The organism is Baekduia sp. (assembly GCF_035318805.1).
GTDB lineage: Bacteria > Actinomycetota > Thermoleophilia > Solirubrobacterales > Solirubrobacteraceae > Baekduia.
This window is the reverse complement of sequence record NZ_DATHDY010000139.1, coordinates 1-56709: the sequence shown is the minus strand read 5'-3', so window position 1 is coordinate 56709 and position 56709 is coordinate 1. Positions and strand designations below refer to the sequence as shown.

The following is a 56709-nucleotide window of genomic DNA, read 5'->3' as shown; positions in this document are numbered from 1 at the left end:
GTCTACCAGCGGGCCTTCGAGACCGGCAAGGTCGGCTCGGCCGCGGCGATCGGCATCGTGCTCGCCGCGCTCATCTTCACGATCACCGTGGCGATCAACCGCGTCGCCGAACGAGGGACGGGAGCGCGCCGATGACCAGTCGCCGCGAGCAGTCGGTGGCCTACGCGATCCTCGGCGTGTTCTCGCTGCTGGCGATCCTGCCGATCCTCGGCATCGTCGTGACGGCGATGCAGCAGCCCGGCGGGCTGGCCGGCTTCGGGAGCTTCGACGGCTTCCACGTCGACAACTTCCGCCGGGCCTGGGAGCAGGGCAACTTCGGCAGCTACCTGAAGTCCAGCGGGATCGTGTCGGTGTCGGTGGTCGCGATCTCGACCGTGCTGTCGATCCTCGCCGGCTACGCCTTCGGCCTGATGCGCTTCCGCGGATCGGAGATCTTGTTCTACATCTTCCTCCTGGGGCTCATGGTGCCCATGGAGGCGATGATCGTCCCGCTGTACTACGACCTGCGCGACCTGCGGCTGACCGACACCTACTGGGCGCTGATCCTGCCGCAGGCGGGGACCTCGATCGCGTTCGGCACGTTCTGGATGCGCGCGTTCTTCCGGACCGTGCCGCGGTCGCTGGTCGAGGCGGCGCGGATCGACGGGGCGTCGAGCTGGCTCGTGCTCTGGCGCGTGCTGATGCCGCTCGCGCGACCGGCCGTGCTGACCATGATGGTGCTGCTGTTCATGTGGACCTGGAACGAGTTCCTGCTGGCGCTCGTGATGGTCACCGACGAGGGCCTGCGCACGGCGCCGCTGGGCCTCAGCTTCTTCCAGGGCCGCAACCAGGCCGATCTGACGCTGCTGGCGGCGGGCGCGTGCATCGTCGCCCTGCCGGTGGTCGTCCTCTACGTATTCCTCCAGCGCCACTTCATCCGGGGCATGCTCTCCGGTGCCGTCAAGGGGTAGAACATGGCCGACGTCCGGTTCTCGGAAGTCCACAAGCGCTACGGCGCCGTCGCGGCCGTCCGCGACCTCACGCTCGACATCGCCGACGGCGAGTTCATGGTCCTGGTCGGCCCGTCGGGCTCGGGCAAGACCACGGCCCTGCGCATGCTCGCGGGCCTGGAGTCGATCACCGCGGGCGAGGTGTACATCGGGCCGAAGAAGGTCAACGCGATCGCGCCGCGCGAGCGCGACATCGCGATGGTCTTCCAGGACTACGCGCTCTACCCGCAGATGACGGTCTTCCAGAACCTCGCGTTCGGCCTCAAGCGGCGCAAGACGCCCAAGGACCAGATCGAGCGGCGCGTGCGCGAGGCGGCCGCCGCCCTGGACATCGAGCGCTACCTTGACCGCAAGCCCGGCCAGCTCTCCGGCGGGCAGGCGCAGCGGGTCGCGCTGGGCCGCGCGCTGGTGCGCGACCCGCAGGTCTTCCTGATGGACGAGCCGCTGTCCAACCTCGACGCCAAGCTGCGCACGCAGACCCGCGGGGAGATCAAGCGCCTGCAGAAGGACGTCCGCACGACCACGGTGTACGTCACCCACGACCAGGTCGAGGCGATGACGATGGGCGACCGCATCGCGGTGATGCACGACGGCCGGCTCGAGCAGGTCGGCACGCCCGAGGAGCTCTACGAGCGGCCGGCCAACAAGTTCGTCGGCGGCTTCATCGGCAGCCCGGCGATGAGCTTCTTCGACGCCGAGGCGCGTGCCGAGCCGGCCGGTGGCGTGCGCTTGGCGTCCGGCCCGATCGACGTGGTGCTGCCGGGACGCGACACGCTGCCGGCGGCGGTCACCGTGGGCGTCCGGCCGGAGTGCGCGCGCCCGTGGACGGCGGACCGCACCGACCTGGCCGGGCCGATCGCGGGGCGCGTGGCCTACGTGGAGGCGCTGGGGCGCGAGACGTTCGTCGGGGTGGACGCCGGCGCCGCGCGCCTCGTCGTGCATTACGACGGCCGGGCGGCGCTGCTGCCCGGCGACGAGCTGACGTTCGGCGTGGTGCCGGCCGGCCTGCGGTACTTCGACGCCGAGACCGGCGCGGCGCTCGCCACACGCGGCGCGCCGATCGCGTCCTAGTGGGCGCGACCCACTAGCGCGGCGCTGTCCAAAGGTGTTCAAAGGTGTTGCGGCCTGCGTTGTCGCCTTCGAGCTGCCATCGGCCCTTTGGAACAACGGATGCGGGCCGATGCTTGACATGGGTGTCGGGGCCGGTCTAGGTTGGCACTACCACTCATCTGTTCGAACTCGTGCGAAGCTGTGAACGGGGGAGACGGGCGGTGGGGGTGCCTGTCCGTGGAACAAGGAGGAAGTGTCGTGAAGCGCTTCGGCGTGGTCCTGATGGCGTTGGCCATCGTCGCTCTCGGCCTGGCGAGCTCCGCGCTCGCGGCACCCGCGAGTCCCTACACGGCCAGCAAGGCCGTGAAGATCAACGTGATGGGCGAGTGGGCCCACCCCGACGACGACACGAGCATCATCGGCCCGTGCGGCGTGTGGCACCAGCGCTACGGCACCAAGTGCGGGATCATCATGGTCACGCGCGGCGAGGGCGGCGGCAACGGCGCCGGGACCGAGATCGGCCCGGCCCTCGGCCTGCGGCGCGAGAACGAGGACCGCGTCGCCCACTACCGGTCGGGCACCGTCGACGTCTTCAACCTGGACCGCGTCGACTTCTTCTACAACCTGAGCGCGCCGCTGACCCAGCACTTCTGGGGCGAGGACGAGACGCTGCGGCGCATCACCCGGATCATCCGCATGACGCAGCCCGACATCTACATCGGGTTCACCCCGACGATCCAGGGCGCCGGCCACGGCAACCACCAGCAGGCGGGCCGCTACATCTGGGAGGGCATGCAGGCCGCGGCCGACCCGAGCATGTTCCCCGAGCAGCTCACCGGCCCCGACGCCCTGAGCACGTGGCAGGTCAAGAAGGTCTTCTCCGGCGGCTCGACCGCCGGCACCGGCGGCAGCGCGGCGGCCGCCGACTGCACCACGGGCTTCGTCCCCGCGGCCACGAACGTCGACACGGTCACCGGCGTCTGGCTCGGCTACGACTCGCCGTACACCTGGGCGCCCGGCAACATCCAGAACAAGCCGGCCGGCTCGGCGAAGTCGTGGGCGCAGGTCGCCTCCGAGGGTCGCCTGGCGTACCCGACGCAGAGCCGCACGATGCAGCAGGGCACCGCTGGCCCGAGCTGCTCGCGGTTCGGCCAGACCTACGCCACGGTGCCGTTCCAGCCCAACACCACCTCCGGCGGCGCGGCCAACCCGCTGGCCGGCAAGGACGACGCGATCCTCTACGGCGCGTCCGTCAAGGACCCGGGCGGGCTCCCGCTCGGCACCACGGAGCGCATCACGTTCTCCGACTTCTACAACGTGCCCGGAAAGCCGTTCACCGCGACGGTGCGCGTGAAGTCCGGCGGCGCGACCATCGCCGCCGGCACGGCCGCGCTGACCGTGCCCGCGGGCTGGACGGTGGACCAGGCCGGCAAGCCGATCGCGGCGATGACGTCCTCGGCGGAGAGCAGCGTGAGCTTCACGGTGACGCCGGCGGCGGGCGCCGCGCTGGACGCCAACCACAAGATCTCGGCGGTCGTGACCTCCGGCTCGGCGACGGGCTACACGGACGGCGTCGTCCGCGTCGTGTCGCCGGTCGAGGGTCGCCTCGAGCGCTGGGGAGAGTGGAAGGAGTACGAGGCCTGGGTCGAGAAGACCGCGCCGCTCGCGCGCCGGCTGGGCCGCTCGCAGGCGATGCAGTCGATGGGCGTGGGCGAGACCAAGACGATCACCGTGCGCGTGCACAACTGGTCGTCGGACACGCAGAGCGGTGACGTCTCGCTGACGCTGCCGTCCAACATCACCGCGACGTCGTCCACCAAGCCCTATGGGCCGCTGGCCGCCGGCGCCGAGGCGACGGTCGAGTTCGTCCTGACCAACACCGACGGCTCGCTGCCGGGCAACCAGCTGTCGACGATCGGGATCGCGACCTCCCACGACCAGCCGAGCACGGCTTCGTCGTCGGAGACCATGACGATCGCCATCGTGCCGACCACGACGATCCCGAAGGCCGCCGCGGCTCCGACCGTCGACGGCACCGAGGGCGCGGGCGAGTACGCCGGCCCCGCGATCGACATCGGCAAGTACTGGGAGGGCGGCAAGACCTGCACGCCCGCCGGCGTCGACTGCGGCTCGGCCGGGACGGTCGGCGGCGCCACGAGCAGCTGGGCGAAGATGACCCACGCGAGCGACGCCCTGTACTTCTACATCCACGTGCAGGACGACTACCAGGGCTACGCCGTCTCCCCGTCGGAGTGCGTCGCGCACTGGCTGGCGGACTCGGTCGAGATCCTGATCGATCCGCGCGGCGACGCGAACGCGACGACGCTCGACACCGCCAACACGTTCAAGCTGGGGATCTTCCCCTACACCAACGACCCGCAGAACACGAACGGCAACGGGGCCAACGGGCCGTGCTGGTCGCGTGACGCCGACAACCACCAGGGCTACTCGACCGGGCCGCTGGCCGACACGGTCGCCGAAGCCCCGAACGCGCCGGGCGTCCAGGTCGCATCGACCGCCAAGTGGGTCGGGACGAACCAGACGACGGTCAGCCACTCCTACGGGGGCGGCTACGACCTCGAGGTCAAGATCCCGCTCGCCGATCTGCCGGCCGCGGTCGATCCCGACAACATGGCGTTGAACATCACGCCGTACGACAACGACAACAACGCCGCGGCGGGCACGACGGCGCTGCGCCACATCGACGCCAACCAGACCCGTCTGGCCTGGTCGGGCATCAACGGCGTGCAGGCCGCGCCGTACCGCTGGGGCCACGCCAAGATGGCCGACTACACCCCGCCCGCCGGCCGTCCGACCACGCCGGCCGACCCGACGGTGTCGAGCTCGAACCTGGACGGGACGATGTCCCCCCAGACGATCGCGCAGTCGGCGCGCAACGGCGTGCCGATCGCGGGGCGCAAGCCGGCCCCGGCGGGCAACCGCCTGGCGATCGACGACGTCAAGCTCAAGGCGGGCTCGGCCGAGATGAAGATCACGTCGACCGGATCCGGTACCGCGCGCGTGTACCTGTGGTCGGGCCCGACCGGGTTCATCCCGGTGTACACGAGCAGCTGCCCGGCGCCCGGCCCCGACAGCTCGCTCGCCGACCTGGCGAGCTTCGGGTTCGACGCCTGCGCGCTGACCGACGGCGGCTACCCGGCCTGGGGCACGGACCAGAGCGGCCGGGTCGTGGACTCGCGGACGGTCGCGGTGAGGCGCGGGACCCAGCACGTGAAGATCCGGCTGGACGCCGCCGGACGCGCGAAGCTGGCCAAGGACGGGACGGCGCTCGTGTCCTACCTGACCCCCGACGACGAGGTCCAGGCCTTCGCCCTGCCGCTGGCCCGGCCGCACGGGCGCTGACCGTCCCGCAGGGGACACCCCCGCCTGGAGGTCCGGTCTCCTCACCGGGCCTCCAGGCGGCTCCTACGGGGGATCACTGAGAGATCCCCTGTGGCCCGTCCGGCTCTGATACAAGTCGGTCGCCGCCCACTTCTGCGATGAGCACCCCGAGCCCCCGCCACACCATCCCGGCCCAGCGGCAGCAGGACATCCTGCGCGCCGTCCGCTCTGGGTCGACCCACGTCTCGGACCTGGCCGCCAGCTTCGGCGTGTCGGAGATGACCGTCCGGCGCGACCTGCGCGCGCTGGCGCGCGCCGGGCGCCTCGAGCGCGTCCGCGGCGGCGCGGTCAACGCGACCAGCGAGCGGCCGTTCGACGAGATCGTCGTCGAGCGCCTCGAGGCCAAGGACCGCATCGGCGCCGCCGCGGCGGCGATGGTCCAGGACGGCCAGACGGTGATGATCGACATCGGCACCACCACGTTGCAGGCGGCGCGGCACCTGCACGGGCGCAAGATCACGGTGGTGACCACGAGCCTGGCGGTCTACGAGGAGCTCGTGCCCGATCCCGACATCGAGCTGATCCTCCCCGGCGGCCTGGTGCGCCGCAACTACCGGTCGCTCGTCGGCATCCTTGCCGAGAGCTCGCTGCGCCAGCTCAAGGCCGACCTGCTGTTCCTCGGCACGAGCGCCGTCGATCCCGAGATCGGCGTCTGGGACTCCACGATGGTCGAGGTCCCGATCAAGCGCGCCATGATCGAGGCGGCCGAGTCCGTGACGCTGCTCGCCGACGCCGAGAAGTTCGCGATGGCCGGCCTGGTGCGGGTGTGCGAGGCCGACGTGATCGACCGCATCGTCACCGACGCGCCGCCGCCCGAGGCCTGCGGCCCGGCGATCGCCGAGGGCGGCATCGACGTGATCGTCGGCTGATCGGCCGGACGGCGGTCAGGCCGAGCGTTCGACCAGGCCGCGCTCGTAGGCGTACACCACGATCTGGACGCGGTCGCGCAGCTGCAGCTTGGCCAGGATCTTGCCGACGTGCGTCTTGACGGTCGCCTCGGAGAGCACGAGCTCGTCGGCGATCTCCGCGTTCGACAGGCCCCGGGCCACGGCGGTCAGCACCTCGCGCTCGCGCGGCGTCAGCGCCTCACGCTCCGCGTCTGCGGCGCCCTCGACGCGCTGCGGATCGGGCAGCCGGTGGGCGAGGGTCGCCAGCAGCCGGCGCGTCGTGCTCGGCGCCACGACCGAGTCGCCGCTGGCGACGGCGCGGATCGCCGACAGGAGGTCGGCCGGCTGGGCGTCCTTGAGCAGGAAGCCGCTGGCGCCGGCGCGCAGGGCCGCGTAGGCGTACTCGTCGAGATCGAAGGTGGTGAGGATGATCACGCGCGAGCGCCGGCCGCGCTCGACGATCCGCCGCGTCGCCTCGACCCCGTCCATCCCGGGCATGCGCACGTCCATCAGGACGACGTCGGGTTCGAGCTCCCCGATGAGCTCCAGCGCCTCGTGGCCGTCGCTGGCCTCACCGACGAGCTCGAGGTCGGGCTGGGCGTCGAGCACCATCCGGAAGCCCATGCGCAGCAGCTCCTGGTCGTCGACGAGGACGATCGACGTCCGGCTCATGCCGGCGTCGCCTCGGCCGGGACGCCGGCGAAGGTGAGCCGGGTCCGGACCTGCCAGCCGCCGCCGTCGCGCGGGCCGGCCTCGACGAGGCCGTCGTAGACCGCGGCGCGCTCGCGCATCCCGCGCAGCCCGCCGCCCTCGGCCGCCGCGGCCGCCGGCTCGGGCCCGGAGTCGACGATCGTGATGCGCAGCTCGCCGGCGGCGAAGCCGAGCATGACGTGGGCGTCGGCGGTGGGCCCGCCGTGCTTGAGCGTGTTGGTCAGCGCCTCCTGAACGATGCGGTAGGCGGCGAGCTGCAGGCCGGCCGGGATCGCGTCGGCGGGCTCACCAGAGATGTCGTAGCGCACCGGGAGCCCCGCGCCGCGCACCTGCTCGACGAGCGCGTCGATCTGGTCGATGCCGGGCTGGGGCGCCAGCGCCTGCGGGCCCGGGTCCTCGCGCAGCACGCCGAGCAGCCGCCGCATCTCGGTCAGCGCCTGGCGGCCGGTCCGGGAGGCGGTGCGCATCGCATCCTCGGCGCGATCGGGCGCGTCACGCACCGCGTAGCTCGCGCCGTCGGCGAGGGCGATCATCACCGAGAGGTTGTGGGCGACGATGTCGTGCATCTCGCGCGCGATGCGCGAGCGCTCCGCGCCGGCGGCCAGCCGGCCCTGCTGGTCACGCTCGTGCTCCAGGCGCGCGGCGCGCTCCTGCAGCGTGGCCAGCAGCGCGCGGCGGTGCCGGACGTTGGTGCCGAGCACGCCCGCGGCGGTGACCATTGCCGAGAGGCCGACGAACGCCTCGAGCCAGTGCGGTTGCGCCCACCGGACGGCCGCGAGCACCACGCCGAGCTCCAGGAGGCCCCCCGCCAGCAGCATGATCCGCAGCGGCTGCGTGGCCGCGACCGTGTAGAGCGCCACGAGCAGCGCGGTGTCGCCGAAGGCACGCGCGCCCGTCGCCCACTGGATCAGCGCGACGACCGAGACCGCGGCGAAGACGCCGACCGGCCGGCGGCGGCGCAGCAGCAGCGGCAAGGCCAGCGCCACGGTGAACAGGCGGCCGCCTGCGCCGCCGGGCCGGTCGGGACCCGGCAGCGAGCCCAGGACGATGATCGCGGCCACGATCGCGACGTCCAGCAGCCACGGCCGCGCCGCGCCGAGCGCCATCAGGCGGTTCGGCCGCGGGTCCGGGCTGCTGGTGTTCACGTGGTCCACGGTAGCCCCGCCTCCGACGGGCAGGCGCCGATCAGGCGTCGCGCCGCAGCAGGCCCACGGCCGCCGCGCCGACCGCCAGCGCCGCGTAGCCGGCGAAGAGCGCGAGCCCGCCCCAGGGGGAGAGGTGGTTCGAGTTCTCGAACGTGCTGGTGGCGATGACGGTGCCCGCGTTGAGCGGCAGGTAGGGGCTGATGGAGTCCGCGACGCTGGCGGGGAGGATCCCGGTGATCCCGGGCAGGACGAACAGCAGGAAGACGAACAGCGCGATGCCGCCCGCGGTGTTGCGCACCAGCGCGCCGATGCCGGTCGTCATGACGCCGAGCAGCGTGAGGAAGAGCGCGGTACCGACGACGATCCGCAGCGCTCCAGGATCGCCGAGCGAGTGCTGCTGGCCGTGCTGGGTCACGATGGCCTGCACCGCGAAGAACGCGATGAACGAGGCCACCAGCGTCAGGACGAACGTCACGGCGGCAAACACGCCGATCTTGGCCCACAGCACCGGCAGGCGCTTCGGCACGGCCATGAAGCTCGAGCGGATCATGCCCGTCGAGTACTCACCCGCGATCACCAGGACGCCGAGGACGCCGACGGCCAGCTGGGCCAGGTGGTAGCCGCCGACGGCGGTGTCGAGCGAGTTGTAGGTGGCTCGCTCGTGCGGGGCCAGCTGCGCCCAGCGGCCCATCTGCACCGCGGCGACGAGGATCCCCAGGCCGGCCATGGAGACGAAGCCGGCCAGCAGCGACCAGCGCGTCGAGCGCAAGGTCATCAACTTGGTCCACTCCGAGCGGACGACGTTGCCCTGGGTGACCCGGCCGCGCGGCGCGGCGGCGGCTCGTTCGGTGAGTACGGCGGTGCTCATGCGGCGTGCTCCAGTTCGGTGGGGAGGCGGTCCAGGCCGGCGGCGTGGTACTCCACCGAGTCGCCCGTCAGGGCCATGAAGGCGTCCTCCAACGAGGCGCGATGCGGCGTCAGCTCGTGCAGCACGATGCCGTGCTGGGCGGCGATCGCGCCGATGCGCTCGCTCTCGATGCCCTGGACCTCCAGCACGCCGCGCTCGGCGCTGGCGACCGTGACGCCGTCGGCCGCCAGGGCGCTGCGCAGCTGCGCGGCGTCGGGCGTGCGCACGCGCACCGCGCCGTTGAGGGAGGCCTGCGCGACGATCTCGGCGACCGTCGTGTCGGCGATGAGCCGGCCGCGGCCGACGACCACGAGGTGCTCGGCCGTCAGGGCGATCTCGCTCATCAGGTGCGAGGAGAGGAACACGGTGCGCCCGTCGGCGGCGAGGCCCTTGAGGAGGTTGCGGATCCAGAGGATGCCCTCGGGGTCCAGGCCGTTGGCCGGCTCGTCGAGGATGACGGTGCCCGGGTCGCCCAGCAGCGCGGACGCGATGCCCAGGCGCTGGCCCATGCCCAGCGAGAAGCCGCCGACGCGCTTGCGGGCGACGTCCTCCAGGCCGACGAGCTCGATGACCTCGTTGACGCGGGTGCGGGCGATGCCGTGCGTCTGGGCCATGGCCAGCAGGTGGTGGTAGGCGGAGCGACCGGTGTGGATGGCGTGTGCCTCGAGCATCGCCCCGATCTCGTGCAGCGGCGCCTGCAGGTCCCGGTAGGCCTTGCCGTTGACCTCGACGCGGCCCGCGCTCGGGGCGTCGAGCCCGAGGATCATGCGCATGGTGGTGGACTTGCCGGCGCCGTTGGGGCCCAGGAAGCCCGTGACGATGCCCGGCTTGACGGTGAAGGTGAGATCGTCGACGGCGACCTTCTCCCCGTAACGCTTGGTGATGTGGTCGACTTCGATCATGTCCTCCATGATCGGCGAGAAGGCGCTCCGCCACCATCGCTCGTGAGGATGGACTTGCCTCCACCTCAGGTCGTAGACCGTGCTCATCGCAGGATGCCGGTGTGCCCGATCGAGTAGCGCCCGGGCTGCGGCCAGACGCACAGGCCGTGGGGGCCCCGCCCGACGCTGATCTTGTGCAGCAGCCGGCCGGTGCGGGTCGAGATGGCGTACACCTCGCTGTCGTAGCGACCGCTGAGCCACAGCACGCGGCCGTCGGCCGAGACGCCGCCCATGTCCGGCGAGCCGCCGCCCGGCAGGCGCCACCGGCGATACGGCCGGCGCGTGCGGAACGAGATCAGGCTGATCGTGCCCTCGTCGCGGTTGGAGACGTACAGCGTCCGCGAGTCACGGCTGGGATAGAGGCCGTGGGCGCCGCGGCCGGTGCGCTCGAACCGGATGACGCGCAGGCGGCGGGCGTCGAGGAGCCACACGCCGCCGGAGGCCATGTCGGCGACGTAGAACGTGCGGCCGTCGGGTGAGAGCTTGACGTCCTGGGGCATGGCGCCGCGCTTGAGGTCGATCGTCTTGACCACGCGCTCGGTGCGGAGGTCGACGACGACCATGCGGCCGGCGAACTCGCACGACGCCAGGGCGGTCCGGCCGTCGGCCGTGTAGTCCATGTGGTCGATCCCGGCGCAGGCGGGGATGGACAAGGACTTCTTCAGCCGCATCGTGTGCGGCGACCGGAAGTCCAGCGCGCGGTCGGCCTCGGCGACGACGATCGCGCGCCGGCCGTCGGCGGTGAAGTACAGGTTGTAGGGGTCGCGCACGGGCACGCGCCGGCCGTGGCGCCCGGTCCGTGGGTCGATCGGCGTCAGGGAGTTGCCGAGGTCGTTGGTGACCCACAGCGTCCGCAGGTCCCAGGACGGCGTGACGTGCTGCGGGTTGGCGCCGGTGTCGAAGTGGTCGACGATCCGGCCGCTGCGCTGGTCGATCACGTCGACGGTGCCCGAGACGCTGTTGGGGACGTAGACGCGCGCGGGGTCGCCGCGGACTTGGGGGGCGAGGAGGCCTGGGCGGCCCGCGGCGTAGACGTCGGTGCGAGCGAGGGGCGGCGGGATGCCGCCGGGTCGCAGCGGTCGGGCCGCAGCGCCGCCGCGGTGCGGGCGCGCCGCGGTGCTGGTCGGCGGGTCGCCGGCCGGCTGCCGGCCGGTGACCGTGCGCGCCGGGGGATCGGCGCCGCCGCCGCAGCCGGCCACCAGGCCGCAGACCGCCGCGAGGAGCAGCGCCCGCGCGCGCGGCACGCTCATCGCGCCGCCAGCGTCCACAGCTCGTCATGGACGCGGCCGGAGGCGTCGCGCCCGCCCGCGACCAGGACGTGGTCGCCGACCGTCACGGCGCCGAGGTCCGACAGCGCCAGCGGCAGCCGCCCGGCGCGCCGCGGCCGTCTGCCGGCGGGATCGACCGCCCAGATCGTCGCGCGCTGATGGGTCAGGCCGTCGCCGCGGCCGCCGAGCACGAAGAACGTCCCGCCCAGGACCGCGCCGGCGGCGTGGCCGAGCGGCGCCGGAAGCCGGGCGATCACCGTGACGCGATGACGTGCCGGATCGACCGACAGCACCTCGCGCCGCGCGTGGACGCCGTCGGTCCCGCCGGCGATCAGCAGCCGCCGCCCCACCGCCGCGACGGCCGCGTAGCGCAGCGGGTGCGGGAGCGTCGCCACGTCGCGTGCGGCGTGGCCGGGAACGATGGCGAGGACGGAGCGCAGGGGCGTGGTCGTGGTGTACCCGCCGATCACGTAGGCCGTCCCGCCGATCGTCGCCGCGCTCGTGTCCGACATCGCCACCGGCAGATGGCCGGCGGGGCGCACGGTGCCGCCGGGGCCCACGGCGGCGATCGTCGCGATCGGGCCCGCCGCGGTCCCGCCGCCGAAGACGTAGGCCTTGCCGCGCAGCGCGGCGGCGCCGAGGTCGTGGGCGGCCGCCGGGAGGTGGCCGACGAGCTTCGGTGCCCCGGGGGCGATCCGGACGACGTCGGCGACCGAGGCGTCGGCGGCGTCCAGGCCGCCGATGGCCAGGGCGTTCCCGCCGCCGGTCGCGGCGACGGCCGGGAGCTGGACGGGGGCGGGCAGGGTGCGGCGCGCGACGACGCGCAGATGCGTCGGGGCCGGGACGGCGGCCCGGGCGGTCGTCCGCGTCGCGGGGGCGGCCGGCCGCGTGGCAGCGGTCGACGCCGTGCCGGCACCGCCGGCGCCGCCGCACGCGCCCATCACGACCGCCAGGGCCAGCGCGACCCCGGCCGCGGCCGCGGCCTTCACGTCGTTCATGCCGAGGGCCGCCATGATGCGGTGATGCACGCGGCCGCGCCGCGCGACGCGCTGCCGGCGGTCGTCGGACAGCCGCCGCTCACCCGCGCCGCAGACGGCGGTAGGTCAGGACCGCCGTCAGGGCCACCAGCACGCCGATGGGATCGAGTTCGGAGAGCGACATCCTTCATGCATCGTCCGCCGAGTGCTCTGAACGCCGCCTGAACGACGGCATGGTCAGAGATCGCGGAGCTCGTCGATGGCCGGACGGCGCAGCGTCCGGAGGGTCAGGGCGCCTGCCGCGCCGACCGCGCCGACGGTCAGGACGACCACGCCGCCGAGGTAGGTCCAGGGGACCGACAGCACGTCGGGCGGCGGGTCGAAGACGCCCGTGAGCACCTTGACCAGCATGTCGGAGATGGCGACCGCGGTGACCGTTCCGAGGAGCAGCCCGCCGAGCGTGACGAACAGCGACTCGCCCCAGACGAAGCCGCCGAGCTGGCGGCCGCGGGCGCCGAGCGCGCTCGCGATGGCGAACGTGCGGCGGCGCTCCTGGAAGCCGAGGCCGAGCGCCAGGCCGGAGGCGGCGATCGCCAGGACCAGTGCGAAGCCCAGCTCGACCTTGGTCAGCCCGGACAGCTCGACGGCGGTGAGGTTCGACCCGATGACCTTGCGCTGGTTGACGATGTCGGTCACCTGGGCGGTCGTGCCGAGCTGTGCGCGCAGGCGCTGGGCCACGGTGCCGGGGTTCGTGCCGTCGGTCTGCACGAGGAACGCGCCCACGGCGTCGCTGCCGGTCGCCTTCGCCACGTAGCTCTGGTTGGCGACGAAGAACGAGTCCTTGGGCGCGGTGGGGAACTCCTTGGCGACGCCGACGTAGTGGAACGGAACCGTCTTGAAGGCCTTGGTCCTGCCGTCCTGAAGGCGCAGGTTGATGAGGTCGCCCGGCTTGAGCTGGAAGTCGTGGACGGTCTCGGCCGAGACCAGCACGCCGTCGGGGCGCTGCGCCAGGTTGTGCATCAACTGCTTGGCGGTGCCGCCCGAGAACCAGCCGTTCTGCAGCTTGCCCGCCGCGCCGATCGTGTCCGGGCGCACGCCGTAGAGGTCCTGGAGATCGGCGCCGACGTAGGCGAAGCGGTGCTGCAGCGGCTCGATGCTCTTGACGCCGTGGACCTTGGCCAGCTGCGCGGCGCCCTGCGGCCCGACGCGCACGCCGGGCGACTCGGTGACCGTGACGTCGGCGCCGTTGGACAGCCGGGCGTCGGCCTCGGCCTGGGCCTGGTAGGTGGAGTTGAACACCGCCGTCGAGCCGGCGAACGCGCCCGTCAGGGCGACGAGCGTGACGGCCTTGGCCAGCAGGCGCCGCTGGCGGCCCATCGTCGCCGAGACGGTCGGGGCCAGCTCGCCGGCGACCGGCCGCAGCGCGGCGGTCAACGTGCGGCGGCCGCGTCCGAGCACGAGGTCGGCGATGCGGTAGGCCAGCAGTCCGGCGCCGATCCACCCCAGCACGGGGGCCAGCAGGGCGTACCAGTTCACCGACACCTGCGGGATGCCCTCCGGGACGAGGACCAGGTTGTAGCCGTTCTTGGACGCCTGCCAGTAGACGAACCCGGAGCCTGCGAGGGCGGCGAAGTCCAGGCCGTAGCGCGCCCACCACGGGGCGCGGTCGCGGCGGCCGACCTGCGCGCGCTGGCCGGCGACGGTGAGCGACCGTGCGTCACGCCAGGCCGGCAGCGCGATCGATCCGGCGGCGATCACCAGCCCGGCGAGTGCGGCGCCGCCGCCCCACAGGACGGCCGACAGCGTCGAGGCGCCGAAGCTCGCGGTCCCGAAGGCCGAGGAGCCGATCACCAGCGCCGCGCCGAGGCCGACGACCACGCCGGCGCCGCCGGCGACCAGCGTCTCGGCGAGCGCGACGCCCACGAGCCGGCGCGTCGAGGCGCCGCGGGTGCGCAGCAGCGCTGCGTCGCGGCGGCGGCGGTCGGCCCCGGCCGACGCGATCGAGGCGGTCACCAGGCCGGCGAGGATCGCCCCGGGCACGCCGAGGAAGAGGAACAGCAGCTCGGCGTACAGCGCGTCCTGGCGGGCGGCGTCCAGCGCGGTGCCGAGGTTGTCGCCGACCAGCCCGCCGCCGGTGAGGTGCGTCTCCAGGTTGCGAGCGTTGCCCGACACCTGGGTGAAGGCGCTGTTGGGGCTGCCGGGGAGCTTGTGCGACAGCTGCGTGTGGATCTGGGTGGTGACGACCGCGCCGCGCTCGACGGTGTCGAAGATGCTCTGCGGCAGCAGGACCACGTTGTCGGGTGGCGCCTGCGGCTGGGCGCCCACGGGCGCGCCGACCTTCTGGAAGAGGGAGTCGATCGCCGGGAGGTCGACGATGCCGTCGACCTTCAGGCTGGTGGTCTGGCCCTTGCCGGTCTTGACGGTCACCGTGTCGCCGGGCCTGGCGTGGAGGTTGGCCGCCGTCTGCTGGTACAGGAGGACGCCGGTGCCGCTGCCGGAGAGGACGCGGATCTGGCCGGGGAACGCCTGGGCGTAGCCGTCGGGCAGGCCGAGCACCCTGCCGGGCCCGGTCTGCTGGGTCGAGCCGCCGCTGGTGGCCTGCAGGCCGGTGGTGGGGGCGAACGACACCGGCAGCGCGCGCTGCACCCCGGTCTGGTGGCGGACCTTGGCCAGGACGCCGGCGGGGTTGGCCCCGCTCTGGGCCTCGACCTGCCAGTCGACGGGGACCTGGCCGATGGCGCGCTGCGTCATCTGGGACGTCGTGGAGGACAGGAACGTGCCGATGGCGGCCAGCAGCGCCACGCCGACGGCGACCCCGGCGGCGGTGGACAGCAGGCGGGCGCGGCGGTGGGCGATCAGCCCGCGGATCCAGGTCAGCGCGACCATGAGGTCTCCTTGGCGTTGGGGATCGTGAGGCGGCCGCTGTGCAGCTCCCAGACGTCGGGCAGCCGTTCGGCGACGGTGAGGTCGTGCGTGGAGATGACGAGGGCGGCGTTCGCGTGCTCGGCGGCGGCGAGCAGCACGTCGACCACCGCGGCGCCGTTGGCGCGGTCGAGCTGGCCGGTGGGCTCGTCGGCGAGGATGAGGCGCGGCTCGCCGGCGAGGGCGCGTGCCACCGCGGCGCGCTGGGCCTGACCGCCGGAGATCTCCTCGGGCAGCTTGTCTGCCAGCTCGACCAGGTCGACGAGCTCGAGCGCGACGCGGGCGGCGAGGTGCGCGTCGCGGTCGGTCGCGCCCGCGAGCACGAGCGGCAGCGCGACGTTCTCCTCGATCGTCAGGGGCGGCAGCAGGCTGGGGCCCTGGAAGATCACGGCGACGGGCCCGGGACGCAGGGCGTCGCGGTCGCCGATCGCCGGCCAGGTGACCGAGCCGAGCGTCGGCGCGTCGAGCCCGGCCATGAGGTGCAGCAGCGTCGACTTGCCCGAGCCCGACGGGCCGACGAGCGCCAGGCGCGCGTGCGGCGCGACCTCGCAGTCGGTCGGCTGCAGCGCGACCGTGGCGGTCGCTCCGGTCCCGTAGGTCCGCGCCGCGCCCTCGCAGCGCACGAGCGGCTCGGTGGCGGTGGCGGTGATGCTCATGCGTCGACGACCTTTCCGTCGCGGAGGCGGATCTCGCGGTGCGCGAGCGCGGCGACCTCGGGGCTGTGGGTGACGATCAGGACGGCCGCGCCGCCGGCCGCCTGCGCGTGCAGGAGGTCGAGGACGCGCCGGGCGGTCGCCTCGTCGAGCTCGCCCGTGGGCTCGTCGGCGAGCAGCACCTTGGGCTGGTTGCCCAGCGCCACGGCCAGGCCGGCGCGGGCCAGCTCGCCGCCGGAGAGCTGCGACGGGCGCGCGTGGGCGCGCCCGGCGATGCCGCAGCGCTCCAGCACCTCGGCCCGCCACGCCGCGCCGTTCTCGCCGCCGCCGGCGAGCTTCTGGGCGATGGTGATGTTGTCGGCGACCGAGAGGTGCCCGACGAGGTTGGCCTGCTGGAAGAGCATCCCGATGCGCCGGGCGCGGACGCGGGCGCGCTCCTCCTCGGGGCGGCGGGAGATCCGCTCGCCGTCGACGCGGACGGCGCCGCCGTCGGGCTCGTCCAGGCCCGCCAGGCACGCCAGCAGGGTCGACTTGCCGGAGCCCGAGGGGCCTGTGACGGCGACGACCTCGCCGGCCTCCAAGGCCAGTGATACGCCTTGGAGGGCGAGCGTCTCGTCGTCGCCGGCGTGGAAGAAGCGGAAGAGGTGGTCGGCCTCCAGGACGGGGGTCATGCCGTCCACCGCACCGAGTCGGTGACGATGCGCCAGGGGTCGACGTTGTCTGCGCCCTTGGGCCCGCTGAGGGTGAGCACGGCCGACCGGCCGCCCTTCGTGAAGACGTAGCGCTCGACGGCGTCGGTCCCGGCCTTGCCCGTGACCGGGTTGGGCTGGGCCTTGGTCAGGTAGGTGAGCTTCTGCGCGGTGCCGGCGGCGCGCTTGACGGCGCTGGCCTTCCCGGCGTGCGCCGGTGGCGTGCCCTGCTCGAGCCGGATGGAGTTCAGCTTGTCGGTGAACGTGATCGCACCGCCGCTCTGCGTGCGCGACCAGCCCTCCGGGACCTTGACCGTGAAGCCCGCGCCGGGTGGCGCGTAGCGGACATAGGCCTGGTTGTCGGGGATGTCGCCGGCGGGGCTGGCCTCCGGCGCCTGGGCGGCCGGCGCCTTGGCCGCGGCGGTGGTCGTCGCGGCGGCGCTGCCGGAGGACGAGGACGAGCCGGAGCCGCAGCCCGCGGCGGCCAGGGCGGCGGCGGCGAGCGTGAAGGCGACGGCGAGGGGGCGGGAGCTGAGGGTCGAGGCAGGCACGGCGCCAACGTAGGCGCAGCGGTTGAGCACGCGGCCACGGCCAGGTCAACGCGAGGTCAGAACTCGCCGGTGGCGTGGGCGGGGCCCGTACGCTGCGGGCATGGCCGGCGCCGGCATCCTGCTCGTGGAGGACGACGAGGCGATCGCCTCGGGGCTCGTGCGCGTCTTCGGCAGCCAGGGCCATCCGGTCACGCGGCTGGCCCGTGGCGGCCCGGCGGTCGCGGCGGCGACCGAGGACATCAAGTTGGTCATCCTCGACCTCGGGCTGCCCGACATCGACGGCATCGACGTGTGCCGCCGCCTCCGCGCGGCCCGGCCCGACCTCGCGATCCTGATCCTCTCGGCGCGCGATCAGGAGCTCGACGTGGTCGCCGGGCTGGACGCGGGCGCCGACGACTACCTCGTCAAGCCGTTCCGGCTCTCGGAGCTGCTGGCCCGCGTCCGCGCGCACCTGCGCCGCGCGGGGCTGGCCGAGCCCGAGGACGACCGCGAGCCGCTGCGCGCCGGTGCCCTGGCCGTCGACCTCGGCGCGCGCCGGGCGTGGCGCGACGGCGACGAGCTCGAGCTGCGGCCCAAGGAGTTCGACCTGCTCGCGCTCCTGGTCGGCGAGGCCGGGCGGGCGGTGACCCGCGAGCGCATCATGCGCGAAGTGTGGGACACCGACTGGATGGGGTCGACCAAGACCCTGGACACGCACGTGCTCGCGCTGCGTCACAAGGTCGGCGCGGACGCGATCACGACCCTGCGCGGCGTGGGCTACCGGCTGGAGGACGGCGCGTGAGGCGCCGGCTCATCTGGGCGATCGCCGGCGTGTCCGCGGTCGCCGTCGTCCTGCTCGCGGTGCCGCTGGGCATCGTGTTGGGGCACAACTACCGCGACGAGGACCTGCTGCGGCTGCAGCGCGACACGATGGCCTCGACGCGGCAGATCGATGTCGGCGGCCGGCGCGGCGACCCGATCGAGCTGCCCGCGAGCGGCGACGTCCTCGGTGCCTACGACCGCTCGGGACGGCGCGTCGCGGGCAGTGGTCCGGCGCGGGCGCCGGCCGTCGTCCGCGCCGCGGTGCTGCGCGGCCGGCCCACCGACGAGACCGCCGGCGGCCGGCTCGTCGTCGCGGTGCCGCTGCTGCAGGGCGAGCGCGTCATCGGCGCGGTGCGCGCCGAGCGCAGCGGCGCGGGCGCGCGAGCCGACACCCGCGGAGCGTGGCTGGTGATCGCCGCCATCGCCGCGGCCATCATCGTGCTGGCGACGCTCGCCGCCGTGCTCGTGGCCCGCCGGCTGGCCCGGCCCCTCGAGGAGCTGGGCGCCTCGGCGCGCCGCCTCGGCGAGGGTGACTTCTCGGCGCGGGCGGCGCCCTCGGGCATCGCGGAGATCGACGCGGTCGGCGGCGCCCTCGACGCCACCGCCGGGCGCCTCGACGCGCTCGTCACCCGCGAGCGCGCGTTCACCAGCGACGCCTCGCACCAGCTGCGCACGCCGCTGCAGGCGCTGCGGATCGAGCTGGAGGCGATGGAGCTGCGGGGCGCGGCGCCGCCCGAGCTGCCGGCCGCCCTCGCCCAGGTCGACCGGCTCCAGGCGACCATCGAGACCCTGCTGGCCGTGGCGCGCGACACCTCGCGGCCGGAGACCACGACCGACGTCGGCGCGCTGCTGGACGCCGTGGGCGAGCGGTGGACGGGCCCGCTGGCGCGCGACGGGCGCCCGCTGCGGATCGTGCTCAGCGCCGGCGAGCATCCGGTGGCCGCCGCGTCGCCGGGCGTCGTCGGCGAGATCCTGGAGGTCCTGCTCGACAACGCCCACCGCCACGGCGCCGGCGAGGTCACCGTCTGCGCGCGGGCGGTCGACGGCTGGGTCGCGATCGACGTCGCCGACGAGGGACCGGGCCTCGGGGACGATCCCGAGCGCGCGTTCGTGCGCCGATCGGCGCACGCCGACGGCCACGGGATCGGACTGGCGCTCGCCCGCTCGCTGGCGCACGCCGAGGGCGGCCGGCTGACCGCGCGCGTCGGCGGCTCGCCCGTCCTGACGCTCATGGTCCGCGCCCGGCGGGATGGGTGTGGTAGGACTTAGGCGCGGCCGGTTAGGCCGCCCTAACCAGGAGTACGTCGATGTCGTTCGCAGAGACCGTCGCGCTGGGCGCGATCGCGGGATTCACCATCTTCCTCGGCCTTCCGATCGCCCGGATGCCGAACCTGGACAGCCGCGCGCGGGTCTCCCTGTCGATGCTGGCGGTCGGCATCCTCGCGTTCCTGTTCATGGACGTCGGCGCCGAAGGGCTGGGCATCGTGGAGTCGCACCTCGAGGCCTACAAGAGCCACGAGGCGTCGCTGTGGCCCGTCGTGGGGCGGTTCGCGCTGTTGAGCGCGGGCTTCCTGGCCGGCGTCGGCGGCATCGCCACCGTCCAGCGACGCTTGGCGCCGGGCGGCGCGAGCGTCGTGCCGCTGGCCGGCGGCGAGTCGGCGGCCGTCATGAGCGCCGCGGAGCGCCTCGAGCACGGACAGGCGCTGCACGCGATCGAGCGGCGGACGCTGCGCACCGGCATGACGATCGCCGCGGCGATCGGACTCCACAACTTCGCCGAAGGCCTCGCGATCGGCGTGTCAGCGAAGGCGGGCCAGGTCGGACTGGCGACGGTGCTGATCATCGGGTTCGCGCTGCACAACGCCACCGAGGGGTTCGGCATCGTCGGACCGCTGGGCAACGTGCGTCCCTCCTGGCGCTGGCTTGCCGTGGCCGGGCTGGTCGGCGGCGGCCCGACGTTCGTCGGCTCGATCGTCGGCTACCAGGTCACCAGCGACGCCCTGCAGTTGCTGTTCTTCGCCCTCGCCGGCGGCGCGATCATCTACGTGATCGGCGAGATCTGGTCCGGCGTCCGGCGCCTCGGGCACACCGAGCTCGGGCTCTACCTGCTCGGCGTCGGGTTCCTGCTCGGCATCGTCACCGACCTCGTCGTGGCCTACGGCGGCGCCTGACGCCGCCGAGCGCCGGAGCTTCGCGCGACGCTCACCACCAGGACCAGCGCGATCCCGGCGAGCAGCACGAACCCGCCGGCGGCGTGCCACGCGTCGTCCATCGCTGGCCGGACGACGAGCGCGACGACCAGCACGACCGCCGCGACGCCGAGCGGGAGCGTCCACGTCTCGCCGAGGATCAGCTTCCTCAGCGTGCGGAGGAAGCTCATGCGAGCCTCGGTGCGCGGGCGAGGCGGTGGGCCTGGGCCTGGCTGAGGGCGGCCAGGACCGCGACGAGGTAGAGCACCGCTGCATCGCCGCCGGGCCAGGCGACGTGGAGGCCCTCGGCGAGGAAGAAGGTGCCGAACGCGCTGAGCAGCACGCCGACGCCCCACTTGAGCTCGGTCTCGGGAATGCGCGAGAGCGGTTGGCGCAGCCAGGCCCCCGCGGCCAGCACGGCGACGCACGCGACCGCGGCGCCGACCAGCGCCGGCGCGGGACCGCTCGGCCGCGCGGCCAGGGCGGTCACGATGACCACGACCTCGACGCCTTCGAGCAGCACGCCCTTGAACGCGACCAGCCGTCCCGCCCAGTCCGGCCGCCCCGGCGGGGGCAGCGGCGCGTCCTCCAGTTCCTCCCGGGTCTCGACGAACTCCTGCATCGACGAGGCGCGCGAGCGCCGCCCGGCGAGTCGCAGGGTGCCCTTGCGCAGCCATTCGAGCCCGAAGAGCAGCAGCAGCGCGCCGATCACGACGCGCAGCGCGTCCAGCGGCACCGAGCCGAGGACGACCGGGCCGAGCACGGCGGCCAGTGCTGCGCAGGCCACGACCGCGCCCGCCGCGCCGATCAACGCGTCGCGCCAGCGGCGACTCACGGCGACGGCGAGCACGATCGCCAGCGCCTCGAGCAGCTCGACGCTGACCGCGACTCCCGCACCCAACGCCACCAAGATGAACGTCATGGTCCACTCAGCGTAGGGCGGTCGTCGTCACCACGCCGGCTCACGCAGCGCGTCGAAGCCGGGTGTCACGACGACGGTGCCGTCGTCGTGGATCGCCATGCCGGCGTACCCGGTGAGTCCCGCGACCCAGGCGATGCCGTGACGGCCCATGGCGAACGCCGCGGTGGCGTACGCGTCGGCCGTGCCGAGGTCCTCGCCGACCACCGTCGTCGACAGCACGCCGGAGGGCGGCAGCCCCGTGCGCGGGTCGATCACGTGCGGGCCGCGCTCGTAGGCACCGGACGTGGCGACGGCCAGCCGGCGGGCGCCGACGACGGCGGCGACCTGGTCGGCCGCCCGGGGATGGCGGATCCCCACGCGCCAGGACTGGCCCGGAGCAGGCCCGAGACCGACGCGGACGTCGCCGCCGGCGTTGACGCAGTAGCGCCGGAGGCCGAAGCCCTCGAGCAGCTGCGCGGCGCGCTCGACCGCCCAGCCCTTGACCAGCGCCGACGGGTCGAGCGATCCGGTGGCGCGGACGTCGAACGCTCCGCCGGTCTCCGCGCGCAGTTCCTCACAGCGGTCGAGCACGTCGGCGACCTCGTCCGAGCACTCGGCGAGCGAGATCTCGCCGCGGTCCAGGCGGCAGACGTCGCTGGCGTCGCGGTAGGTGCTGAACGTCAGATCGACCTCGTCCAGCCACGCGAAGGCGGCGCGCGCGGCGGCTGCCGCTGCCGTCGCTGCGCCGTCGCGCACGTCGACGCTGACGACCGTGCCCATGACCTCCCGGACCTCAACCATGGGCACGATCGAGCGCCGACTGCAGCGACTGCGCGTACCCGTTGCTGGTGTACGTGGCGCCGGAGACGACGTCGATGCGGGCGCTCTGCGCCGCGAGCGCCTCGCTGCGCAGCAGCGGTCCGGCGGCCTGGCTGATCATCTGGGAGCGGTTGCGGTCGAAGGGCAGGGCGAGGTTGGTGATCGACACGATCCGTCCGCCGCGCATGGTCAGGCGGACCTGCACCGGTCCGTACTCGGTCATGACGGCGGTCCCCGTGATCCGCCGCGTCGCCGGCGTGGACGAGGGGCTCGGAGGACTGCTGCTCTTCGCGGCCGGTGCCGCGGGGCTCGACGTGCGGGGAGCCGGCTTGACCATCGCGAGCCGCCCCTTCTGGACGTGCGGCGTCACGCGGAAGCCGACGACGAGCGCGACGGCGACGGCCGTCACCACGACGACCGTGAGCACGCGGGGGAGCGGCAGCGGATGCACCATGGTCACCAGGCGAAGCGCTCGACGTGGATGTGGCGGCGCGGGACGCGCAGCTCGCGCAGCGTGTCTCCGGTGACCGCCGTCATGGCGGGCGGGCCGCAGACGTAGACGTCCCGGGCGCGGACGTCCGGCACCAGGCCGCGCAGGTGCGTCGGCCCCAAGAGCCCGCGGTTGTGGGGGTCGCGGTGGTCGCCGAGGACGTAGTGCACGGCGGCGTCGCGACGGGCGGCGAGGGCATCGAGCTCGCCGCGGAAGACCACGTCGGGCGCGTCGACGGCCCGGTAGATGAGCGTCAGGTCACCGGGCCCGGCCGGGAGGTCCTCGAAGAGGGCCCGCAGCGGGGTGATGCCGACGCCGCCGGCGACGAGCAGGACGCGCCGGCGCGTGCGGACGGCCTCGGTCAGGGTCCCGAACGGCCCCTCGGCGATCACCCGCGTCCCGGGGCGCAGGAGCGCCGCGCGCGCGCTGAAGTCGCCCAGGTTCTTGACCGTGACGCGCAACCGGTCAGCGGTCGGTGGCGCCGACAGCGAGAACGGATGGGACTGCCACCAGCCGTCACTGGTGAGGAACCGCCAGAGGAAGAACTGCCCGGACCGGGCGCCGAGGCGATCCAGGCGCCGTCCGGAGATGTGCAGGGAGACGACGCCGAGGCCCTCGGGGACGACGGCCTCGACGCGCATCCCGTGCCACAGCGTCCGCCCGAGCGGGACGAGCAGGCGGAAGGCCACGATCGCGCCGAGCGTGACGAGGTACAGCACCCTCCAGTAGTTCTTGGCCAGCGGATCGGCGCTGAACTCCGTGCCGTTCGAGAGCTGATGGGCGAAGGCCAGGGCCATGGCGGCGTAGGTGGTGAGGTGCACGGCGTGCCAGGCCTCGTAGGGCAGCCGGCGCCGGACGACGACCACCGAGGTCGCGACCACGACGATGAGCAGGGCCATGCCGATCGTGGCCGTGATCATGTCGTCGTAGCTCGTCAGCAGCTTGGAGATCTCGTGCAGCAGCGAGGTCCGGCCGCTGAGCGTGTACCCGGCGGTGATCAGCACCGTGTGCGCGAGCAGCAGGCTCAGGCAGAGCTTGCCGTTGCGGCGGTGCCACAGCGTGAGGGTGTCGAACCCCGCCAGGCGCTCGAGCCACGGCAGGCGGGCGACGAGCAGGATCTGCACCAGCGCGAGATACGTGCCCACCAGTCCGGTGAGTCGCCCGGCGCTGATCAGGGCGGTCCCGGGATCCGCGACGCCGTTCAGCGCCCCGCCACGGAACCACAGCCCGCCGATGACGGCGATGTTGGCCACGAACAGCAGCCAGAGGTCCCCGGCGCCGAGTCCGGTGACACGGCGGGGGACGCGTCGCTCGTAGGCCAGCTCCGACATGCGCCGAAGGTACGCATCCGCCCGTCAGGTTCCGGTCAGGCGCTCGGGGCTACAGTGCGCTGGCATGCGCGTGCTGGTGGTCGAGGACGAGGCGGATCTGGCCGACGCCGTCGCCCGCGGCCTGCGCGAATGGGGCATGGCGGTCGACGTCGCGCCCGATGGCGACGCGGCGCTGCTGAGCCTCGGCGTCCACGACTACGAGGTCGTGGTGCTCGACCGCGACCTTCCGGGCATCAGCGGCGACGAGGTCTGCCGGCGCATCGTGGCCGGCGCGCAGCGCCCGCGGATCCTGATGCTCACCGCCGCCGTGCGGGCCGACGACGTCGTCGACGGCTTCGCCCTCGGCGCCGACGACTACCTCCGCAAGCCCTTCGACTTCGGCGAGCTGGTCGCGCGCGTCACGGCCCTGGCACGCCGGCAGGGCAGGCCCGGCTCGCCGCTCCTGCAGCGCGGGGACCTCACGTTGGATCCGCTCGCGCGCGAGGCGCGCCGGGGCGGTCGGGACCTGCGCCTGACGCCCAAGGAGCTCGCTGTGCTGCGCGTGCTGCTGGAGGCGCAGGGCGCCATCGTGAGTCAGGAGGAGCTGCTCGTGCGCGCATGGGACGAGCACGCCAACCCCTTCTCCAACGCCATGCGGATGGTCGTGATGGCGCTGCGCCGCAAGGTCGGCGAGCCGCCGGTCATCGAGACCGTCCGCGGCTTCGGCTACCGGATCCCGTGAGGAGGCTGCTGCGGCCAACCCTGCGGCTGCGGCTCGCGGCGCTCTACGCCGTGGCGTTCCTCATCGGTGGCGGCCTCCTGCTGGGCTTCAGCTACTTCGTCGTCCGCGACAGCCTGCTGTCGGACGCGGCCGCCACACGCCAGGCCGTCGTCCACCGGCTCGGAACGTCTGGGGCCGACCGTGACGATCGGGCGCGCGACCAGATCATCGACCAGACCCGCCGCGAGCTGCGCGTGGCCGCGCTGGACCGCCTGCAGGACGCCTACGTCCTGGCCCTCGCGGTGGCCACATTTCTCTCGGCGACGCTGGGGTGGCTCGTGGCCGGGCGGGCGCTGCGCCCGTTGAGCGAGATCACGGCGACCGCGCGACGGGTGTCGCAGGAGAACCTGCACGAGCGGATCGCGCTCGCCGGCCCCGACGACGAGCTCAAGGAGCTGGCCGACACGTTCGACACGATGCTCGCACGCCTCGACGCCGCGTTCGAGAGCCAGCGCAGCTTCATCGCGAGCGCGTCCCACGAGCTGCGCACGCCGCTCACGATCATCCGCACCGAGGTCGACGTGGCGCTGCAGAGCCGCGACGTGACGCGGGAGAAGCTCGTGGCGATGGCCGAGGTCGTTCGCCGCGCGTCGGTGCGCAGCGAGCGTCTGATCGACGCGCTGCTGACCCTGGCCCGGAGCGATCGCGGAGACCTGCACCGGTCGCCGGTCGACCTGGCAGACCTCGCGCGCACGGCGCTCGCCGAGATCGCCGACGAGGTGCTCGCCGGCGAGCTGCGGGTGGAGGCCGACCTCGCCCCGGCGCCGACCGTCGGCGACGGCGCGCTGCTCGAGCGCCTCGTGGCCAACCTGGTGCAGAACGCGGTCCGCCACAACGTGCACGGCGGATGGGTCGCCGTCAGCACCGAGGCGCGCGACGGTCGCGCCGCCGTCGTGGTCGCCAACGGCGGGCCGGCGATCGAGCCGCCCGAGCTCGGCGACCTGACGACGCCGTTCCGTCGCCGAGGGGCGCAGCGCACCGGCAGCGTCCGCGGCTCCGGCCTCGGGCTGTCGATCGTCGACTCGGTCGCTCACGCCCACGGCGGCGAGCTGCGGCTCGCCGCCCCCGGCGAGGGCCTCGTCGCGACGGTCGAGCTGCCGGGGGCATGAGCCGTCAGCGCGCGGCGCGCTCGGCAGCTCCTGGCCGCTGAGCTGCTCGAACGGGTGCTGCACCGCGGTCTCAACCTCGTCTCAGATACGTCCGTTCTCCTAGGTGCCGGAGCCTGGGCGTGCGAGGTTCCGGTGCGATGAGACGAATCCTCGGAGTCTGCGCGGCGACCATCGCCATCCTGCCGGCCGTCGTTGTCGGGCCCGCTCAGGCAGCGCCGCCGGCCAACGACACGTTCCCGGGACCGGGGATCGCGGGCTCGACGTTCTCCGGGACGACCGATCAGGCGACGCGCCAGGTCTCCGAGCCGCTCAACGCCGCGGGCGACGTCGCCTCGGCCTGGTACACGTGGACCGCGCCGTCGACGGGCATGTTCACGATCGACCTGTGCAGTGCGCAGACGCCGACCGACACGATGCTCGGGGTCTACGTGGGCGGCTCGGTCGGGGCGCTCGCGAAGGTCGCCAGCAGCGACGACGACGCGCAGTGCGAGGGCGCCGCCACGCCGTATGCCAGCGCGGTCACCTTCCCCGCCAACGCGGGAACGCCGTATCGGGTGTCGGTGTCCGGCGCGATCGGGTCCGGCCAGACGGGTCCGTTCGCGGGGCGGATCGACCCGGGGCCGAACACCGCGGCGGCCGGCAACCCGGCGTCGGCACTCGACAGCGCGACCGGTGACTCCACGATGATCGGGATCGTCGAGGGCGCGGCCTCGGGGTCGCTCGCGTGCGCAGTGGACGGTGGCGCGCCCGTCTCCTGCGACAACGGCCTGCACATGACCGGCCTGGCCGACGGACCGCATGTCGCGCGCGTGCGCGCGACCGTCGCGGGCCAGGCCGACCCCACGCCGGCCGTCTGGCGCTTCAGCGTCGATCGCACCGCGCCCGACACGCAGCTCATCTCTGCTGACCTGAGCACGCCCGCGAGCCCGACGTTCGGCTTCGGCGCGACCGAGGCGGGCTCGACGTTCAGCTGCTCGCTGAGCGCCACGACCTTCGCGGACTGCTACTCGCCGACGGCGATCACCGGGCTCTGCGCGGGCACCGACGAGTTCCGGGTGCGCGCTCGCGACGCTGCGGGCAACGTCGATGCCACGCCGGCGGCGCAGACCTTCTCGGTGCCGTCGGGTGTCTGCACGACGCCGACGGTGTTCACCGACGTGCCGTCCTCCATCAGCGACTACGGCGCCGGCGTGTTCGCGGTCGTCAACGCCGGAGGCGGTGCCATGGCGGTCAGCTTCCAGTACGGCCCCACCGCCAGCTACGGCTTCGAGACGGCGCCGATCCTGGCCGCCGGGACCGGCAACCAACCGGAGGGTGCGTCGGTGTACGGCACGCCCGGCACCGCAGTCCACTACCGCGCGATCGCGCGCACCGGGTCCGGGCTGGTGTTCGCGGGTCAGGATCGCGTCGCGTCCCTGACGGTCCCGGCGCCCGGCGCGCCGACGATCACCGTGGGGACGCCGGTGGTGACCCAGACCACGATCGACCTGCCGTACACGGCGACGGTCGCGCCGCCCGCCGGCTCCAGGAAGACCTCCAGCGGCGCGGTGCTCATCGCGCGCATCCCGCCGTCGTCGTTCCAGGGCTACGCCGACCTCGACGTGATCGCCGCCGACGGTCAGCCGCACACCGGGACGTTCCACGTGGCGCATCTGGCGCCCGGGACGACCGTCGAGCTCATCCCGGCCGCCTCGGACGTCGCCAACAGCCGGTCGGGGCTGGTCGCGCCCATGCTGGTGACGACCGCCGCGGCCGACGCGAGTGGAGGTGGCGGTGGCGGCGTGAGCCCGGCGCCGATCGAGGCGCCGCCGGTGGTCGTGCCGGGCCCGCTCCCGCCGGCCAAGCCGCCGGTCAAGGTCTCGCCGCTCGGCAAGGTGACCGTCGCGGCGCCCCGCCGCGCGACGCTGCGCAAGGGCCGCTGGACCGCGAGCGTCGCCTGCCGGCAGGCGTGCCGCCTCACCGCCACGCTGACCTCCGGGACCGTCGTGCTCGCACGCGCATCCGGGAAGCGCACGACCAAGGGCACGCTGAAGTTGAAGTTCAAGGCCACGTCAACCGGAGCCAAGCGGCTCGCCCGCAGCGGGAAGACCAAGCTCGCGCTGACCGTGACCGCGACCGATGCTCTCGGCCTCAAGCTCGGCACCGCCAAGCGCGCGCTGACGTTCCGCTGAGCACGACGCGGGACTTCCCAGGACGGTCACCGCGCGCTCACAACTCGGATACATCGAGAGGCCGCGACGCTTGTTGGGTTGCGGGCCATGACCACACGCCATCTCCCCGCCCTGCTGGCCCTGGCGGCCGCCGCGCTTGCGGCCGCCCCGGCAGCGCACGCGGCCGCGCCCAACTCGCCGGCGGCGAGCCTCGTCGGCCGCGCGATCCTGCCCGCCGACGCCACCGCTCCCGCGCCGTTTCCCGGCGTCGTCAACACCGACCCGGCCCCCGCACCCGGCGCGACCCAGCCGGTCGGCGGCTTCTCGGCGCTGATCGACGCCGGCAAGAAGTCCACCTACTGGGCCATGCCCGACAACGGCTTCGGCAGCAAGGCCAACTCGCGGTCGTTCCTGCTGCGGCTCTACAAGGTCAACGCGGACTTCAAGACCAAGGCGGGTGGCAAGGGCGGCGGGGTCAAGATCCTCGACACGATCACCCTGCGCGACCCCAACCACAAGATCCCGTTCGCGATCGTCAACGGCGCCACCAAGGACCGGCTGCTGACCGGCGGCGACTTCGACATCGAGTCCGTCCGCCAGGTCAAGAACGGTGACTTCTGGTTCGGCGAGGAGTTCGGCCCCTTCCTGGTGCACACCGACGCGACCGGCAAGGTCCTCGACGCGCCGATCCCGACGCCCGACGTCAAGTCCCCGGACTACCCCGCCGACTACCCCGCGCCCGTCGCCGGTCCGGCGAACCTCAACAGCTCCTCGGGCTTCGAGGGCATGGCGCTCTCGCAGGACGGCAGCAAGCTCTACCCGACGCTCGAAGGCGCCGTGACGGGCGACGACCCGCAGGTGCGCCGGATGTACGAGTTCGACCTCAAGCAGAAGGCCTACACGTCGGTCCGCCGGAGCTACCGCGTGGGCACGCCCGGTGACGCCGCCACCAACGGCTACTCGGTGTCGGACCTCGTCAGCCTCGACGCCACCCACCTGCTGGCGCTCGAGCGCGACAACAACCAGGGCGTCACCGCCGCCTGGAAGCGCGCGTTCGTCGTCGACCTCGGCCAGGCCAACGCCGACGGCACGCTGGCCAAGCGCCAGACGCTCGACCTGCTGAACGTCGCCGACAAGGACGGCATCTCCGCGGGCACGCAGCGCCCCGGCGACGTCGGCCTGGGCGACCCGTTCTCGTTCCCCTACCAGACGGTCGAGGCGATCCTGCCGGTGAGCGGCGACCGCGTCGCGGTCGTCAACGACACCAACTTCGGGTCGACCGGCCGCAACCCGTCCCTGCCCGACTACTCGGACTTCATCCAGGTCCGCGTGCCCGACCTGCACGCGCCCGTCCTGTCCAACCAGACCTACGCGATCATCGGCGACACACCCTACGGCGCGGCCCAGCTGGCGAACTTCCCCAACGACATCAAGACGATCAACGCGGATCCCGACGTCGCGCGGGTGATGCACGTCGGCGACATCAAGGACGGCTCCTCGCGCTGCGACACGAGCTACTTCCAGCAGATCCGCAGCGCGTTCGACGCGTTCGCCGACCCGCTGGTCTACACGCCGGGCGACAACGAGTGGACCGACTGCCACCGCGCCAACAACGGCGGCTACCAGCCTGACGAGCGGCTGAGCACGGTGCGGTCGATCTTCTTCAACCAGCCCGGCCACACCATGGGCGCCGACAAGGCGGTCGCCCACCAGACCGCCCCGTACGTCGAGAACGTCCTGTGGAAGGACGCGAGCACGGTGTTCGGCACCGTCAACGTGCCGGGATCCAACAACGACCTGGTCCCGTGGTTCGACGCCGCCGAGACCGACGCCCAGCGTCAGGCGCAGCTGCAGGAGTACGCCGGGCGCCTGGTCGCCGACATGCGCTGGGTCGACCAGATCTTCGACGTGGCCGAGCAGAATCACGCCAAGGCCGTCGTCGTGGGGATCCAGGCCGACATGTGGGACCCCGCCGCGATCGCGGCCGACCAGGTGTCGGGCTTCAAGCCGTTCGTGGCCAAGCTCGCCGAGCGCGCGCGACGCTTCCACCTGCCGGTGCTCCTGATCAACGGCGACTCGCACCTCTATGAGACGGACTTCCCGCTGGCCGACCCGGACGCGACCAACAGCAAGATCTACGGGATCAAGTCCAAGGTGACCAACCTGCAGCGGCTGACGGTGCAGGGCTCGACCAACCAGCCGCATGAGTGGCTGAAGCTGCGGATCGACCCCAACACGCCGACCGTCTTCAGCTGGCAGAACATGCCGTTCGGGGGGTAGGGCGCGGAGGCTGGTCCCGCCGGTCTGCGAGCACGAGAGCACGGAGGCTCTCGTGGTCCTCGGAGCAGGCGGGGCAACCGCGCAGGTGGGCGGCGAGGGCGGGCATGACCCGCTCGGCGTCGCCCACCAGCACCGCGCGGTCGACGTAGGCGTCGACGCGCGCTCGACCGCCAGCAGCGGCACTCCTCGCCTCAACGCTCTCGCCACCCCATCTCCTCTCGATCGTCAACAAACCCATCCTGTTGCAACGACCGAGTGAGAGCGCCGGGGTCCGGCGACCCGGACCTGCAGGACCGCGACCGCACCGGCCGGGTCGGCATCGAGCGTCCCGCCGACGTTCCCGTGATCGGCGAACGCGCGGAGGGTGGCCCGGGGCATGGTGTTGATCACGCCTGGTGCGATGACCGACTCGACGTAGCGCACGTCGGAGTAGGCCGGGTCCTTGGTCGCGGTGCTGGCCCAGAGTGGGCGTTGCCGACGAGCGCCGACTGCGCTGAGCCGTTGCCAGCGCCCGTCGGCGAACCGCTCCCGGTACCGGCCCTTAGCGGCGCGGGTCTAAGAGGACCTTGAGCGTGTCGCTCGCGCGCGCGCCTCAGGTACGGTCGTGCCGTGGAGATCTTGATCGGACTCGACGTCGGCACGACGGGCGTCCGCGCCCTGGCCATCGACGCGGCCTCGGGATCGTTCGTGCGGCAGTCGGTGGCCGAGTACGACATCCTCACGCCGAAGCCGGGCTGGACGGAGCAGGATCCCGGCGCGTGGGGGAGGGCGAGCATGCGGGTCCTCGCCGAGATCGCCGACGGGATCGACGGGCAGGTCGTCGGACTCGGCCTCGCCGGCCAGATGCACGGCTCGGTGTTCCTGGACGCGGCGGACCGCCCGATCCGGCCGGCGCTGCTCTGGAACGACCAGCGGACCGGGCGCCAGTGCGAGGAGATCGTGGACCGCATCGGCGCCGCCGAGCTCGTGCGCGCAACCGGCAACCCGGCCCTCACCGGGTTCCAGGCGCCCAAGATCCTGTGGCTGCGCGACGAGGAGCCCGACCACTACGCGCAGGTCGCCTCGGTGCTGCTGCCCAAGGACTACGTGCGCCTCCTGCTCACCGGCGACCGGGCCACCGACGCCTCCGACGCCTCGGGCACGCTGCTGCTCGACATCGCGCGCCGCGCCTGGTCGACCGAGGTGCTCGAAGCGCTGGAAATCCCGGAGCAGTGGCTTCCGACCGTCTACGAGGGCCCGGAGGCGACCGGCGTGCTCCGCGACGACGTCGCTGCCGAGCTGGGCCTGCCGGCCGGGCTGCCGGTCGCCGCAGGCGGCGGCGACAACGCCGCGGCGGCGTTCGGCGTCGGCGTCGCCACGCAGGGCCAGCTGAGCTCGTCGATCGGGACCAGTGGCGTGCTGTTCGCGCCCACCGACGGCTTCGCGCCCGACCCGTCCGGCCGCGTGCACGCCTTCTGCCACGCGCTGCCCGGGGCGTTCCACCTGATGGCCGTGACGCTGTCGGCGGGCGGCTCGCTGCGCTGGTGGCGCTCGGTCTGCGGCGACGTCTCGTTCGACGACCTCGTCGCCGAGGCCGAGACCGCGCCGCCCGGCTCCGAGGGCCTGGTCTTCCTCCCGTACCTCACCGGTGAGCGCACGCCGCACCTCGACGCGCGCGCCCGCGGGGCGTTCGTCGGACTCACCGTCCGCCACGACCGCGCGGCGATGACGCGCGCGGTGATGGAGGGCGTCGTGCTCGCGATGCGCGACGGGTTGGAGATCATCCGCGGGCTCGGCGTCGAGGTCGAGCAGGTCCGGCTCGTGGGCGGCGGCGCGCGCTCGCGCCTCTGGCGCCAGCTCCAGGCCGACGTCTTCGGCGTCCCCGTGCACCGGACGTCGGCCGACGAGGGTCCCGCGTACGGCGCCGCGCTGCTCGGCGGCGTCGCGGCGGGGGTGTACGCGACCCCCGCCGAGGCGCTCGCCCGCGTCCAGGAGCGCGAGGACGTCGTCGACCCGGATCGCTCGGCGGTCGCACGCTACGAGGAGCTGCACGCCATCTACGGCCCGCTCTACCAGGCGATGCGCGGCGGCATGCTGTCGCTCGCCGACTTCGCCGACGCCACCGCCGACCCCGCCGCCCTGCGGCGGCGCTGACGGGTCACGCGGCCGGCACGCCGCCCGCCCGCCGCCGGGCCTCGACCTCGTCCAGGGTCGGCGGCGACGCGCCGGCGCGCTCGCAGGTCATCGACGCCACCAGCGCGCCGTAGGCCGCGGCGTCGGCGGCGGCGTCGAGGTCCATGCCGCCGGAGCGCAGCCGCGAGGCCGCGAGGAACCCGCCGGAGAACGCGTCCCCGGCGCCGATCGTGTCGACCACCCGCGCCGGCGGGACGTCCACCACGCGCTCGCCGGCGGCGGTCATGACCACCACGCCGTCGGCGCCGCGCGTCAGCAGCACGACCGCCGGGCCGCGCGCGAGAAGGCCGCGGGCCGCGTCCTCCGCCGCCTGCCCGGGGCACAGCCAGGCGAGGTCCTCGTCGGAGACCTTGACGATCGTCGTGAGGGCGAGCACGCGGTCGAGGCGATCGCGGTAGCCCTGCTCATGGGTGATCGCGGCCGGGCGCACGTTGGGGTCGAGGACGACGAGCGCCCGGGGCGCGAGCCGGGCGGTGACGGCCTCCAGCGCCTCGGCCATCGGCTCGAAGACCAGGCCGAGCGTGCCGACGTGCAGGACGTCGACGCCGTCGGGGATCGCGGCCAGCGCCGCGTCCGGCCGCAGGCTCGCCGACGCGGTGCCGTCGCCCCAGAATCCGTAGCGCGCGCCGCCCGCCGCGCCGAGGTCGGCGAGGGCGAGCGTCGACGGCAGCGCCGTCTCGACGATCGCGTCGGGCGCGACCCCGTCGTCGGCCAGGTGCTGCCGGAGCGTCCGGCCGAAGCCGTCGTCTGACACCGCGCCGAGATAGGCGACCGGCCGGCGCAGGCGCCCGAGCGTGCGCGCGGTGTTGAACGGCCCGCCGCCGGGGCGCCCACGCACCTCGCCGCCCTCGAGCCAGAGGTCGAAGAGCGCCTCGCCCGCGACCAGCGTGCGGCCCTGATCGCTCATGTTCCCTCGCCCATCGCCGGTCGATCCATGCTGAGCATCTCCACGGTCGTGTACCGTCGCATGAGCGTGACGACGACGGCGAAAGGGCACCGTGCTCCGGTCACTTGGTGACCTCGTCGCGCGCGGCACGCGCTCCGGCGTCTACGCCTACGGGCGCGACGCGGTCATCAAGGTCCCCGACCGCGACACGCCGGAGCAGTGGATCGTCGCCGAGGCGCGGTACGCCGACGCCGTCCGCGCCGCCGGCGCGCCCGCCCCACGGCTGCTCGAGGTCCAGCAGGTCCGCGGCCGCGCGGCCAGCGTCTGGGAGTGGGTGAGGGGCCCGAGGGTGTGGGAGGAGATCCTCGCCGCCCCGGCGCGCGCGGCGTCCTACGGCCGGCTGCTCGCCGACCTCGAGCTCGAGCTCTTCGCGCTCGTCCCGCCGATCGTGCTGCCCAGCCAGCGCGATCGGCTCGTCAACAAGATCCGCCGCTCCGCGCTGGCGATCGACCCGGCCCTCGGTGAGGCGCTCGACCGCCTGCCCGCGCCCAGCGGCCCGCTGCGCCTGTGCCACGGAGACCTCCATCCCGGGAACGTGATCCTGTCGCCCGCCGGCCCGGTCGTCATCGACTGGTTCGACGCCTCCCGCGGCGACCGTGCCGCCGAGGTCGCCCGCTCCAGGCTGCTCCTGCGTGGGGCGGCCGGCGGCGACCTGCCGTCGCACCTGCCGGGAGCGACGCGCCCGATGCTCGCCGCGCTGGCCGACGGCTACCTGGGGCGCATCCAGGCGCAGCTCGACTTCACCGACGACGAGCTGCGGCGCTGGGAGGCGGTCGAGATCGTCGCCCAGATGGCCGAGCACGTCCCCCAGCCGGCCATCAAGGCGGTGTGAGGAAGCGGTGCACATGCCATCCACGATCTCGTCGGCGTCAGGCCTCAGACCGGCCTGAGCTCGACCGCGGCGCGCAGATCGGCGAAGACCCCGGGCGCCGCGGCCACGATCAGGTCGTCGTTCTCGGGACAGGGCAGCTCGGTCACCGCGCCCGCCTCGGCGGCGATGTGCGCGCCCGCCGAGTAGTCCCAGATCTTGATGTCGCGCTCGTAATAGCCGTCGGCCCGCGCGCAGGCGACCCAGCACAGCTCGAGCGCCGACGAGCCGAAGCAGCGGACGTCGCGGGCCAGCGGCAGCAGGCGCTGGGCGACCTCGCCCTGCCGCGCGCGAAGGCCGGCGCGGTAGGAGAAGCCAGTGACGGCCAGCGCGTCGGCGAGGCGGTCGCACGAGGAGACGGTGATCGCAGCGCCGTTGCAGCGTGCGCCACCGTCGCGGTGCGCCGAGAACAGCTCGTCGCGCAGCACGTCGATCACGGCGCCGGCGACCACCTCGCCGTCGACCGCGGCGGCGACGCTGACGGCGAACAGCGGCACGCCGTAGAGGAAGTTGACCGTTCCGTCCAGCGGATCGACGACCCACTGCAGGCGGGCGTGCGGAGCCGTCCCGCCACCCTCCTCGGCCAGCAGCCCGGCGTTGGGCGTCGCGTCCATCAGCTGCTCGCCGACGAGCCGCTCGGCGTCCAGGTCGGTCTGGGTGACGACGTCGGTCGGCGACGACTTCCGGGCCACCGCGCGCGCCTTGCCGTAGCCCTCGGCGACGACGGCCGCGCCGGCCTGAGCGGCGGCGGAGGCGATGCGCTCGAGCGTGGGCGCGCTCGGGAGACCGTCCGGATCAGACACGCCGCACGTCGATGCCGTGCCCGGTCAGGATCTCGACCGAGTCGTCGTCGGCGCGCGTGTCGGTCACCAGCACGTCGATCTCGTCCAGCGCGGCGTAGCTGTACATCTGCCCGTTGCCGAACTTGGTCTGGTCGACGATCGCCACGACCCGCCGAGCGCGCTCGAGCATCGCGCGCTTCGTCGCCTGCTCCTCGCGGTAGGGCGTCGTCAGCCCGCGCCGGAAGGACAGGCCGTCGCAGCTGATGAACAGCACGTCGACGGCCATCGTCTCCAGCGTCGCCCTCGCGGTCACGTCGACCATGGCGTACGTGTTGGTCCGCACCGCGCCGCCCAGGACGGTCAGGTCCTTCTGGCCGCGCCGGGCCAGCGTGAGCGCGCTGACCAGCGAGTTGGTGACGACGTGGACGTCGCGGTCGACCGGCAGGACCTCGGCGAGGCGCTGGCCGGTGGAGCCCGAGTCGATGATGATCGAGCCGCGCTGCGGCACCTCGGCCACGGCCGCCGTGGCGATGCGGAGCTTCTCCTCGGCGCTGACCATGTCACGCGCCTCGACCATGGGCTCGTGGGTGGCGTGCTCGATCGGGACGGCGCCGCCGTGGACGCGGCGCACCATCCGCCGCTCCTGCATGTCGGACAGATCGCGCCGGATGGTCTCGGTCGTGACCGCGAAGCGGCGGGCGAGGTCGGACACCTCGACCGACCCGTCGCGCAGGGCCAACATGTAGATCTCGCGCTGGCGGTCGTGCTGCAGGCGCGGTGAGATCGAGCTCGGGTCGGTGGCCATCACGCCTTTCCCGCGCCGAGCCGGCCGCCGGCGGCGGCGATCGCCGCGAGGGGTCCGTGCTGCGCGACGCGCTCGTAGGCGGTGGAGAACGCAGCGCGGAAGCGGGGCGCGTCGCGCAGCTCGGGGCCGAAGACCTCGGCGTAGTCCAGGAACGCCACGGGGTCGGCGAGCGCCGCGGCGCCGTAGCGGCGCGCGAGGTCGCCGCTGGCGTCGAAGGACTGCTCGGAGGCCTCGACGACCCCGAGGTACCGCGCCCACCCGGCGAGCGCCGTGGCGCCGCGGTCGATCGGCCCGCCGCGCTCCAGCTGGGCGGCGATCGTCGGGAGCAGGAAGGTGGGGAACTTGGCGCTGCCGTCGATGCAGAGCCGAGCGATCTGGTCCCGCACGCCGGTGTTCTGGAAGCGCTCGAGCACGGAGGCGACGTACTCCTCGCGGGGATGGCCGGGGATCTCGGCGAGCGTGGGCACCGCCTCGCGCAGCAGGAGGTCCTCGACGAACGTGCGCACCGGCGGCGTCGCCATCGCCTCGTCCACGTAGACGATCCCCTCGAGCGCGCACAGGTAGGCCATGCTCGAGTGCCCCGCGTTGAGCATCCGCAGCTTGTAGAGCTCCCAGTCGTGGACGCGGTCGGTGAACAGCGCGCCGTCGTCCTCCCAGCTGGGCCGCCCGGCGGCGAACGCATCCTCGACGACCCACTGCCGGAAAGCCTCGGCGACGACCGGCCAGCCGTCGTCGATGCCGCGGATGTCGCGCAGCCACGCCCGGTCGGCGTCGGAGGTCATGGGCGTGATGCGGTCGACCATCGAGTTGGGGAACGTGCAGTGCTCCTGGATCCAGGGGCTCAGGCCACCGCCGACGCGCTCCGCGGCCGCGAGCGCGGCCCGGCGCGCGACCGCGCCGTTGCCCGGCAGATTGTCGCAGCTCAGGATCGTCAAGGGGCCTGCCTCGCGGGCGCGCCGGACGGCGAGCGCCGCCGCGATGCGGTCGAAGGCCGTCGGCCGGCCGTCGACGGGCTCCCCGTAGCCGGCCTCGGTGATCGTCAGCGAGAGGATCGCCGTACTGGGCGCGGCGACGAGCTCGGTCACGGGGTCGTCGCGGCCCGGAGGCGCGTGCACGTACCCGATGATCGATCCGATGACCTCCACGGCCGGCTCGCCGGGGCCGCGTTCGACCAAGGTGTACAGGTTGTCCTGGCGCTCGAGGACGTCCCGCATGCTGGCGTCCTGCGGCGTCAGGCCGAGGCCGACGATGCCCCAGTCGCCGCCGGCGGCGGCGACGCGATGGGTGTACAGCGCGAGGTGGGCGCGGTGGAAACCACCTACTCCCACATGCACGATGCCCGGTCGCAAGCGGGTCCGATCGTAGTCGGGCACGGGCGTGCCATCGTGGGCGATGGCGCCGAGATGCGCTTGGTTGACGCTGATGGGAGCTCGAGTAGTGGCCACGGCATCGGCGAGCATAACGCCCGACCGCACATCAAGCCAACCCCAATGTCTGTGCCTACGGGGACGAATGATCCGTTTGGGCTTGACATCCAACATGAACGCAGGGCATAGTCCGCCATAGCGGAGAGAGACCCTCTCTCCGCTGCCCACAGGAGGGAGTGCAACCATGAGACGTACCTCGACCCGCACCTGGTCACGTGCCGGGTGCACGTTGGCGGTGCTGGCGACGTTCGGCGCGATCGGGGCCGGTTGCGGCAGCTCGGACAGCGGCGGCGGCTCGTCGAGCAAGTCGAAGACGATCAACGTCGCGATCGTCGACAACCCGCAGATGAAGGACATCGCCAAGCTCACGCCGTCGCTCTTCACGGCCAAGAGCGGCATCAAGGTCAACTACACCGTGCTCGACGAGGGCACGCTGCGCGAGGTCACGACCCGCGACGTCGCGGCGGGCGGCAAGCAGTTCGACGTGACGATGATCGGCATGTACGAGGCGCCGCAGTTCGGCAAGAACGGGCAGCTCACCGACCTCACCCCCCAGGCGACGGCTGACAAGGCCTACGACATGGCCGACCTCATCCCCTCGGTCAAGAACGGGTTGTCGGCCGACGGCAAGCTGTACGCCTCGCCGTTCTACGCCGAGTCGTCCTTCCTGATGTACCGCAAGGACCTGCTCAAGAACGCGGGCATCACGATGCCCGAGCATCCGACGTGGGCGCAGGTGGCCGACGCCGCGCACAAGCTCAACAAGCCCAACATGGCCGGGATCTGCCTCCGCGGCAAGCCGGGCTGGGGCGATCTCGGCGCGGCACTGACGACCGTCCTCAACACCATGGGCGCGACCTGGTGGTCCGCCAAGCCCGACGGCTCGGTCGACCAGGCGCAGGTCAACAGCCCGGCGTTCAAGCAGGCGCTGAGCTTCTACGTCGATCTGGTCAAGAGCGCCGGTGAGAAGGACGCCGCCAACTCGAGCTTCAACGAGTGCCTGTCGCAGTACAAGGACGGCAAGGTCGCGATGTGGTACGACGCCACCGTGGCGGCCGGACTGCTCGAAGCCAGCGACAGCCCCGTGAAGGGCAAGAACGGCTACGCCTTCGCGCCGACCGACAAGACGGACTCGTCGGGCTGGCTGTGGAGCTGGGCGCTGGCGATCCCCAAGACCACCAGCAAGTCCGACCTCGCCTGGAAGTACGTCTCCTGGGCGACCGGCCCGCAGTACATCAAGGAGGCCGGGTCCAAGATCGACGGCGGCTGGGCGGCGATCCCGCCAGGCACGCGCAAGTCGACCTACGCGATTCCGGAGTACAAGAAGGCGGCCTCGGCGTTCGCCCCGACGACGCTGGACGCGATGGCGGCCGCGCCGATCGACAACCCGGGGACGACCAAGCGTCCCGGCCTGCCCGGGGTGCAGTACGTCGGCATCCCCGAGTTCCAGGACGTCGGCAACCAGTGCACCCAGCAGTTCTCGAGCGTGATCGCCGGGAGGACGAACATCGACTCGGCGCTGAAGAACTGCCAGGACATCGCCTCGCAGGTCGGGCAGTAGCCGGCCGCGAACCGCAAGAGACCATCCACCGACGACCGACGACCTCCTCGTGGCCCAAGAAACCGCAGACGCCCTTCGCGTGACGCCCGGACCGGTGAAGACCGGCCGGTCGGTGAGCGCGTCGTGGCGTCTGCGGCTGCCGTTGATGCCCGCCCTCGTGTTCGTGGTCCTGCTCACGCAGGTCCCGTTCGTGATGAGCATCTACTACAGCCTCACGGACTGGAAGGTCGTCCCGCCGGGGCCGCGCGAGTTCATCGGCCTCGACAACTACCAGAAGCTCCTCCACGACCACTTCTTCGGCAACGCCGCCTGGGTCAGCGTCGAGATGACGGTGGCCTCGGTGCTCGGCTCGCTGGTCCTCGGCACGGCCTTCGCGCTGCTGCTGGACCGTAAGTTCTTCGGCCGCAGCGTCATCCGGACGCTGCTCATCACGCCGTTTCTGATGATGCCGGTGGTGGTCGGGCTCGTCTGGAAGAACCAGATGTTCAGCGGCCTGTACGGCGTCGTGAACTGGGTCATCGAGAAGCTCGGCGGCACGCCCGTGGAGTTCGTGTCGCGCTACCCGCTGCTTTCCATCATCATCGTGCTGATCTGGCAGTGGACGCCGTTCATGATGTTGATCATGCTGGCGGGCCTGCAGAGCCAGCCGTCCGACGTGCTGGAGGCGGCCAAGGTCGACGGCGCGACGCCGGTCGGCATCTTCCGCCAGCTGACGCTGTCGCACCTGCGGCCCTACATGGAGCTCGGCATCCTGCTGGGGACCATCTACCTGATCCAGGTCTTCGACCAGGTGGCGGTCATGACCGGTGGCGGGCCCGGATCGACCAACCTGCCCTACTTCGTCTTCGAGCGCTCGATCGGCGGCGGGTGGGCGTTCGGGCGGGCCTCGTCCTACAGCATCGTCGTGGTCGTCGCGTCGATCATCATCGCAACCGTCGCGCTGCGGGTCTTGTCCCAGCTGCTGCGCGGGGAGGAGTCGGCATGAACGACGAGCGCGCCGTGGTCGGCGAGCGCCGCTGGGTCAACGCGGTCTTCGGGCTGATGGCCTGGGTGCTCGGGCTGATCTTCTTCTTCCCCGTGTTCTGGATGGTGTTGAACTCGTTCAAGACCGAGGCCGACGCCAACACGAGCCCGAAGCTCTTCTTCGACCCGACGCTCGACCGCTACCGCGACGTCACCGAGAGCGCCGGAGGCGTGCTGTCCTTCAGCCAGGCGTTCACGAACTCGGCGGTCATCGTCCTCGTCTCGACGCTGATCGTCCTGGCGCTGGCGATCCCGGCGGCCTACGCGCTGGCGATCCGGCCGGTGCACAAGTGGCGCGACGTCCTGTTCTTCTTCATCTCGACGAAGTTCCTGCCGGTCGTCGCGTCGATCCTGCCGCTGTGGATCCTCGCCCGGAACTTCGGGTTGCTGAACACCCGCACGGTGCTCGTGATCCTCTACACCGGGATGAACCTGCCGCTGGCGGTGTGGATGCTGCGGTCGTTCTTCCAGGAGATCCCGCGCGAGCTCATCGAGGCCGCGGAGATCGACGGCGCCAACCTGCGCGGGCAGCTGACGTCGATCATCCTGCCGATGGCCGCCCCGGGCATCGCGGCGACGGCGCTGCTGTGCGTCGTCTTCGCCTGGAACGAGTTCTTCTACGCCGTCCAGCTCAACCCCGTCTCGGGCTCGACCGTGCCGATCTGGGTCACCAGCAACGTCAGCACGCGAGGCGACTTCCTGGCCAAGCTGTCGGCCGCCTCGGTGCTGGCGTGCCTGCCGGTCGTGATCGCCGGCTGGCTGGCCCAGAAGCGCATGATCCGTGGACTGGCGATGGGCGCCATCAAGTGAGGACACCATGACGACCGTGACGTACGACGCAGCGACGCGCATCTACCCGGGCACCGACACGCCCGCCGTGGACCGCCTCGACCTCGAGATCGGCGACGGCGAGCTGCTCGTGCTCGTCGGCCCGTCGGGATCGGGCAAGTCGACGGCGCTGCGGATGCTCGCCGGCCTGGAGCCGCTCGACGCCGGCGCGATCCGGATCGGCGAGCGCGACGTCAGCGACGTCCGCCCGCGCGATCGCGACATCGCCATGGTCTTCCAGAACTACGCGCTCTACCCGCAGCTCTCCGTCGCCGACAACATGGGCTTCGCGCTCAAGCAGCAGGGCGTCCCGAAGGCGGAGCGCGCCGAGCGCGTGCGCGAGACGGCCCGGATCCTGGATCTGACGCCGTACCTGGACCGCAAGCCCAAGCACCTCTCGGGCGGCCAGCGCCAGCGCGTCGCCATGGGCCGCGCGATCGTGCGCCGCCCCGCCGTGTACCTGATGGACGAGCCGCTCTCCAACCTCGACGCCAAGCTGCGCGTGCAGACGCGCACCGAGGTCGTCGAGATGCAGGACCGGCTCGGCGTGACGACGGTGTACGTCACCCACGACCAGGTCGAGGCCATGACGATGGGTGATCGCGTGGCGGTCCTCAAGGACGGCGTCCTGCAGCAGTGCGCGGCCCCGAGCGAGCTCTACCACCGGCCGGTCAACCTCTTCGTCGCGGGCTTCATCGGCTCGCCGGCGATGAACCAGATCCTCGTCGACAACCGGCGCCCGCTGCAGGTCGCCGACTGCGAGGTCGAGCTCGACGGGCCGGCCGACGTCAGGCTCGACGGTGGGGAGGGAACGCTGACGCTCGGACTGCGCCCCGAGGCGCTGCGCGTCGGAGACGGTCCGCTGCGCGCGCGCATCCGGACCGTGGAGGACCTCGGATCCGAGGTGTTCGTGCACGTCGCGCTCGAGCACCGCGGCGCGAACCTCGCCCTGGTCTCCAAGATGCCGGCGCCGTTCACCGGCCGCGCCGGCGACGACGTCGGCCTGCAGATCGTCGGCACGACCTACCTCTTCGCCGACGACGGCTCCGCCCTGGGCTCCGGCACCGGCCGCCTCCAAGCCGGCGAGCCCTCGAGCGCCGGGCGCTCGCAGTGAGGGGCCGCGGGCGACGCCGTGGTTTCACGCGGGCCGGTGCGGGACCCGCCGCTCGGGCGGCGAATGCCGCGTGCTCCCATTGGGGCTTGCGAGCTGGCGCTCGAGCTCGGTGAACGCATTGATGAGGTCCATGGCCTCGAAGGCCCGGTTGCGCTTGCCGACGGTGGTCTGCTTGAGCACGCCGGCCTTGACCAGGCCGGGCATCGCTTCGTTGACGGCTTGGACGCTGCGGCCGATGAGCGCAGCCGCACTTCGCACCGTGATGACCGGCGCGCCGGGCAGCTCGTTGAGGAGGCGATCGGTGGCCGAGTTCGCGCGCACGCGCCCGAGCGCCTCGCGCCAGTCCTTCTGTACCTCGGCGACACGGCGTTCGTAGGCCTCGGCGTCGTCGACGGCCCGTGTCGTCGCCGCAGCGAACAGCGCGATCCAACCGTCGATCCCGTCGCGCGCTTCCTCCCCGGTCGGCGCGCCGCGGTAGCGGGTCGCGGTCAGGCCGTTGATGTAGTCCTGTGACCACGTTGCGAGCGTCAACGAGACTGGTGGGACGACGAAGGGCGCGAGCCCGCGTCGGCGCAGGATCACGTGGATCAGCGCACGGCCGGTGCGCCCGTTGCCGTCGATGAACGGGTGGATCGTCTCGAACTGCGCGTGGGCCAGGGCGGCCTGAGCCACGGGCGGCAGCGCTTCGTCGTTGCAGAACGCGCAGAGGTCCTCCAGTAGCTCGGACACGCGCTCGTGCGGTGGGGGCACAAAAGCGGCTGAGCACGGGTCGTAGGAGCTGCCGCCAATCCAATTCTGCTCGTCCCGCAGTTGGCCGCCGTATTGCTCGATGCGCGTTCCGGCCAGTAGCCGTTGGTGGATGCCGCAGAGGTCTTCCACCGTGATCGCGGCCGCGGTGGTCAGCGACTCGACAGCCCATCGCATGGCCTCGATGTTGTTGAGAACCTCGGTCGCGGTGATGTCGGACGGGTCATCGCCCAGCCCTCGTGCGAGCTGCGCCTTGAGCAGTCGCCGTCCGCCGACCTCGAGGCCTTCGATCTTCGACGACGCGACGGCTTCGGCCCGGAGCAGCAGCCGTGCGACGCCTTCCGAGTCCGCCAGGCCGGTCGCTTGCCGGTTGAGACGCTCGATCGCACGCTCGGCGTCGGCAACGTCGGCGGCCGTCTCGCCGCTGAGCGAGAAGGATCGTCCGACGAGACGGTCGGGGACGTAGGCTTCGTAGATGCAGCCTTGGCGGGCTCGACGAGGTAGCCCGGACGACAGATTCGGCAGCCATGCAAGCTTGACGAGCTCCGGCACATGTTCAAGTCTAACATACAACCTTGATTATGGCGGAGCCGCGATCAAGGTTGCTTCCTACGACCGGAACCGGCGCAGCCGCAGGGCGTTGGCGACGACCGAGACGCTGGAGAGCGCCATCGCGGCGCCGGCGATCAGCGGGTTGAGCAGGCCGGCGGCGGCCAGCGGCAGGGCGGCGACGTTGTAGCCGAAGGCCCAGGCGAGGTTCTGCTTGATCGTGCGCAGCGTCGCGCGGCTGAGGCGGATGGCGTCGGCCGCCGAGCGCAGGTCGCCGGAGACGAGCGTGAGATCGGAGGCCTCGATGGCGACGTCGGTGCCCGTGCCGATCGCCAGGCCGAGGTCGGCCTGGGCGAGCGCCGGGGCGTCGTTGACGCCGTCGCCAACCATCGCCACCACATGGCCTTCGCTCTGCAGGCGCGCCACGACGGCGGCCTTGTCGGACGGCAGCACCTCGGCGATGACGTCGGCGATGCCGACCTCGGCGGCGACCGCGCGCGCCGTGGTCTCGTTGTCGCCGGTGAGCAGGATCGGGCGCAGTCCCAGGCCCTTCAGGCGCGCGATCGCCTCCGCGCTGGTGGGCTTGACGGTGTCGGCGACGGCCAGCACGGCGCGGACCTCGCCGTCCCAGGCGGCGAGCACGGCGGTGCGACCCAGCGTCTCCGCTGCGCGCTGGGCGGCGGCGAGCTCGGTCGGGGCGGTCAGGCTCCACTCGCGCATGAGCGACGGGCGGCCGACCTGGACGCCGTGGCCGTCGACCACGCCCTCGACACCCAAGCCCTCGCGGTTGGTGAAGGACTCGACCGCGGGCAGCGTGTCGAGCTCGTCGCACGCCGCCCGGGCGACGGCCTGGGCGATGGGGTGCTCGGAGGCGTCCTCCAGCGCACCGGCGATGCGCAGCACGTCGGCGCGGCTCGTGCCGTCGGCGAGCGTGACGTCGACCAGGCTCATCCGGCCGGTGGTGACGGTGCCGGTCTTGTCCAAGACGATGGTGTCGACCTTGCGGGTGGACTCCAGGACCTCCGGGCCCTTGATCAGCAGGCCGAGCTGGGCGCCGCGGCCGGTGCCGACCAGCAGCGCCGTCGGGGTGGCGAGCCCGAGTGCGCACGGGCAGGCGATGATGAGGACGGCGACCGCGGCGGTGAACGCGAAGCTCGTGCTCTCGCCCGCGCCGATCCAGAGCCCGAGCGTCGCGACCGACAGGCCGATGACGACCGGGACGAAGACGCCCGAGATGCGGTCGGCCAGTCGCTGGACGGGCGCCTTGCCCGTTTGCGCGTCGGTGACGAGCCGGGCGATCTGGGCCAGCGCGGTGTCGGCCCCGACCTTCGTCGCGCGGACGACGATGCGCCCGCCGGCGTTGACGCTCGCCCCGGCGACCTCGTCGCCCGGGCCCTTCTCGACGGGCACCGACTCGCCCGTCAGCAGCGACTGGTCCACGGCGCTCGTGCCCGCCTCCACCACGCCGTCGGTGGCCACCTTCTCCCCGGGGCGGACGACGAAGCGGTCGCCCGCGGCGAGCTGCTGGACGGGGATCCGGCGCTCGCCGCCGCCGGCATCGAGGACGGCGACGTCCTTGGCCCCGAGCTCCAGCAGCGCCTTCAGCGCGGCACCGGCGCGGCGCTTGGAGCGGGCCTCGAAGTAGCGGCCCGCCAGCAGGAACGTCGTGACGACCGCGGCGGTCTCGAGGTAGAGCTCGTCGCCACCGGACGCGGTGAAGCTCAAGCGCATGGTCATGCCCGTCATCCCGGCATCGCCGAGGAACAGGGCGTACATCGACCAGGTGAAGGCGGCCACGACGCCGAGGCTGATGAGCGTGTCCATGGTCGCGGCGCCGTGGCGCAGGTTGACCCACGCGGCTCGGTGAAACGGCCAGGCGCCCCAGACGACGACGGGCGTGGCGAGCTGCAGCGCCAGCCACTGCCAGTTGTCGAACTGCAACGCCGGGATCATCGACAGCAGCAGCACCGGCAGCGACAGGACCGCCGAGACGATCAGCCGCCGGCGCAGCGGCGCGGTCTCGTCGAGGTCCTCAACCGCGTCGCCGGCCGGGCCGGGTGCGCTCGACGGCAGCGTGGCGTCGTAGCCCGCGGCCTGGACGGTCGCGATCAGCTGCTCGGCGTCGACCGCGCCGGCGTCGAAGTCGACCGTCGCCTTCTCGGTGGCGTAGTTGACGGACGCCGTGACGCCGTCCAACTTGTTCAACTTGCGCTCGATGCGGTTGGCGCACGACGCGCAGGTCATCCCGGTGATCGGCAGCTCGACGCGATCGGTGAGCGCGGCCATCGCTACTGCACCTCCTGGGTGAACGCGACGGTGTGGATGCGGTCCTCGTGCTTGAACTGCAGGAAGAGCCGGTAGCGGCCGGCGGTCGGCAGCTCGGTCATGAACGAGATGCGGTCGCCGGGGGTCGCCTCGTCCTCGGGGTGGACGTGCAGGTAGGCGAGGTCGCCCGCGCGCAGCGCGACGAGGTGGCCGCGGGCCTCCAGGTAGGGCTGCAGGTCGTTGACGGCTCGACCGTCGCGCGTGACGGTGAAGGTGAGCTTGGTCATCTTGCCGGCGGCGGGGGCGCCGCTGATGGCGACGTCGTAGCCGTCGACGGTCGCGTGGGCGGCGGGCGCGGGCAGGGCGCCGTAGGCGGCGTCGCCGTCGACGAGCACGTCGGTGCCCAGGGTTGTCTTCTCGCCGTCCTCGGGCGTGAAGTCGGCGAAGACGCGGTAGGCGCCGGGAGCGGTGAAGCGCAGTGGCACGGTCCAGCTACCGTCGGCCTGCTGGGTCGGGTGCAGGTGCTGGTAGCCGGTCAGGTCGCGGCGCACGGCGATCAGGTGCAGGCGCTTGCCGTGCTCCAGCGCGAAGTCGCGGACGGTCGCGCCGTGGGCGTCGACGATCCGGAAGGTGTAGGCCTCGGTCCGGCCGGCGGGCAGCGTGGTGCGGTCGGCCACCAGTCGCAGCTTCGGATCGGCGACGGCCAGTCCGGGCGGCGGCGCGCTCGCGCCGCCGGCCTTCACGTCCGTCTCGGCGTGCCCGCCGGCGTCCGCCATGCCGTCCATGGCCGGGGCGGTGCCCGCGTTCTCGGCGGCGCGGGCGTCACCGCCCTTGGGGTCGATGGCCTTCCCGGCCACCATGGCGATGCCGAAGAGGGCGGCCAGCAGCGCGGCGAACGCTGCGACGCGTGACGAGGCGTTCATCACGACACCACGTGGTAGCCCGCTTCGGCGACCGCTGCGCGAACCGCGTGGTCGCTGACGTCGCCGAGGATGGTGAGACCGCCGCTGTGGAGATCGACCTGGACGTCCTGCGCGCCGTCGATCGCGGCGACCTCCTCGGACACGCTGGCCCTGCAGTGCTCGCAGGTCATGCCTTCGACGACGTACTGGTGGGTGGTGGGGGTCATGTGCTGCTCCTTCGTATACCAGGTGGGGGTAAGAAAGATACACCCCGGGGGTATTACGCGCACATCGCGATTCCTTATACCCCCCTATGGTATCTTCGCCCGGCGGACCACCGAAAGGACGGACATGACGACCGCGGAGCACGACGAGCACGCCGGGCACGGCGACCGGAACCTCAACCACACCGCCTTCTCGGCCACGGTGCACTGCCTGACCGGCTGCGCCATCGGCGAGATCCTGGGCCTGGCGCTGGGCACCGCGTTCGGCTGGTCCAATGGCGCGACGATCGCCCTGTCGATCGCGCTGGCGTTCTTCTTCGGGTACTCGCTGACCCTGCTGCCGCTGGTTCGGGCCGACCTGTCGCTGCGCCAGGCGCTGCCGCTCGCCTTCGCGTCCGACACGCTGAGCATCGCCACCATGGAGATCGTCGACTCGCTGATCGTGCTGGCCGTCCCCGGCGCGATGGACGCCGGGTTGGGGGACCTGCTGTTCTGGGGCTCTCTGGCCGGCGCGCTGTTCGTCGCCTTCTGGGCCGCGTTCCCCGTCAACCGCTGGCTGATCGCCCGCGGCAAGGGCCACGCCGTGGTCCACGCCTACCACTGAGCGGGCATGCTCCTCAGGACGAGTGGAGACATGAACAGTCGTTCAGCTAATGTGTCGTGGTATGGCACACGACGGCCCGCCCGAGCTCGACCGGCTCCTGGACGACCCCGACTACGCCGCGGCGGCAGCCGATGCGATGCAGGCGCTGTCGGCGCCGAGCCGGCTGCGGCTGCTCGCCCGTCTCCACGCAGGGCCCGCGTCGGTCGGCGAGCTGGCCGAGGCGGTGGACATGGAGGGCTCGGCGGTCTCCCACCAGCTGCGGCTCCTCCGTCACCTCGGCCTCGTGACGGGCCGGCGCGACGGACGCCAGGTCATCTACGAGCTCTACGACGACCACGTCGCCGAGCTGCTCGAGCAGGTCGTCGGGCACGTCGAGCACGTGCGCCTCGGGCTCCCCGGGCGCACGATGCCGGCCGCGGCCTCGTGAGCGCGCACGCGCACGACCACGACGGAGGCCACGGTCACTCCCACGGCCTGGTCGACGACTCCGTCAAGCGGTCACGCGCGGGCCTCCGGGCGGTGGCGATCAGCCTCGCCGTCCTGCTGACGACCGCGCTCATCCAGCTCGGCGTCTTCCTCGCGACCGGCAGCGTGGCGCTCCTGGCCGACCTGATCCACAACGCCGGCGACGCCCTCACCGCGCTGCCGCTGGGCATCGCCTTCCTCCTGCGCTCCCGCGTGGCCGAGAAGCGCGCCGGCTACTTCGTCGTCGCAGCGATCTTCATCAGTGCCGCGGTCGCCGCCGCCGAGTCGGTCGATCGCCTGATCCATCCCCGGCCCATCGACCACCTGGTGGCCCTGGCCCTCGCCGGGGTGGTCGGGTTCGCCGGCAACGAGATCGCCGCTCGCGTGCGGTTGCGAGCGGGACGGCGACTCGACAGCGCCGCGTTGATCGCCGACGGCAACCATGCGCGCACCGACGCGCTCGTCAGCCTCGCCGTCGTCGCCAGCGCGGCCGTCGTGGCGATCGGGCTCGACGTCGCCGACCCTCTGATCGGCCTCACCATCACCATGGTGATCCTCCGCATCACCTGGCAGTCGTGGCGCACCGTGTCGCGCAGCGACGCGGGCTGACCCGGCGGCCAGGCGTCACTGCTGGCGGGCGACGACGATGCGCTTGGTCTTCGAGAGCGCGGCCATGGTCTGCTTGTCGAGCGGGAGGTGGTCCAGCACGAGGTCGGACGGGGTGAGCGCCAGCCACTGGTCGAGCGAGACGTCGGCGTAGCGGTCGCTGGCGAACATCTCCAGGAAGCGCAGCGTGTCGCTGCCCGTGTTCTCGATGTAGTGGCCCATCGGGCGCTGGACGTAGCCGACGTCACCGGCTTGGTAGTCGAAGGTGCCGGCGGTGCCGCTGGCGGCGAAGACCGTCATGCGCGCCTTGCCGCTGATGTAGTACTGCCACTCGTCGGCGTTGGGGTGCCAGTGCAGCTCGCGCATGCCACCGGGATCGACCTCCACGAGCGCCGCCGCGATCGCGGTCGAGGCATGGAAGTTGGTCGAGTCGACGATCCGGACGCGTCCGCCGGGGCACTCGATCGGCTTCTGGGCGGTCAACTGGTACGCGAAGCTCTGCGGGACGGTGCCGGCGGGGGACTTGACCGTGTCCGCGGCGAGCGGGCCTGGGACCTTGGCGGGGAAGATGTAGCGGCTCTGCTCGATGTCGGACGGGATGCTCGCGAACGATTTCGCCGGCACGCCGAAGTTCTCACCCACCACGTCGCGCGGGGTGTGCGCGAACCAGTCGGTGAGCAGGAAGGTGTCGAACTCGTCGAAGTCGCCGTCGTTGAAGACCAACAAGAACTCACAGCCGTCCTTGAGGCCCTGGATCGAGTGCGGGATCCCTTCCGGGAAGAACCACAGGTCGCCCTCGCCGACGTCGGCGATGAAGTTGCGCCCATCGGCGTCGACGGCCGTGATCCGGGCGCTGCCGGCCAGCATCAGCGCCCACTCGGCCGAGTCGTGCCAGTGCAGCTCGCGGATCGCGCCGGGCTTCAGGCGCATGTCGACGCCGGCCATGGTCGTGGCGACCGGCAGCTCGCGCACGGTGACCTGGCGCGTCCAGCCGCCGGTGGTCATCTTCGTGTGCGCGTCGTCGAACGAGAACTTGAGATTGGGCAGATCGCCCGCGTCGGTGCTCGGCGGCGTGAGCAGGTCGGGGTTCTGCCGCTCGAGCGGCTCGTTGCGCGGGCCGAGGATCGTCGAGCCTTCGTCGCCGCGCTGCGGCTGCGGCGAGTCATTTGCGGCCTTCGCCAGGCGCGCGGTGCACGCTGACGCGGCGAGCACGGCCCCGCCGGCCAGGAGCCGTCGCCGGCTGATGTCGGACACCGTCAGCTCGCCTTCACGCCATCGCGGGGCAGGCTCGCACAGGGCATGGACACCTCGGCACGTGGGGGACACGACACGCGTCGCAAGGTGTCACCGACTCGGGCTCCCGCACGCTGACCCAGGGGCCAGGTCTGCGCTGTGCGACGGCCGGGGGTCCTGCGCCGGAGCGGCTCGCCGGCTTCGGCGCGCTCTCACCCGTTCGGGGTGATGTCCGCCGCGGCCGCGGCCGCCAACGTGAGCGCATGACCATGGCTCCGGTGCAGCTGCTCACGTTCGCCTTCGGCTCCGACGCGGTCTTCGAGGGGCAGATGCTCGGCGCGATCGAGCGGCTGGAGAGCGGCGGTGCGCTGCAGGTCCTCGAGGTGATCTTCGTGCGGCGCGACGCTGCCGACGGCGAGCTGTCGGCGTTCGCGCGCCGGGGCGGCACGGCGGGCGGGATCGCCGGCCCGGCCCTGGAGTTCCGTCTCGACGAGGGCGAGCGCCGGCAGTCCACCGAGCGTGCGCTGTCCGGCGTCGCCGGCGACGCCGTGCGCGAGCTCGGCGATCGGCTTGAGCCCGGCGGCGCCCTGGCCGCGGTCTTCGTCGAGCACCGCTGGCTCGCGGACGTCGCGCAGGCCACGGAGCGGACCGGCGGCGTCGCGCTGTCCTCCGACTTCGTCGATGCCGAGGCGCTGGCGCGCGAGCTGTCGGCCTGACCCGGCGCCGGGCCGCCGCTCAGGGCGCGCTGGCCAGCGCGGCACCGACGTCGAGGACGCCCGGGTGGGCGACCTTCCCGGCGAGGGCCGCATCGGGCTGGGTGGAGGAGAGGATCGCCGAGCGAAGCTGGCTATAGGAGAGGTGCGGGTCGCGGGAGCGGAGCATCGCGGCGGCCGCGGCGACGATGGGGGAGGCCATCGAGGTGCCGCTCAGCACCTTGTAGCCGGAGCCGAGATAGGTCGAGATGATGCTGTCGCCGGGGGCTCCGAGGTCGACGCTCTTGGTGCCGTAGTTGGAGAACGACGCCAACGCCCCGGTCGTGGTGACGGCGGCGACGGCGATGATGTTGCTGTCGGTCAGCGCGGCCGGGTACTCCGGCGCCGAGTCGTTGCTGGTGCCGTCGTTGCCGGCGGCGAACACGAGCAGGACGCCCTTGCTCTGGGCGTAGTCGACCGCGTCCGCGAGTGCGGTGGACTTCGACGACGACCCGAAGGAGCCGTTGACGATCTTGGCGCCCATCCGCACCGCGTAGTCGATCCCGGTCACGGCATCCGACGAGGAGCCCTTGCCTCGGGAGTTCATGAACTTCACGGGCATGACGGAGCCGGTCCAGCAGAGCCCCGAGATGCCCGTGCCGTTGTCGCCATGGCCGGCGATGATCCCGGAGACGTGGGTCCCGTGGCCTTCGTCGTCGACGCCGGAGTCGCGACCCTTGACGAGGTCGACGCCGTAGTAGTCGTCGACGTAGCCGTTGTGGTCGTCGTCGACGTCGTTGCCCGCGACCTCATGGGAGTTGTGCCAGATGTTGCCCGTGAGATCGGGATGGCTGTACTGGGCGCCCGTGTCGAGCACCGCGACCTTGGCGCAGGTCGTGCGAGCGGTCCAGGCGACCGGCGCGTTGACGGCACCTGCCCCGGTCGCTGCCAAGGCGTACTGCTCGGCATACAGCGGGTCGTCGGGCTCCGTCGACTTCTTGAGGTAGTAGTCGGGCTCGGCGTACCGCACGCCGCGCTGGCCGCGCAGGCGTCGCTGAAGGGCGCTCAGCGCGAGTCCCTTGGCGCGCACGCGCACGACGGTCCCGTCGATGTGCGACAGACGCCGCACCAACCGGCCGCCGGCCTGCTCGATGACGCGCTGCCGGGCCGGCGACGACACGCTGCCGTGGAACCCCACGACGAGCTGCCCGGGGACGGCGTCGGCGGACGCCGCGGCCGGAGCGGACGCGATCGCGCCCACGACGAGCCCGGCGACGACGGCGAGCGAAGTTGATGCAGATGGCATCGTCGGATCGAGTGTCGACCGCCCACCGAACCGGTGCATCACCTCAATGGGATGAGGCGGGCGCCATCACCCGGATCGGACGACGAGCGGCAGGGCACGAGCGCGCAAGACTGCAACCGTGGATGTCGAGACCGCCCGGGGCATCGCCTACTACAGCCACTACGACCGGCGCGACCGGTTCGGCGAGATGCTCGTCGAGCACGTGGCCCGGGTGGCCGCTGCCGTGCCGCCGTCCGCGTGCACCACCGCCTGGCTGCACGACGTGCTCGAGCACAGCGACACGGCCCCGGCGACCCTGCGTGACGAGGGCCTGACGGACCTCGAGGAGGAGGCGTTGGCGCTGCTCACGCGCGCGGCCGGCGAGCCCTTCGAGCTCCATATGCTGCGCATCGTGCACGCGTCGGGACCGGCCGGTGAACTTGCCCGCGCCGTCAAGCTCGCCGACCTCGACGACCACCTCGCACGCGCCGCGCGTGACCCTCTCGTGCTGGACCTGCCGCCTTACGCGTGGGCGCGGCGCCATCTCATGTGGTGTGCGCCGCCCCCGGCGGCGTCGAGGCAGGCGACGCGGATCCCGTCATAGAAGGCGCCCGGCCGAGCGCGCGCCGCGATGCGCACCACGAGACGCGGCGTCGGCTCGATCCGGGGCCTACATTTGGATACGATATCCAAATGTCCCAGCGCGTGACCTTCTCCCGGAACGTGACCCTGTCGTTGTCTCGGACCTGCGTGTCGCACTGCAAGTACTGCGCGTTCCAGACGCACCAGCCCCACCTCCACGAGCCTGAGTACGTCGAGCGCCTCATCGATCGCGCCGCCCGGCGCGGCGTCAAGGAGCTGCTGATCCTGACCGGGGACGAGCCCGGCCACCATCCCGGCGTCCGCAAGCTGCTGGCCGAGCTCGGCCACGGCGACTTCGTCGACTACGTGATCTGGGCGTGCCGGCGTGCCCTCGACCGTGGGCTGCTGCCGCACACGAACCTCGGCGCGCTGAGCCGCGAGGACCTCGGCCGGCTGCGGGAGGTCACCGCCTCCCAGGGGCTCATGCTCGAGTCGATCCGTCCGGACCTCGTCGCCCATCAGGGATCGCCCACCAAGGACCCGGCCCTCCGGCTCGCCACGATCCGCGCCGCCGGCGAGCTCCGGATCCCGTTCACGTCCGGGCTGCTGGTGGGCATCGGCGAGACGGCCGAGGATCGCATCGCCACGCTGGTCGCGCTCGCCGAGGCCCACGCCGAGCACGGCCATCTCCAGGAGGTGATCCTCCAGAACTTCGTCCCGCACCGCCGGTTCTACGGCGAGGAGCCGGCAGCGATCGCGACCGACGCCGCCGAGCGGTTCTGGCGCACCGGCGTGGGCGAGCACCCGGCGCTTCCCGCGCCCGCCTGGGCGACGCCGGTGACGATCGAGGAGATGGTCGACCTCGTCCGCGCGGCGCGGTCGCTGCTGCCCGACGTCGGGATCCAGGTGCCGCCGAACCTCGCCGACTGGTGGCCGGAGCTCATCGAGGCCGGCGCCACGGACCTGGGCGGCCTCAGCGCCAACGGCGACCACATCTCGCCCGAGCACCCGTTCCCGTCGCCGCATCGTGTGCGCAAGGTCCTGCAGCCCCTCGGCTACGCGCTGACCGAGCGCCTCTGCGCCTATCCGCAGTACCTCGACGACACGTGGATCGACCAGTCGGTGCTCGACGTCGTCAAGACGAAGTACTGGTCCTTCATCCCGCGACGCGGCTCGGGGCGCCGCTCGGAGCGCGTCATCCGCCACGACCTGGTCGGCGGTGCGATCGCCAAGGGCCGCGCGGGCGAGTGGCTCGACGAGGAGGAGCTGACGGCGCTCTTCGCGGAGACCCGCCCGGAGGCCGTCGAGGATCTGCGGCAGGCCGCCGACGAGCTGCGCGCCGAGCTGGCCGGGGACACGGTGACCTTCGTCGTCAACCGCAACATCAACGTCTCGAACGTCTGCGTGGTCGGCTGCGCGTTCTGCGGCTTCGGCCAGGGCAAGCGCTCGCCCGACGCCTACGAGCACGACGACGACGAGTTCCGGCTGCGCGTCCACGACGCCATCGACTACGGCGCGACCGAGCTCTGCATCCAGTCGGGCATCCACCCGGACTGGAGCATCGACGACTACCTCCGCTACCTCCACGTCGCCAAGCAGGAGGCCGCCGCGCACGCGGTGGACCTGCACCTCCACGCCTACTCGCCGATGGAGATCAGCCACATCGCCGACATCTCGGGCCTGCCGCTGGACGAGGTGTTCGCGCGCCTGCGGGCCGCCGGGTTGGGGTCCACGCCGGGCACGGCCGCCGAGGTGCTCCACGACGGCGTCCGTGAGCGCATCAGCCCCAACAAGCTGCCCGTCGCGCGGTGGGTCGAGGTCATCGAGGCGTCACACCGATCCGGCCTGCGGTCCACGGCGACCGTGATGTTCGGCCACATCGAGGAGCCGTGGGAGCTCGCCGAGCACCTGCGCGTGATCCGCAGCCTGCAGGAGCGCACGGGAGGCATCACGGAGTTCGTCCCGCTGTCGTTCATCCCGTTCCAGACCTTGCTGGGCCGCACCCACGGCGTCGCAGAGATCTCACCGGAGGAGAACCTCAAGCACACTGCGGTGTTCCGCTTGGCCCTCGGGCGCACGGTGCGCAACCTCCAGGCCAGCTGGGTGAAGATGGGCCTCGACGTCGCCACCGAGGCGCTGCGCTGGGGCGTCAACGACCTCGGCGGCACGCTCATGGAGGAGTCGATCAGCCGGCTGGCGGGAAGCCAGCACGGGGTGCGGCTCGATCCGCCCGAGCTGATCGACGCCGCCCATCGCGCCGGCCGTCCGGCGGCCGAGCGGAGCACGTTGTACGAGTTGCGCCGCCGCTATCCGGTGCCGGCCCGGGCGGCCTGATGCTCGGCGGCGACGCCGAGGCGCCGCCGACCTCCGGCGACGCGGCGCGGCGGCTCCAGGTGGTGGACGCGGTGGGGCGCATGGTCGCCGCGCGGCTGCTCATCGGCACCACCGGCAACGTGAGCGTGCGCTCCGACCGGGGGATCCTCATCACGCCGACGCGCGCCGCCTACCACCGGCTGGAGCCCGCGGACCTCGTCAAGGTCGAGGTCGGCGTCCGCTCACCGCGCAGGCCGGCGACGGCGCCGACCCCGTCCCTGGAGCTGCCGCTGCACCTGGCGATCTACGCGGCGCGGCCGGACGTCGGGGCCGTCGTGCACACCCACACCCCGTTCGCGACCGCGTGGAGCTTCCTCGGCCGTCCGCTCGAGCCGTTCACCGAGGACTTCGCGTACTACCAGCTCGGAACCGTCCGGCCGTGCGCCGGCGACGCCGGCGGGGAGGCGCTCGCCGTCGCGGCCGCGGCGGCCCTGGACGACGCCAACGGCGTGCTGCTGGCGCGCCACGGGGTCGTCAGCGTCGGCGCCACGCTGGACCTGGCGGTCGATCGCGCGGCCGCGATCGAGCACGTGGCGCAGGTCGCCTGGCTGCTCGACGGCAGGACGCCGGCGCGTAGCTGAAGCCGCCTGTGGCTATTCGCGGGCCATCATCGCGACGGCTTCGCGTTCGAGGTCGACGTACGGCTCGCCGCTGACGTCGATGGCGACCCGGTTGATCGTGCCACCGGCGAACGCCCACGGCGCCGTGCCGGGGTAGTCGTTCGTGACGGGGTCGCTGCTGTCGCGTCCGACGCACAGCCCTTCCCCGCCGAGCGTGAACTTGCCAGGCTGGGTCTTGATGCGGCCCTCGCCGACCTTCACGTCGCCGTGGAACAGCGAGAGCGTGCCGACCGCGACGCCGGGCGGATCTTCGCGCTCCTTCTCGAAGGCCGCAGACAGGATCAGGCCCTCGCCGGTCGGCAGCTCCGTGTCCGCGACGATCTTCTGCTCGAGGCTGCCGACGAAGCTGTACACGTAGTGCAACCGGTTGTCCTTGACGTAGAGCGCGTGGCCGCCGAACCGGGCGCCGTGCGCGAACAGGACCCCCTCGGCCCCAGCCTGCGGGATGTCCACCAGCGCGGCGACCGCGTAGGACCGATTGCGGATGTTGACCGACTGCGACTCGGGGACGTCGGCGAGACCGGGGTAGTAGACATAGCGCTCGCGCGACGGCGACAGCATCGGTCGCGGCGTCGTCAGGAGCTCCAGGGGCGAGCGGTCGTCGAGCGGGAACGCGCCGTTGGCGCCGGCCTCGGCGTACCAGAGGTTGATCAGCTCCTGCAGACGCTCGGGCTCCTGGGCGGCGACGTCGTGCAGCTCGGAGCGATCGACGTCGACGTGGTAGAGCTCCCACGTGTCCTTCGCGAAGGCGTCCCAGCCGCTGAGCGTCGGGTGGGTGGTGACCGCCTTCCAGCCGTCGTGCCAGATGCCGCGCGAGCCCAGCATCGAGAAGAACTGCGTGTCCCGGGCGCTGGGCAGTGGCGCGTTGTCGAAGCTGTAGCGCATGCTCACGCCGTCGAAGTGGCTCTGGACGTGCCCTCCGATCGTCTCCGGCGGCTCGACGCCGAGCGCGTCGAGCATCGTCGGGACCAGATCCACGGCGTGGTGGTACTGCTCACGGAGCTCACCCTTCGCCTTGATGCCGGCCGGCCAGGAGATGATGCACGGGTCCGTCGTGCCGCCGTTGAACTCGTAGCGCTTCCACATCTTGAACGGCGTGTTGAACGCCATCGCCCAGCCGTTGGGGTAGTGGTTGTAGGTCTTCGGGCCCCCCAGCTCGTCGAGCATCGCGAGGTTCTCCTGGAGGTCGTCCGGGATGCCGTTGCAGATCTTGTTCTCGTTGACCGACCCGTTGGAGCCGCCCTCGCCGCTGGCGCCGTTGTCGGACACCACGACGACCATCGTGTTCTCGCGCTGCCCACTCTCCTCCAGGTAGTCCAGCAGCCGTCCGATCTGCGCGTCTGCGTGCGCGAGGAAGCCGGCGTAGACCTCGGCCATCCGGCTGAACAGCCGCTGCTCCTCGGCCGAGAGGGAGTCCCACGGCCGCGTGTAGTCCACCGCCGGGAAGGGCTGCCCCTCAGGACCGGTGCGCGTCTCGGGCGTGCCGATCGGGTTCAGCGGCGGCAGCTCGGTGTCGGGTGGGACGATGCCCAGCTCCTTCTGACGCGCGAGCGTCTGCTCGCGCAGCGCCTCGTACCCCATGTCGAAGCGACCCTTGAACCGATCGCTCCACTCCTTCGGCGCGTGGTGCGGCGCGTGGCAGGCGCCCGGGGCGTAGTACAGGAAGAACGGCTTCTCCGGGGCCAGCACCTTGGCGTCTTGGATGAACTCCAGCGCCTTGTCGGTGAGGTCGACCGTCAGGTGGTAGCCCTCCTCCGGCGAACGCGGCGGATCGACCGGGTGGCTGTCATACACCAGCTCCGGGAACCACTGGTTGGTCTCGGCGCCCAGGAAGCCGTACCAGCGCTCGAAGCCGCGCCCGTTCGGCCAGTTGCGCCGCGAGGACGCGAGGTTCATCTCGGCCTCCGGGCACAGATGCCACTTGCCCACCATGTACGTGTTCCAGCCGCGCTCGCCGAGGATCTGCTGGATCTGGCCGTTCTCGGGCGGGATCACCCCGTTGGCGTTGGGGAACCCGCTGGCGCACTCGGTGATGCAGGCCATGCCGTTGCGCGTGTGGTTGCGCCCCGTCAGCAGGCACGACCGCGTCGGCGAGCACAGCGCCGTCGTATGGA

The 56709-nt window shown here is 72.5% G+C and carries 51 protein-coding genes and 1 pseudogene (1 of these 52 only partly in view); 25 read left to right on the top strand and 27 right to left on the bottom strand.

Features of this window, described 5'->3' with window-relative positions:
- The 5 genes from VK501_RS28090 to VK501_RS28070 form a co-directional block, all read left to right on the top strand.
- On the top strand, positions 1 to 135 hold the end of the coding sequence (locus VK501_RS28090; protein WP_324343366.1) for a sugar ABC transporter permease. Its footprint begins 819 nt before the window's first position; only the last 135 of its 954 coding nucleotides appear in the window; its start codon lies beyond the left edge, outside the window; the stop codon is at positions 133 to 135.
- The gene (locus VK501_RS28085; protein WP_324343365.1) at positions 132 to 950 is read left to right on the top strand and encodes a carbohydrate ABC transporter permease; all 819 of its coding nucleotides are present in this window, start codon (positions 132 to 134) and stop codon (positions 948 to 950) included. Before VK501_RS28090 ends, VK501_RS28085 begins: the two co-directional genes overlap by 4 nt.
- A 3-nt stretch (positions 951 to 953) precedes the next feature.
- Positions 954 to 2060, top strand: coding sequence for a sn-glycerol-3-phosphate ABC transporter ATP-binding protein UgpC (locus VK501_RS28080; protein ID WP_324343364.1), 1107 nt, complete (start codon positions 954 to 956; stop codon positions 2058 to 2060).
- A gap of 237 nt (positions 2061 to 2297) precedes the next feature.
- The gene (locus VK501_RS28075; RefSeq protein WP_324343363.1) at positions 2298 to 5402 is read left to right on the top strand and encodes a PIG-L family deacetylase; all 3105 of its coding nucleotides are present in this window, start codon (positions 2298 to 2300) and stop codon (positions 5400 to 5402) included.
- 137 nt (positions 5403 to 5539) lie between these two features.
- Positions 5540 to 6310: a DeoR/GlpR family DNA-binding transcription regulator gene (locus VK501_RS28070; protein ID WP_324343362.1), complete on the top strand. Its 771-nt coding sequence runs from the start codon at positions 5540 to 5542 to the stop codon at positions 6308 to 6310.
- 15 nt (positions 6311 to 6325) lie between these two features.
- Here VK501_RS28070 and VK501_RS28065 read toward each other — a convergent pair whose 3' ends face one another.
- From VK501_RS28065 to VK501_RS28020, 10 genes are all read right to left on the bottom strand, one after another.
- Positions 6326 to 7000 (bottom strand): response regulator transcription factor, encoded by a 675-nt coding sequence (locus VK501_RS28065; RefSeq protein ID WP_324343361.1) that lies wholly within the window; start codon positions 6998 to 7000, stop codon positions 6326 to 6328.
- Positions 6997 to 8184, bottom strand: a complete 1188-nt coding sequence (locus VK501_RS28060) for a sensor histidine kinase (protein WP_324343360.1) — start codon at positions 8182 to 8184, stop codon at positions 6997 to 6999. Before VK501_RS28060 ends, VK501_RS28065 begins: the two co-directional genes overlap by 4 nt.
- Positions 8185 to 8224: 40 nt before the next feature.
- Positions 8225 to 9052, bottom strand: a complete 828-nt coding sequence (locus VK501_RS28055; RefSeq protein ID WP_324343359.1) for a hypothetical protein — start codon at positions 9050 to 9052, stop codon at positions 8225 to 8227.
- Positions 9049 to 9993, bottom strand: coding sequence for an ABC transporter ATP-binding protein (locus VK501_RS28050; RefSeq protein ID WP_324343358.1), 945 nt, complete (start codon positions 9991 to 9993; stop codon positions 9049 to 9051). Before VK501_RS28050 ends, VK501_RS28055 begins: the two co-directional genes overlap by 4 nt.
- 83 nt (positions 9994 to 10076) lie before the next feature.
- Positions 10077 to 11282 carry a hypothetical protein gene (locus tag VK501_RS28045; RefSeq protein WP_324343357.1) on the bottom strand — a complete coding sequence of 402 codons (1206 nt, stop codon included), beginning with the start codon at positions 11280 to 11282 and terminating at the stop codon, positions 10077 to 10079.
- Positions 11279 to 12328, bottom strand: coding sequence for a kelch repeat-containing protein (locus tag VK501_RS28040; RefSeq protein WP_324343356.1), 1050 nt, complete (start codon positions 12326 to 12328; stop codon positions 11279 to 11281). Before VK501_RS28040 ends, VK501_RS28045 begins: the two co-directional genes overlap by 4 nt.
- Positions 12329 to 12514: 186 nt before the next feature.
- Positions 12515 to 15163 carry an ABC transporter permease gene (locus tag VK501_RS28035; protein WP_324343355.1) on the bottom strand — a complete coding sequence of 883 codons (2649 nt, stop codon included), beginning with the start codon at positions 15161 to 15163 and terminating at the stop codon, positions 12515 to 12517.
- Positions 15151 to 15855 (bottom strand): ABC transporter ATP-binding protein, encoded by a 705-nt coding sequence (locus VK501_RS28030; protein ID WP_324343354.1) that lies wholly within the window; start codon positions 15853 to 15855, stop codon positions 15151 to 15153. Before VK501_RS28030 ends, VK501_RS28035 begins: the two co-directional genes overlap by 13 nt.
- On the bottom strand, positions 15852 to 16523 hold the full coding sequence (locus VK501_RS28025; RefSeq protein WP_324343353.1) for an ABC transporter ATP-binding protein: 672 nt from the start codon (positions 16521 to 16523) through the stop codon (positions 15852 to 15854). The genes VK501_RS28030 and VK501_RS28025 overlap by 4 nt, the downstream gene beginning before the upstream one ends.
- Positions 16520 to 17092, bottom strand: coding sequence for a hypothetical protein (locus tag VK501_RS28020; protein WP_324343352.1), 573 nt, complete (start codon positions 17090 to 17092; stop codon positions 16520 to 16522). Before VK501_RS28020 ends, VK501_RS28025 begins: the two co-directional genes overlap by 4 nt.
- Positions 17093 to 17192: 100 nt before the next feature.
- Between VK501_RS28020 and VK501_RS28015 the strand changes: the two genes are divergently transcribed.
- Genes VK501_RS28015 through VK501_RS28005 form a run of 3 tightly spaced genes read left to right on the top strand, consistent with a single transcriptional unit; the run spans position 17193 to position 20064 of the window.
- On the top strand, positions 17193 to 17873 hold the full coding sequence (locus VK501_RS28015) for a response regulator transcription factor (protein ID WP_324343351.1): 681 nt from the start codon (positions 17193 to 17195) through the stop codon (positions 17871 to 17873).
- Positions 17870 to 19162, top strand: coding sequence for a HAMP domain-containing sensor histidine kinase (locus VK501_RS28010; RefSeq protein WP_324343350.1), 1293 nt, complete (start codon positions 17870 to 17872; stop codon positions 19160 to 19162). Before VK501_RS28015 ends, VK501_RS28010 begins: the two co-directional genes overlap by 4 nt.
- 38 nt (positions 19163 to 19200) lie before the next feature.
- On the top strand, positions 19201 to 20064 hold the full coding sequence (locus VK501_RS28005) for a ZIP family metal transporter (protein WP_324343349.1): 864 nt from the start codon (positions 19201 to 19203) through the stop codon (positions 20062 to 20064).
- Here VK501_RS28005 and VK501_RS28000 read toward each other — a convergent pair.
- Genes VK501_RS28000 through VK501_RS27980 form a run of 5 tightly spaced genes read right to left on the bottom strand, consistent with a single transcriptional unit; the run spans position 20049 to position 23623 of the window.
- Complete coding sequence (locus tag VK501_RS28000; RefSeq protein ID WP_324343348.1) at positions 20049 to 20273, bottom strand: hypothetical protein; 225 nt, start codon at positions 20271 to 20273, stop codon at positions 20049 to 20051. The two genes, VK501_RS28005 and VK501_RS28000, sit on opposite strands and share 16 nt — an antisense overlap.
- Positions 20270 to 21004 (bottom strand): hypothetical protein, encoded by a 735-nt coding sequence (locus tag VK501_RS27995; protein WP_324343347.1) that lies wholly within the window; start codon positions 21002 to 21004, stop codon positions 20270 to 20272. Before VK501_RS27995 ends, VK501_RS28000 begins: the two co-directional genes overlap by 4 nt.
- Positions 21005 to 21031: 27 nt before the next feature.
- On the bottom strand, positions 21032 to 21784 hold the full coding sequence (locus VK501_RS27990; RefSeq protein WP_324343346.1) for an FAD:protein FMN transferase: 753 nt from the start codon (positions 21782 to 21784) through the stop codon (positions 21032 to 21034).
- Complete coding sequence (locus tag VK501_RS27985; protein ID WP_324343380.1) at positions 21777 to 22256, bottom strand: FMN-binding protein; 480 nt, start codon at positions 22254 to 22256, stop codon at positions 21777 to 21779. Before VK501_RS27985 ends, VK501_RS27990 begins: the two co-directional genes overlap by 8 nt.
- Before the next feature lie 2 nt (positions 22257 to 22258).
- Positions 22259 to 23623: a ferredoxin reductase family protein gene (locus VK501_RS27980; RefSeq protein ID WP_324343345.1), complete on the bottom strand. Its 1365-nt coding sequence runs from the start codon at positions 23621 to 23623 to the stop codon at positions 22259 to 22261.
- 64 nt (positions 23624 to 23687) lie between these two features.
- Here VK501_RS27980 and VK501_RS27975 point away from each other — a divergent pair, with 64 nt between their 5' ends.
- From VK501_RS27975 to VK501_RS27960, 4 genes are all read left to right on the top strand, one after another.
- Complete coding sequence (locus VK501_RS27975) at positions 23688 to 24344, top strand: response regulator transcription factor (RefSeq protein WP_324343344.1); 657 nt, start codon at positions 23688 to 23690, stop codon at positions 24342 to 24344.
- Positions 24341 to 25492, top strand: coding sequence for a sensor histidine kinase (locus VK501_RS27970; protein WP_324343343.1), 1152 nt, complete (start codon positions 24341 to 24343; stop codon positions 25490 to 25492). The genes VK501_RS27975 and VK501_RS27970 overlap by 4 nt, the downstream gene beginning before the upstream one ends.
- 137 nt (positions 25493 to 25629) lie before the next feature.
- Positions 25630 to 27663: a hypothetical protein gene (locus VK501_RS27965; RefSeq protein WP_324343342.1), complete on the top strand. Its 2034-nt coding sequence runs from the start codon at positions 25630 to 25632 to the stop codon at positions 27661 to 27663.
- Between the two features lie 87 nt (positions 27664 to 27750).
- The gene (locus tag VK501_RS27960) at positions 27751 to 29922 is read left to right on the top strand and encodes an esterase-like activity of phytase family protein (RefSeq protein ID WP_324343341.1); all 2172 of its coding nucleotides are present in this window, start codon (positions 27751 to 27753) and stop codon (positions 29920 to 29922) included.
- Positions 29923 to 30147: 225 nt separating this feature from the next.
- On the opposite strand, the pseudogene VK501_RS29020 reads toward VK501_RS27960, so the two are convergent.
- A pseudogene (locus VK501_RS29020) lies at positions 30148 to 30393 on the bottom strand (transaldolase family protein); the annotation flags it as partial.
- 138 nt (positions 30394 to 30531) lie between these two features.
- Between VK501_RS29020 and xylB the strand changes: the two are divergent.
- The gene (xylB, locus tag VK501_RS27955) at positions 30532 to 32055 is read left to right on the top strand and encodes a xylulokinase (RefSeq protein WP_324343340.1); all 1524 of its coding nucleotides are present in this window, start codon (positions 30532 to 30534) and stop codon (positions 32053 to 32055) included.
- 4 nt (positions 32056 to 32059) lie between these two features.
- Here xylB and VK501_RS27950 read toward each other — a convergent pair whose 3' ends face one another.
- Positions 32060 to 33001, bottom strand: a complete 942-nt coding sequence (locus VK501_RS27950) for a carbohydrate kinase (RefSeq protein ID WP_324343339.1) — start codon at positions 32999 to 33001, stop codon at positions 32060 to 32062.
- A gap of 91 nt (positions 33002 to 33092) precedes the next feature.
- Between VK501_RS27950 and VK501_RS27945 the strand changes: the two genes are divergently transcribed.
- On the top strand, positions 33093 to 33872 hold the full coding sequence (locus VK501_RS27945; protein WP_324343338.1) for an aminoglycoside phosphotransferase family protein: 780 nt from the start codon (positions 33093 to 33095) through the stop codon (positions 33870 to 33872).
- A gap of 44 nt (positions 33873 to 33916) precedes the next feature.
- Here the strand turns inward: VK501_RS27945 and VK501_RS27940 are convergent, their stop codons facing one another.
- From VK501_RS27940 to VK501_RS27930, 3 genes are read right to left on the bottom strand one after another with little or no spacing between them, the layout of a single operon-like run.
- Positions 33917 to 34711, bottom strand: coding sequence for an inositol monophosphatase family protein (locus tag VK501_RS27940; protein WP_324343337.1), 795 nt, complete (start codon positions 34709 to 34711; stop codon positions 33917 to 33919).
- On the bottom strand, positions 34704 to 35495 hold the full coding sequence (locus tag VK501_RS27935; protein ID WP_324343336.1) for a DeoR/GlpR family DNA-binding transcription regulator: 792 nt from the start codon (positions 35493 to 35495) through the stop codon (positions 34704 to 34706). The genes VK501_RS27940 and VK501_RS27935 overlap by 8 nt, the downstream gene beginning before the upstream one ends.
- Entirely contained in the window at positions 35495 to 36868 is a 1374-nt protein-coding gene (locus tag VK501_RS27930; protein WP_324343335.1) for a mannitol dehydrogenase family protein, read from the bottom strand. The genes VK501_RS27935 and VK501_RS27930 overlap by 1 nt, the downstream gene beginning before the upstream one ends.
- A 238-nt stretch (positions 36869 to 37106) precedes the next feature.
- Between VK501_RS27930 and VK501_RS27925 the strand changes: the two genes are divergently transcribed.
- From VK501_RS27925 to VK501_RS27910, 4 genes are all read left to right on the top strand, one after another.
- Complete coding sequence (locus tag VK501_RS27925; protein ID WP_324343334.1) at positions 37107 to 38483, top strand: sugar ABC transporter substrate-binding protein; 1377 nt, start codon at positions 37107 to 37109, stop codon at positions 38481 to 38483.
- A 79-nt stretch (positions 38484 to 38562) separates the two neighbouring features.
- Entirely contained in the window at positions 38563 to 39468 is a 906-nt protein-coding gene (locus tag VK501_RS27920; protein WP_324343333.1) for a sugar ABC transporter permease, read from the top strand.
- On the top strand, positions 39465 to 40316 hold the full coding sequence (locus VK501_RS27915; RefSeq protein ID WP_324343332.1) for a carbohydrate ABC transporter permease: 852 nt from the start codon (positions 39465 to 39467) through the stop codon (positions 40314 to 40316). The genes VK501_RS27920 and VK501_RS27915 overlap by 4 nt, the downstream gene beginning before the upstream one ends.
- Before the next feature lie 7 nt (positions 40317 to 40323).
- Positions 40324 to 41448, top strand: coding sequence for an ABC transporter ATP-binding protein (locus VK501_RS27910; RefSeq protein WP_324343331.1), 1125 nt, complete (start codon positions 40324 to 40326; stop codon positions 41446 to 41448).
- Between the two features lie 24 nt (positions 41449 to 41472).
- On the opposite strand, the gene VK501_RS27905 is transcribed toward VK501_RS27910, so the two are convergent.
- The 4 genes from VK501_RS27905 to VK501_RS27890 are packed head-to-tail and all read right to left on the bottom strand — an operon-like array spanning position 41473 to position 46138.
- Complete coding sequence (locus tag VK501_RS27905; protein WP_324343330.1) at positions 41473 to 42747, bottom strand: Fic family protein; 1275 nt, start codon at positions 42745 to 42747, stop codon at positions 41473 to 41475.
- 57 nt (positions 42748 to 42804) lie between these two features.
- Positions 42805 to 45030 carry a heavy metal translocating P-type ATPase gene (locus tag VK501_RS27900; RefSeq protein WP_324343329.1) on the bottom strand — a complete coding sequence of 742 codons (2226 nt, stop codon included), beginning with the start codon at positions 45028 to 45030 and terminating at the stop codon, positions 42805 to 42807.
- Positions 45031 to 45032: 2 nt separating this feature from the next.
- A complete protein-coding gene (locus VK501_RS27895) occupies positions 45033 to 45932 on the bottom strand; it encodes a hypothetical protein (RefSeq protein WP_324343328.1) in 900 nt (299 codons plus the stop codon).
- A complete protein-coding gene (locus VK501_RS27890; protein ID WP_324343327.1) occupies positions 45932 to 46138 on the bottom strand; it encodes a heavy-metal-associated domain-containing protein in 207 nt (68 codons plus the stop codon). The genes VK501_RS27895 and VK501_RS27890 overlap by 1 nt, the downstream gene beginning before the upstream one ends.
- 124 nt (positions 46139 to 46262) lie before the next feature.
- On the opposite strand from VK501_RS27890, the gene VK501_RS27885 reads away from it, so the two are divergent.
- The 3 genes from VK501_RS27885 to VK501_RS27875 all read left to right on the top strand — a co-directional run bounded on the left by VK501_RS27885 (position 46263) and on the right by VK501_RS27875 (position 47813).
- Positions 46263 to 46739: a DUF4396 domain-containing protein gene (locus VK501_RS27885; RefSeq protein WP_324343326.1), complete on the top strand. Its 477-nt coding sequence runs from the start codon at positions 46263 to 46265 to the stop codon at positions 46737 to 46739.
- Positions 46740 to 46800: 61 nt separating this feature from the next.
- Positions 46801 to 47166 carry a metalloregulator ArsR/SmtB family transcription factor gene (locus VK501_RS27880; protein ID WP_324343325.1) on the top strand — a complete coding sequence of 122 codons (366 nt, stop codon included), beginning with the start codon at positions 46801 to 46803 and terminating at the stop codon, positions 47164 to 47166.
- A complete protein-coding gene (locus VK501_RS27875) occupies positions 47163 to 47813 on the top strand; it encodes a cation diffusion facilitator family transporter (RefSeq protein ID WP_324343324.1) in 651 nt (216 codons plus the stop codon). The genes VK501_RS27880 and VK501_RS27875 overlap by 4 nt, the downstream gene beginning before the upstream one ends.
- A 15-nt stretch (positions 47814 to 47828) precedes the next feature.
- Here the strand turns inward: VK501_RS27875 and VK501_RS27870 are convergent, their stop codons facing one another.
- A complete protein-coding gene (locus VK501_RS27870) occupies positions 47829 to 49022 on the bottom strand; it encodes an oxalate decarboxylase family bicupin (protein WP_414641208.1) in 1194 nt (397 codons plus the stop codon).
- A gap of 290 nt (positions 49023 to 49312) precedes the next feature.
- Here VK501_RS27870 and VK501_RS27865 point away from each other — a divergent pair, with 290 nt between their 5' ends.
- Entirely contained in the window at positions 49313 to 49759 is a 447-nt protein-coding gene (locus VK501_RS27865; RefSeq protein WP_324343322.1) for a hypothetical protein, read from the top strand.
- 19 nt (positions 49760 to 49778) lie between these two features.
- On the opposite strand, the gene VK501_RS27860 is transcribed toward VK501_RS27865, so the two are convergent.
- Positions 49779 to 51041 carry a S8 family peptidase gene (locus VK501_RS27860; protein WP_324343321.1) on the bottom strand — a complete coding sequence of 421 codons (1263 nt, stop codon included), beginning with the start codon at positions 51039 to 51041 and terminating at the stop codon, positions 49779 to 49781.
- 118 nt (positions 51042 to 51159) lie between these two features.
- Between VK501_RS27860 and VK501_RS27855 the strand changes: the two genes are divergently transcribed.
- The 3 genes from VK501_RS27855 (at position 51160) to VK501_RS27845 (ending at position 54556) form a co-directional block, all read left to right on the top strand.
- Positions 51160 to 51624, top strand: a complete 465-nt coding sequence (locus VK501_RS27855) for a hypothetical protein (protein ID WP_324343320.1) — start codon at positions 51160 to 51162, stop codon at positions 51622 to 51624.
- Between the two features lie 89 nt (positions 51625 to 51713).
- Positions 51714 to 53936 (top strand): 5-amino-6-(D-ribitylamino)uracil--L-tyrosine 4-hydroxyphenyl transferase CofH, encoded by a 2223-nt coding sequence (cofH, locus tag VK501_RS27850; RefSeq protein ID WP_324343319.1) that lies wholly within the window; start codon positions 51714 to 51716, stop codon positions 53934 to 53936.
- Positions 53936 to 54556 carry a class II aldolase/adducin family protein gene (locus tag VK501_RS27845; RefSeq protein WP_324343318.1) on the top strand — a complete coding sequence of 207 codons (621 nt, stop codon included), beginning with the start codon at positions 53936 to 53938 and terminating at the stop codon, positions 54554 to 54556. The genes cofH and VK501_RS27845 overlap by 1 nt, the downstream gene beginning before the upstream one ends.
- Before the next feature lie 12 nt (positions 54557 to 54568).
- Here VK501_RS27845 and VK501_RS27840 read toward each other — a convergent pair.
- On the bottom strand, positions 54569 to 56709 hold a 2141-nt coding region (locus tag VK501_RS27840; RefSeq protein ID WP_324343317.1), incomplete at its 5' end, for an arylsulfatase.

Excerpts from the sequence above, each read along its gene's own strand:
- VK501_RS28085 (WP_324343365.1), top strand. The coding sequence starts at position 132 with ATGACCAGTCGCCGCGAGCAGTCGGTGGCCTACGCGATCCTCGGCGTG.
- VK501_RS28080 (WP_324343364.1), top strand. The coding sequence starts at position 954 with ATGGCCGACGTCCGGTTCTCGGAAGTCCACAAGCGCTACGGCGCCGTC.
- VK501_RS28070 (WP_324343362.1), top strand. The coding sequence starts at position 5,540 with ATGAGCACCCCGAGCCCCCGCCACACCATCCCGGCCCAGCGGCAGCAG.
- VK501_RS28065 (WP_324343361.1), bottom strand. The coding sequence starts at position 7,000 with ATGAGCCGGACGTCGATCGTCCTCGTCGACGACCAGGAGCTGCTGCGC.
- VK501_RS28055 (WP_324343359.1), bottom strand. The coding sequence starts at position 9,052 with ATGAGCACCGCCGTACTCACCGAACGAGCCGCCGCCGCGCCGCGCGGC.
- VK501_RS28050 (WP_324343358.1), bottom strand. The coding sequence starts at position 9,993 with ATGATCGAAGTCGACCACATCACCAAGCGTTACGGGGAGAAGGTCGCC.
- VK501_RS28045 (WP_324343357.1), bottom strand. The coding sequence starts at position 11,282 with ATGAGCGTGCCGCGCGCGCGGGCGCTGCTCCTCGCGGCGGTCTGCGGC.
- VK501_RS28035 (WP_324343355.1), bottom strand. The coding sequence starts at position 15,163 with ATGGTCGCGCTGACCTGGATCCGCGGGCTGATCGCCCACCGCCGCGCC.
- VK501_RS28030 (WP_324343354.1), bottom strand. The coding sequence starts at position 15,855 with ATGAGCATCACCGCCACCGCCACCGAGCCGCTCGTGCGCTGCGAGGGC.
- VK501_RS28025 (WP_324343353.1), bottom strand. The coding sequence starts at position 16,523 with ATGACCCCCGTCCTGGAGGCCGACCACCTCTTCCGCTTCTTCCACGCC.
- VK501_RS28015 (WP_324343351.1), top strand. The coding sequence starts at position 17,193 with ATGGCCGGCGCCGGCATCCTGCTCGTGGAGGACGACGAGGCGATCGCC.
- VK501_RS28005 (WP_324343349.1), top strand. The coding sequence starts at position 19,201 with ATGTCGTTCGCAGAGACCGTCGCGCTGGGCGCGATCGCGGGATTCACC.
- VK501_RS28000 (WP_324343348.1), bottom strand. The coding sequence starts at position 20,273 with ATGAGCTTCCTCCGCACGCTGAGGAAGCTGATCCTCGGCGAGACGTGG.
- VK501_RS27995 (WP_324343347.1), bottom strand. The coding sequence starts at position 21,004 with ATGACGTTCATCTTGGTGGCGTTGGGTGCGGGAGTCGCGGTCAGCGTC.
- VK501_RS27990 (WP_324343346.1), bottom strand. The coding sequence starts at position 21,784 with ATGGTTGAGGTCCGGGAGGTCATGGGCACGGTCGTCAGCGTCGACGTG.
- VK501_RS27985 (WP_324343380.1), bottom strand. The coding sequence starts at position 22,256 with ATGGTGCATCCGCTGCCGCTCCCCCGCGTGCTCACGGTCGTCGTGGTG.
- VK501_RS27980 (WP_324343345.1), bottom strand. The coding sequence starts at position 23,623 with ATGTCGGAGCTGGCCTACGAGCGACGCGTCCCCCGCCGTGTCACCGGA.
- VK501_RS27975 (WP_324343344.1), top strand. The coding sequence starts at position 23,688 with ATGCGCGTGCTGGTGGTCGAGGACGAGGCGGATCTGGCCGACGCCGTC.
- VK501_RS27965 (WP_324343342.1), top strand. The coding sequence starts at position 25,630 with ATGAGACGAATCCTCGGAGTCTGCGCGGCGACCATCGCCATCCTGCCG.
- VK501_RS27960 (WP_324343341.1), top strand. The coding sequence starts at position 27,751 with ATGACCACACGCCATCTCCCCGCCCTGCTGGCCCTGGCGGCCGCCGCG.
- VK501_RS27950 (WP_324343339.1), bottom strand. The coding sequence starts at position 33,001 with ATGAGCGATCAGGGCCGCACGCTGGTCGCGGGCGAGGCGCTCTTCGAC.
- VK501_RS27935 (WP_324343336.1), bottom strand. The coding sequence starts at position 35,495 with ATGGCCACCGACCCGAGCTCGATCTCACCGCGCCTGCAGCACGACCGC.
- VK501_RS27925 (WP_324343334.1), top strand. The coding sequence starts at position 37,107 with ATGAGACGTACCTCGACCCGCACCTGGTCACGTGCCGGGTGCACGTTG.
- VK501_RS27915 (WP_324343332.1), top strand. The coding sequence starts at position 39,465 with ATGAACGACGAGCGCGCCGTGGTCGGCGAGCGCCGCTGGGTCAACGCG.
- VK501_RS27910 (WP_324343331.1), top strand. The coding sequence starts at position 40,324 with ATGACGACCGTGACGTACGACGCAGCGACGCGCATCTACCCGGGCACC.
- VK501_RS27900 (WP_324343329.1), bottom strand. The coding sequence starts at position 45,030 with ATGGCCGCGCTCACCGATCGCGTCGAGCTGCCGATCACCGGGATGACC.
- VK501_RS27895 (WP_324343328.1), bottom strand. The coding sequence starts at position 45,932 with ATGAACGCCTCGTCACGCGTCGCAGCGTTCGCCGCGCTGCTGGCCGCC.
- VK501_RS27890 (WP_324343327.1), bottom strand. The coding sequence starts at position 46,138 with ATGACCCCCACCACCCACCAGTACGTCGTCGAAGGCATGACCTGCGAG.
- VK501_RS27885 (WP_324343326.1), top strand. The coding sequence starts at position 46,263 with ATGACGACCGCGGAGCACGACGAGCACGCCGGGCACGGCGACCGGAAC.
- VK501_RS27880 (WP_324343325.1), top strand. The coding sequence starts at position 46,801 with ATGGCACACGACGGCCCGCCCGAGCTCGACCGGCTCCTGGACGACCCC.
- VK501_RS27865 (WP_324343322.1), top strand. The coding sequence starts at position 49,313 with ATGGCTCCGGTGCAGCTGCTCACGTTCGCCTTCGGCTCCGACGCGGTC.
- VK501_RS27860 (WP_324343321.1), bottom strand. The coding sequence starts at position 51,041 with ATGCCATCTGCATCAACTTCGCTCGCCGTCGTCGCCGGGCTCGTCGTG.
- cofH (WP_324343319.1), top strand. The coding sequence starts at position 51,714 with ATGTCCCAGCGCGTGACCTTCTCCCGGAACGTGACCCTGTCGTTGTCT.
- VK501_RS27845 (WP_324343318.1), top strand. The coding sequence starts at position 53,936 with ATGCTCGGCGGCGACGCCGAGGCGCCGCCGACCTCCGGCGACGCGGCG.